The sequence below is a fragment of the Streptomyces sp. NPDC019531 genome, assembly GCF_044903305.1.
Classification (GTDB): Bacteria; Actinomycetota; Actinomycetes; order Streptomycetales; family Streptomycetaceae; genus Streptomyces.
The window spans coordinates 1-57671 of sequence record NZ_JBJDQL010000018.1; the positions used below are offsets into that span (position 1 = coordinate 1).

44 protein-coding genes, 1 other RNA gene and 2 pseudogenes (1 of these 47 running past the window's edge) are annotated in these 57671 nt (G+C 70.4%); 25 read left to right on the forward strand and 22 right to left on the reverse strand.

All coding sequences use genetic code 11. The features are described from left to right. Positions 1–99: 99 nt before the first annotated feature. Genes ACI2L1_RS21515 through ACI2L1_RS21535 form a run of 5 tightly spaced genes read right to left on the reverse strand, consistent with a single transcriptional unit; the run spans position 100 to position 5686 of the window. The gene (locus ACI2L1_RS21515; RefSeq protein WP_404740944.1) at positions 100–1410 is read right to left on the reverse strand and encodes a DUF58 domain-containing protein; all 1311 of its coding nucleotides are present in this window, start codon (positions 1408–1410) and stop codon (positions 100–102) included. Beyond that, entirely contained in the window at positions 1410–2399 is a 990-nt protein-coding gene (locus ACI2L1_RS21520) for an AAA family ATPase (protein WP_404740945.1), read from the reverse strand. Before ACI2L1_RS21520 ends, ACI2L1_RS21515 begins: the two co-directional genes overlap by 1 nt. Beyond that, positions 2399–3598, reverse strand: a complete 1200-nt coding sequence (locus tag ACI2L1_RS21525) for a DUF4350 domain-containing protein (RefSeq protein WP_404740946.1) — start codon at positions 3596–3598, stop codon at positions 2399–2401. The genes ACI2L1_RS21520 and ACI2L1_RS21525 overlap by 1 nt, the downstream gene beginning before the upstream one ends. Further along, on the reverse strand, positions 3595–4323 hold the full coding sequence (locus tag ACI2L1_RS21530; RefSeq protein ID WP_404741059.1) for a DUF4129 domain-containing protein: 729 nt from the start codon (positions 4321–4323) through the stop codon (positions 3595–3597). The genes ACI2L1_RS21525 and ACI2L1_RS21530 overlap by 4 nt, the downstream gene beginning before the upstream one ends. 31 nt (positions 4324–4354) lie before the next feature. Then, the gene (locus tag ACI2L1_RS21535) at positions 4355–5686 is read right to left on the reverse strand and encodes a glycerophosphoryl diester phosphodiesterase membrane domain-containing protein (protein ID WP_404740947.1); all 1332 of its coding nucleotides are present in this window, start codon (positions 5684–5686) and stop codon (positions 4355–4357) included. Positions 5687–5826: 140 nt separating this feature from the next. Here ACI2L1_RS21535 and mtnA point away from each other — a divergent pair, with 140 nt between their 5' ends. From mtnA to ACI2L1_RS21575, 8 genes and pseudogenes are all read left to right on the forward strand, one after another. Further along, complete coding sequence (gene mtnA, locus ACI2L1_RS21540; protein ID WP_404740948.1) at positions 5827–6975, forward strand: S-methyl-5-thioribose-1-phosphate isomerase; 1149 nt, start codon at positions 5827–5829, stop codon at positions 6973–6975. A 160-nt stretch (positions 6976–7135) separates the two neighbouring features. Next, positions 7136–7825 (forward strand): two-component system response regulator MtrA, encoded by a 690-nt coding sequence (gene mtrA / locus ACI2L1_RS21545; RefSeq protein WP_187281934.1) that lies wholly within the window; start codon positions 7136–7138, stop codon positions 7823–7825. 1 nt (position 7826) lies between these two features. Then, positions 7827–9896 (forward strand): MtrAB system histidine kinase MtrB, encoded by a 2070-nt coding sequence (mtrB, locus tag ACI2L1_RS21550; RefSeq protein WP_404740949.1) that lies wholly within the window; start codon positions 7827–7829, stop codon positions 9894–9896. After that, a complete protein-coding gene (locus ACI2L1_RS21555) occupies positions 9886–11730 on the forward strand; it encodes an LpqB family beta-propeller domain-containing protein (RefSeq protein ID WP_404740950.1) in 1845 nt (614 codons plus the stop codon). The genes mtrB and ACI2L1_RS21555 overlap by 11 nt, the downstream gene beginning before the upstream one ends. Positions 11731–12036: 306 nt before the next feature. Next, positions 12037–12327: pseudogene (locus ACI2L1_RS21560) on the forward strand (ComF family protein); the annotation flags it as partial. A 150-nt stretch (positions 12328–12477) separates the two neighbouring features. Beyond that, positions 12478–12991: pseudogene (locus tag ACI2L1_RS21565) on the forward strand (ComF family protein); the annotation flags it as partial. Positions 12992–13865: 874 nt separating this feature from the next. Further along, the gene (gene hpf / locus ACI2L1_RS21570; RefSeq protein WP_404740951.1) at positions 13866–14558 is read left to right on the forward strand and encodes a ribosome hibernation-promoting factor, HPF/YfiA family; all 693 of its coding nucleotides are present in this window, start codon (positions 13866–13868) and stop codon (positions 14556–14558) included. A gap of 202 nt (positions 14559–14760) precedes the next feature. Further along, positions 14761–15507 (forward strand): response regulator transcription factor, encoded by a 747-nt coding sequence (locus tag ACI2L1_RS21575; protein ID WP_059210138.1) that lies wholly within the window; start codon positions 14761–14763, stop codon positions 15505–15507. 12 nt (positions 15508–15519) lie between these two features. Here ACI2L1_RS21575 and ACI2L1_RS21580 read toward each other — a convergent pair whose 3' ends face one another. Further along, positions 15520–16731: a winged helix-turn-helix domain-containing protein gene (locus ACI2L1_RS21580; protein WP_404740952.1), complete on the reverse strand. Its 1212-nt coding sequence runs from the start codon at positions 16729–16731 to the stop codon at positions 15520–15522. A gap of 50 nt (positions 16732–16781) precedes the next feature. After that, the gene (locus ACI2L1_RS21585; RefSeq protein ID WP_404740953.1) at positions 16782–17354 is read right to left on the reverse strand and encodes a GNAT family N-acetyltransferase; all 573 of its coding nucleotides are present in this window, start codon (positions 17352–17354) and stop codon (positions 16782–16784) included. A gap of 270 nt (positions 17355–17624) precedes the next feature. Between ACI2L1_RS21585 and secA the strand changes: the two genes are divergently transcribed. Continuing rightward, a complete protein-coding gene (secA, locus tag ACI2L1_RS21590) occupies positions 17625–20465 on the forward strand; it encodes a preprotein translocase subunit SecA (RefSeq protein ID WP_404740954.1) in 2841 nt (946 codons plus the stop codon). A 213-nt stretch (positions 20466–20678) separates the two neighbouring features. Here secA and ACI2L1_RS21595 read toward each other — a convergent pair whose 3' ends face one another. Then, positions 20679–21407 (reverse strand): Rv3235 family protein, encoded by a 729-nt coding sequence (locus ACI2L1_RS21595; RefSeq protein ID WP_404740955.1) that lies wholly within the window; start codon positions 21405–21407, stop codon positions 20679–20681. A 310-nt stretch (positions 21408–21717) separates the two neighbouring features. On the opposite strand from ACI2L1_RS21595, the gene ACI2L1_RS21600 reads away from it, so the two are divergent. Continuing rightward, on the forward strand, positions 21718–22233 hold the full coding sequence (locus tag ACI2L1_RS21600; protein ID WP_404740956.1) for a DUF6912 family protein: 516 nt from the start codon (positions 21718–21720) through the stop codon (positions 22231–22233). A gap of 87 nt (positions 22234–22320) precedes the next feature. Beyond that, positions 22321–22986 (forward strand): HAD family hydrolase, encoded by a 666-nt coding sequence (locus ACI2L1_RS21605; RefSeq protein ID WP_404740957.1) that lies wholly within the window; start codon positions 22321–22323, stop codon positions 22984–22986. A 26-nt stretch (positions 22987–23012) separates the two neighbouring features. On the opposite strand, the gene ACI2L1_RS21610 is transcribed toward ACI2L1_RS21605, so the two are convergent. Continuing rightward, entirely contained in the window at positions 23013–23579 is a 567-nt protein-coding gene (locus ACI2L1_RS21610) for a DJ-1/PfpI family protein (protein WP_404740958.1), read from the reverse strand. 639 nt (positions 23580–24218) lie between these two features. On the opposite strand from ACI2L1_RS21610, the gene ACI2L1_RS21615 reads away from it, so the two are divergent. After that, positions 24219–29171, forward strand: a complete 4953-nt coding sequence (locus ACI2L1_RS21615) for an NAD-glutamate dehydrogenase (protein WP_404740959.1) — start codon at positions 24219–24221, stop codon at positions 29169–29171. 92 nt (positions 29172–29263) lie between these two features. Here ACI2L1_RS21615 and ACI2L1_RS21620 read toward each other — a convergent pair whose 3' ends face one another. Together ACI2L1_RS21620 and ACI2L1_RS21625 are read right to left on the reverse strand one after the other, a co-directional pair. Beyond that, complete coding sequence (locus ACI2L1_RS21620; protein WP_404740960.1) at positions 29264–30085, reverse strand: ABC transporter ATP-binding protein; 822 nt, start codon at positions 30083–30085, stop codon at positions 29264–29266. Next, on the reverse strand, positions 30078–30995 hold the full coding sequence (locus ACI2L1_RS21625; RefSeq protein WP_404740961.1) for an ABC transporter permease: 918 nt from the start codon (positions 30993–30995) through the stop codon (positions 30078–30080). The genes ACI2L1_RS21620 and ACI2L1_RS21625 overlap by 8 nt, the downstream gene beginning before the upstream one ends. Positions 30996–31302: 307 nt before the next feature. On the opposite strand from ACI2L1_RS21625, the gene ACI2L1_RS21630 reads away from it, so the two are divergent. Continuing rightward, the gene (locus tag ACI2L1_RS21630; RefSeq protein ID WP_404740962.1) at positions 31303–31929 is read left to right on the forward strand and encodes a TetR/AcrR family transcriptional regulator; all 627 of its coding nucleotides are present in this window, start codon (positions 31303–31305) and stop codon (positions 31927–31929) included. A 3-nt stretch (positions 31930–31932) separates the two neighbouring features. Here the strand turns inward: ACI2L1_RS21630 and ACI2L1_RS21635 are convergent, their stop codons facing one another. Then, positions 31933–32637 (reverse strand): Crp/Fnr family transcriptional regulator, encoded by a 705-nt coding sequence (locus ACI2L1_RS21635; RefSeq protein ID WP_404740963.1) that lies wholly within the window; start codon positions 32635–32637, stop codon positions 31933–31935. A gap of 131 nt (positions 32638–32768) precedes the next feature. On the opposite strand from ACI2L1_RS21635, the gene ACI2L1_RS21640 reads away from it, so the two are divergent. Next, entirely contained in the window at positions 32769–33023 is a 255-nt protein-coding gene (locus tag ACI2L1_RS21640; RefSeq protein ID WP_404740964.1) for a YciI family protein, read from the forward strand. Between the two features lie 259 nt (positions 33024–33282). Here ACI2L1_RS21640 and galE read toward each other — a convergent pair whose 3' ends face one another. The 4 genes from galE to ACI2L1_RS21660 all read right to left on the reverse strand — a co-directional run bounded on the left by galE (position 33283) and on the right by ACI2L1_RS21660 (position 35670). Continuing rightward, the gene (gene galE / locus ACI2L1_RS21645; protein ID WP_404740965.1) at positions 33283–34263 is read right to left on the reverse strand and encodes a UDP-glucose 4-epimerase GalE; all 981 of its coding nucleotides are present in this window, start codon (positions 34261–34263) and stop codon (positions 33283–33285) included. Positions 34264–34320: 57 nt separating this feature from the next. Next, complete coding sequence (locus ACI2L1_RS21650; protein ID WP_404740966.1) at positions 34321–34458, reverse strand: hypothetical protein; 138 nt, start codon at positions 34456–34458, stop codon at positions 34321–34323. 56 nt (positions 34459–34514) lie between these two features. Beyond that, positions 34515–35069, reverse strand: coding sequence for a hypothetical protein (locus tag ACI2L1_RS21655; RefSeq protein ID WP_404740967.1), 555 nt, complete (start codon positions 35067–35069; stop codon positions 34515–34517). A 130-nt stretch (positions 35070–35199) separates the two neighbouring features. Beyond that, positions 35200–35670, reverse strand: coding sequence for a MarR family winged helix-turn-helix transcriptional regulator (locus ACI2L1_RS21660; protein ID WP_404740968.1), 471 nt, complete (start codon positions 35668–35670; stop codon positions 35200–35202). A gap of 100 nt (positions 35671–35770) precedes the next feature. On the opposite strand from ACI2L1_RS21660, the gene ACI2L1_RS21665 reads away from it, so the two are divergent. Continuing rightward, positions 35771–36184, forward strand: coding sequence for an organic hydroperoxide resistance protein (locus ACI2L1_RS21665; protein ID WP_020139062.1), 414 nt, complete (start codon positions 35771–35773; stop codon positions 36182–36184). Positions 36185–36281: 97 nt separating this feature from the next. On the opposite strand, the gene ACI2L1_RS21670 is transcribed toward ACI2L1_RS21665, so the two are convergent. The 5 genes from ACI2L1_RS21670 to ACI2L1_RS21690 all read right to left on the reverse strand — a co-directional run bounded on the left by ACI2L1_RS21670 (position 36282) and on the right by ACI2L1_RS21690 (position 46995). Continuing rightward, a complete protein-coding gene (locus ACI2L1_RS21670) occupies positions 36282–38636 on the reverse strand; it encodes a CDP-glycerol glycerophosphotransferase family protein (protein ID WP_404740969.1) in 2355 nt (784 codons plus the stop codon). A gap of 137 nt (positions 38637–38773) precedes the next feature. After that, positions 38774–39682 (reverse strand): carbohydrate ABC transporter permease, encoded by a 909-nt coding sequence (locus ACI2L1_RS21675; RefSeq protein WP_404740970.1) that lies wholly within the window; start codon positions 39680–39682, stop codon positions 38774–38776. Next, complete coding sequence (locus ACI2L1_RS21680) at positions 39679–41022, reverse strand: carbohydrate ABC transporter permease (protein WP_404740971.1); 1344 nt, start codon at positions 41020–41022, stop codon at positions 39679–39681. The genes ACI2L1_RS21675 and ACI2L1_RS21680 overlap by 4 nt, the downstream gene beginning before the upstream one ends. Positions 41023–41026: 4 nt before the next feature. Beyond that, positions 41027–42406 (reverse strand): ABC transporter substrate-binding protein, encoded by a 1380-nt coding sequence (locus ACI2L1_RS21685; RefSeq protein WP_404740972.1) that lies wholly within the window; start codon positions 42404–42406, stop codon positions 41027–41029. 176 nt (positions 42407–42582) lie between these two features. Then, positions 42583–46995, reverse strand: a complete 4413-nt coding sequence (locus ACI2L1_RS21690) for an FHA domain-containing protein (protein WP_404741060.1) — start codon at positions 46993–46995, stop codon at positions 42583–42585. Between the two features lie 330 nt (positions 46996–47325). On the opposite strand from ACI2L1_RS21690, the gene ACI2L1_RS21695 reads away from it, so the two are divergent. The 4 genes from ACI2L1_RS21695 to ACI2L1_RS21710 all read left to right on the forward strand — a co-directional run bounded on the left by ACI2L1_RS21695 (position 47326) and on the right by ACI2L1_RS21710 (position 52652). Beyond that, the gene (locus tag ACI2L1_RS21695) at positions 47326–49032 is read left to right on the forward strand and encodes a serine/threonine-protein kinase (protein ID WP_404740973.1); all 1707 of its coding nucleotides are present in this window, start codon (positions 47326–47328) and stop codon (positions 49030–49032) included. 108 nt (positions 49033–49140) lie between these two features. After that, on the forward strand, positions 49141–50394 hold the full coding sequence (locus ACI2L1_RS21700; RefSeq protein ID WP_404740974.1) for a serine/threonine-protein kinase: 1254 nt from the start codon (positions 49141–49143) through the stop codon (positions 50392–50394). Between the two features lie 190 nt (positions 50395–50584). Then, positions 50585–51688: a peptide chain release factor 2 gene (gene prfB, locus ACI2L1_RS21705; protein WP_404740975.1), complete on the forward strand. Its 1104-nt coding sequence runs from the start codon at positions 50585–50587 to the stop codon at positions 51686–51688. Positions 51689–51980: 292 nt separating this feature from the next. Then, positions 51981–52652, forward strand: a complete 672-nt coding sequence (locus ACI2L1_RS21710; protein WP_404740976.1) for a hypothetical protein — start codon at positions 51981–51983, stop codon at positions 52650–52652. Positions 52653–52759: 107 nt separating this feature from the next. Here the strand turns inward: ACI2L1_RS21710 and ACI2L1_RS21715 are convergent, their stop codons facing one another. Next, positions 52760–52951 (reverse strand): hypothetical protein, encoded by a 192-nt coding sequence (locus ACI2L1_RS21715; RefSeq protein ID WP_404740977.1) that lies wholly within the window; start codon positions 52949–52951, stop codon positions 52760–52762. 236 nt (positions 52952–53187) lie between these two features. On the opposite strand from ACI2L1_RS21715, the gene ftsE reads away from it, so the two are divergent. The 6 genes from ftsE to ACI2L1_RS21745 all read left to right on the forward strand — a co-directional run. Continuing rightward, positions 53188–53877, forward strand: a complete 690-nt coding sequence (gene ftsE / locus ACI2L1_RS21720; RefSeq protein ID WP_007382424.1) for a cell division ATP-binding protein FtsE — start codon at positions 53188–53190, stop codon at positions 53875–53877. Positions 53878–53919: 42 nt separating this feature from the next. Further along, positions 53920–54837, forward strand: a complete 918-nt coding sequence (gene ftsX, locus ACI2L1_RS21725; protein ID WP_404740978.1) for a permease-like cell division protein FtsX — start codon at positions 53920–53922, stop codon at positions 54835–54837. Positions 54838–54905: 68 nt separating this feature from the next. Continuing rightward, the gene (locus ACI2L1_RS21730; RefSeq protein WP_404740979.1) at positions 54906–56078 is read left to right on the forward strand and encodes a S41 family peptidase; all 1173 of its coding nucleotides are present in this window, start codon (positions 54906–54908) and stop codon (positions 56076–56078) included. Positions 56079–56220: 142 nt separating this feature from the next. Then, positions 56221–56763, forward strand: a complete 543-nt coding sequence (gene smpB / locus ACI2L1_RS21735) for an SsrA-binding protein SmpB (RefSeq protein WP_404741061.1) — start codon at positions 56221–56223, stop codon at positions 56761–56763. A gap of 92 nt (positions 56764–56855) precedes the next feature. Next, positions 56856–57242, forward strand: a transfer-messenger RNA (tmRNA) gene (gene ssrA, locus ACI2L1_RS21740). A 270-nt stretch (positions 57243–57512) separates the two neighbouring features. Then, positions 57513–57671, forward strand: the beginning of a protein-coding gene (locus tag ACI2L1_RS21745; RefSeq protein WP_404740980.1) for a ricin-type beta-trefoil lectin domain protein. It continues 4326 nt past the right edge of the window; only the first 159 of its 4485 coding nucleotides appear in the window; the start codon lies at positions 57513–57515; its stop codon lies beyond the right edge, outside the window.

Consider the following 57671-nt stretch of genomic DNA (forward strand, 5'->3'; position numbering starts at 1 on the left):
GATTTTTGAGAAATCCCCCGTGCCATTCGGCACGGGGGATTTCTGCGTTTAGGGTCTGTTTTTCAAGGGGGGCGCCTCAAAAGCCCCCCTTGAGTTGTTTCACAGACGTCCTGCTGCCTTCAATGCCAGATACGCGTCAGCCAGCGCCGGGGCCAGGTCGTCCGGCGTGGCGTCGACGACCGTCACACCGTGCCGGCGGAGTTGCTCCGCAGTGCGTTGACGATCTGTCTGGGCCTGCGCGGCGGCTGCGGCTTCGTAAATCGCCTCGGTGTTTCCGCGGGCCGTGGCCATGCGGGCGATATGTGGGTCCGCCACGGAAGCCAGAAGGACCGTGTGCCGCTGGGTGAGCTGAGGGAGTACGGGCAGGAGGCCTTCCTCGATCGGTGCGGCGTCGAGGCTGGTGAGCAGCACGATCAGGGAGCGGCGAGGGGCCGTACGGAGAGCCATGGCTGTCAGACCCCGGGCGTTCGTTTCGACTAGCTCGGGTTCGAGGGTTGCCATCGCGTTGACCAGAGAGGGGAGAAGGTCGTTTGCCGTTCGGCCCTGTACCAGAGCGTGCACTCGTCGGTTGTAGGCGAGGAGGTCCACGCGGTCGCCTGCGCGGGAGGCAAGGGCGGCGAGGAGCAGGGCCGCGTCCATGGAGGCGTCGAGGCGGGGGGCGTCGCCCACGCGACCCGCTGATGTGCGGCCGGTGTCGAGGACCACGAGGATGTGGCGGTCGCGTTCAGGGCGCCAGGTGCGTACGGCGACCGAGGTCTGGCGGGCGGTGGCTCGCCAGTCGATGGAACGGGTGTCGTCGCCAGGGACGTATTCGCGCAGGCTGTCGAATTCAGTGCCTTCGCCGCGGGTGAGGACGCTGGTGCGGCCGTCGAGTTCGCGCAGCCGGGCGAGCTTGGAGGGGAGGTGCTTGCGGCTGGTGAACGGGGGCAGGACTCGGACCGTCCAGGGGACCATGTGGGTGCTCTGGCGGGAGAAGAGCCGGAGGGGACCGTAGGAGCGAATCGTCACTCGGTCGGCCTGGCGATCGCCGCGGCGGGTGGGACGTAGGCGGGTGGTGATGCGTCGGCGTTCGCCGGCGGGGACCGTCACGTGGTGGCGGGAGGCTTCCACCTCTGTGCCGGGCTGCCAGCTGCTGGGAGGCCAGGCGTCGCGAATGTGGGCGCGGAGGGGGCGGCCGGACGGGTTGGTGATGGTGAGGGTGACATCGGCTGTCTCGCCCAGGCGGGCGGAAGTGCCGCCGGAGCGGGTCAGGCCGAGCTGTCGTACGGGAGCCGCCAGGGCGAAGTCGCAGGCGCAGGCCACCGCCAAGGGGGCGTTGACCGCGAGGATGCCTGCCCAGCCTGGTTCCCAGATGCCGATCGGGAGGGAACCCAGGGCTGCGAGGAGTGCGGCGCGTCCGGTGAGGGCCATCAGCGGGGGACCGGGACGTGGGCGAGGATCGCGTTGATGACGGAGTCGGCCGTCACGCCCTCCATCTCGGCTTCCGGGCGGAGTTGCACGCGGTGGCGGAGGGTGGGGAGGGCCAGGGCCTTCACGTCGTCGGGGGTGACGTAGTCGCGGCCGGTGAGCCACGCCCACGCGCGCGAGGTGGCCAGAAGGGCCGTGGCGCCGCGTGGGGAGACGCCCAGCGTGAGGGACGGGGACTCGCGAGTGGCGCGGCAGATGTCGACGACGTAGGCGGTGATCTCGGGAGAGACCGTTGTCTTGGCGACCGCCGCGCGTGCTGCTTCGAGGTCGGCAGGGCCGGCTACCGGGCGAAGGCCGGCTGCTTGGAGGTCGCGGGGGTTGAAGCCCTCGGCGTGGCGGGTGAGGACGTCGATCTCGTCCTGGCGGGAGGGGAGCGGGATCGTCAGCTTGAGGAGGAAACGGTCAAGCTGGGCTTCGGGGAGAGGGTAGGTGCCCTCGTACTCCACCGGGTTCTGGGTCGCGGCGACCAGGAACGGGTCGGGCAGGAGGCGAGGGGTGCCGTCGACCGTGACCTGGCGTTCCTCCATGGCCTCCAGGAGGGAGGACTGGGTCTTCGGTGGGGTGCGGTTGATCTCGTCCGCGAGGAGGAGGTTGGTGAAGACCGGGCCGGGCTGGAAGGAGAACTCGGCGGAGCGGGTGTCGTAGACCAGGGAGCCGGTCACATCGCTCGGCATCAGGTCGGGAGTGAACTGGACGCGCTTGGTGTCGAGTTCGAGTGCGGATGCGAGAGCGCGGACGAGCAACGTTTTGGCGACCCCGGGGACTCCTTCTAGTAGGACGTGTCCGCGGCAGAGGAGGGCGACGACGAGACCGGTCACGGCGGGGTCCTGGCCGACCACGGCTTTGGCGATCTCGGCGCGCAGGGCTTCCAGGGAGGCCCGGGCGGTGTCCGGGTCCCCGGTGGTCCCGGCGTTGTCAGTGGTCGGGTCCATCATGAACGGCGTACCTCTCTTTCGAGGGCGTCGAGTTGGTCGGCTAGGGAGATGAGGGCTGCGTCGTCGCTGGGCGGCGGGCCGAAGAGCAGGGCGTGCAGGGGCTGTCCGTCTTCGTAGTTGCGGAGATGGGCGGACAGGGCGGGGAGCAGTGCTTCGGGCGCGTGTGCCTGGGCGACGGGGACGCCTACGAGGGGGGCGAGGCGGGTGCGGGTGGTGGAGCGAAGAGCGTTGGCCGCGCGGTCGCGGGCGTTGGCCTTGCGGTAGAGGCGGGCGCGGCCTTCGACGGTTTCGGAGGCGCGGATCGCCACGGGGAGTTTTTCGGGCACCAGGGGGCCGAGTCGGCGTGCCCTCCAGAGGGCGGCCACTGCTGCCGCGATGACGAGCTGAAGTGTGCCCCAGAGCCAGCCCGAGGGGAGCAGGTCGAGGAAGTCCTTTTCCTCGTCCGGGTCGGTGGTGGAGTCGGAGAGTGAGGGGAGGTACCAGACCAGATGGGGGCGGGAGCCGAGGAGTTGGAGGGCGAGCGAGGCGTTGCCCTGCTCGTCGAGGGTGTCGTTCTGGAGGATGTCGGGTGCGCCGAGCACGACGGTGTCGCCGTTCCCGGAGGCCGCCGGGACGCGCACCAGGGTGGGCAGGCGGTCGCTGGGGTAACACTCGTCGTTGCCGGGGTGGGTGACGGTGTAGCGGATGCCGCCGGTGTCGGCGGAGCCCGCGCGCTGGGCCGCCGGCAGTCCGCAGTCGGGGGACAGCGTCGAGTCGAGGCTGGTTGCGGGGTCCGCGACGATTCCGGGGACCAGGCGCTCGATGGACCAGCTGCTGGGGGCGACGAGGACGGTGCGGCCGCCGGAGCCGGCGGTCGCGGAGTGCAGTCGGGTCTGCTGGCGCTCTGTCAGGAGGTCGGGGACGGCGACCAGGAGCGTGGTGTCCGGGCCGACCGCGGCGCGTGCCTCGTCCAGGGTGGTGACCACACGGGTGTCGACGCCCCGGTCGGCGAGGAGTTCGGCGACGGCGCGGCTGCCGTAGGGGTCGGCGGACCGGGGGTCGAGGTTGCCGTGGAGTTCGTTGGAGCGGATCGCCGCGATCACCACGGCAGCGGCGAGAAGGAGCACGAGGGCGAGCACGACGCCTCGCGCGCGGGTCCACACCTGGCGCGTGGTGGGCGAGACCGACGTGGACGGGAGAGTGGCCTCGGTGGTCATTCGGCGGCTCCCCGGCGGACGTTGTGGTCCGCGCTGTGGCTGCTGCTCGTGCTGTTCGTACTGCTCGCGAGCACCGGCTTGGTGCGTTCCAGGTCGCGGTCGAGTTCGGTGATGCGGTGGTACGACTGCTCGGTCGCGGCTCGGCCGCCGTATGTGACGTCGTCGAAGTCCCGGGCCGCGGAGCGCAGCCGATCCGTGTGGGAGGGCAGGGCGCGGCCCGCTTCCGCGGCGGCCTCGTCCGCCGTGCGACCGGGGCGGACATCGAGGAGGGCGCGTTCCTCCAGGGAGCGGACGATGGCGCGCATGCGCTCCTGGACGGCCTGGTTCCAGTGGCCCTGGGCGGCGTGCGCCTCGGCGGCCGCGCGGTGGTCGGCGGCGCTGCGGGGGCGGTCGTCGAACAGGGCGGCGGAGGAGGCGGGACTGCGGCGCGGGGTGCCCAGGCGCCACCACAGTGCGCCGACGACCAGGAGGACGGCGACGATGACGACGACCAGGCCGAGCGGTCCTCCCGGTGTCGCGGACGAGGCGGCGTTGAACAGCTTGTCGACCCAGTCCCAGAACGCGTTGAGGGCCCGCTGGAACCAACTGGGGTCGTTCTCGTGGTACATGCGCTTGGACAGCTCGCGGCGGGCCGCCTCCCGCGCGGGATCACGCGGGATCGTCAGAGGCAGCTCGTCGGCCGACCGTGCCAGTGACAGCACGGAGGTGTCGGCGGCACGCAGCATGGTGAGCACTCCCCCCGGCAGGTTCACCGCATCAGCTCCCGGGAGTGGCGCCGGTGCCGTAGCCCTGGACGCCGGCTGCGCGGGCCAGTTCGAGGTCGAGGGCCTCGCGGCGGATGCGCTGGTCGATGTAGAGGAGCACGGTGACGCCTGCCGTGATCGGGAAGGTGATCATGGAGCCGATCACCGAGCCGATGCCGCTGATGATGAGGAACGTCCAGCCGAGGTCGCCGGTGCCGTTGACGAAGCCGCTGACGCCTTCGCCGCTGAGTGCTGCGGCGAGGAAGGTGAAGGGGATGACGACGATCGCCGCGACGATGTTCGCGATGATCGCGGCCAACAGCTGAATGCCGAGGACTCGCCACCAGGAGCCGCGGACCAGCTTGGTGGACCGGCTCATCGACTTCACGATGCTCTGCTTCTCCAGCATCAGCGCGGGCGAGGCCAGGGAGAAGCGGATCATCAGCCACAGTGCGAAGACACCTGCGCCGAGGACGCCCAGGACGGCCAGGGCGATACCGCCGCCGTTCGAGCCCGCCGCGACCACGAGGATGCCGGGCAGCGCTCCGACGAGGAGTACGCCGAAGGTGATGAGCAGCAACAGGAGGATCAGACCGAACAGCTTGGGTACCTGCGGGCGGGCGTCACGCCAGGCCTCGCCGGTGGTGACCGGCTTGCCGAGCACGGCCCGGCTGGTGACGGTCGTGAGCAGCGCGGTCGCGGCGACGGTGCCGATCAGGGAGATCAGGAAGACGACGCTGGTGCCGAGCATGGCGTCGCCCATGGCCCGGGTCAGTTCTTCGGCACTGGCGTTGGGGTCGTTGAGAGCCTCGGTTCCGGCGCTGTCGTTCAGGACGAAGCCCTGGAGCAGGATGACGAGGACCTCGGTCACGACCGCGACGGTCAGCGAGATGCCCAGGACCGTGCGCCAGTACGTACGCATGGTGGAGACCGCGCCATCGAGGATCTCGCCCACGCCCAGCGGGCGCAGGGGGATCACGCCGGGTCTGGCCGCGGGCGGGGGGCCGCCCCAGCCGCCGTATCCGGGGCGTCCGTCGTAGCCGCTGCCCCAGCCGGGGGGAGGGCCGTAGCCTCCGGGCGGGCCGGCGGGGGGCTGGGATCCCCAGCCCGGGCCGGGCGGAGGGGGCGGAGGGGCCTGGCCGGGAGCGGCGGGGCCTGCGGGCGCGGACCACTGACCGGGTGGCGGCTGCTCCTGGGACCACTTCGGGCCGCCGTCCTGAGGGTTGTCCTCCGGCTGCTGCGCGGGGTCGGGCCGGTCGGCGGGCTCGTGGGGACCGGACGTGCCGGGCTCGTGTCCGTCGGACGGGGCGGATCCGGGCGAGGCCCAGCCCGGAGTGTCTTTCATCGTCGCTCCTTCACGGTGCCCGTCCGCGGTCGCGGCGGCAGGTTGGCAGCCATCGTGCCATGGGGTGGTAGGCGAAGGACCAGCCGCGGTATGGGCTGCACACCTTCAATACTCCGCCGGACAAGGGGCAGACTGACCGCATGGCTGATCAGTACGCGCAAACAGGCGAGGACAGCAAGCCCACCGAGATACCGGCGATCCGCTGGGACGAGCCACCCGAGGGTCCCGTGCTGGTGCTTCTCGACCAGACGAGGCTGCCGGCGGAGGAGGTCGAACTGGTCTGTACGGACGCGTCCGCGCTGGTGGAGGCGATCCGTTCGCTCGCCGTGCGCGGGGCGCCGTTGCTCGGTATCGCGGGGGCTTACGGGGTTGCGCTCGCCGCCGCGCGCGGGTTCGACGTGGACGAGGCGGCGACCGTGTTGGCGGGCGCGCGTCCCACTGCGGTGAACCTCGCTGTCGGGGTGCGCAGAGCCGAGGCCGCGTACCGGGCCGAGCTCGGCAGAAGCGGCGATCAGGAGCAGGCGGCCGGGGCGGCGCTGGCGGCGGCCCGCGGGCTGCACCGGGAGGACGCCGCGGCCAGCGCCGCGATGGCCGAGCGCGGACTGGCGCTGCTGGACGAGCTGCTGCCGGGCGGTGGGCATCGGATCCTGACGCACTGCAACACCGGTTCGCTGGTGTCGGGCGGCGAGGGGACGGCGTTCGCGGTGGCGCTGGCGGCTCATCGGGTGGGGCGGTTGCGGCGGCTGTGGGTGGACGAGACACGTCCCCTGCTGCAGGGTGCCCGGCTGACGGCGTACGAGGCGGCGCGCAGCGGGATGGCGTACACCCTGCTGACCGACAACGCGGCGGGTTCGCTGTTCGCGGCCGGGGAGGTGGACGCGGTGCTGATCGGGGCGGACCGGATCGCGGCCGACGGCTCGGTGGCGAACAAGGTGGGGAGCTATCCGCTCGCGGTGCTCGCGCGGTATCACCATGTGCCGTTCATCGTGGTGGCGCCGGTGACCACGGTGGATCCGGACACGCCGGACGGGGCGTCGATCGAGGTCGAGCAGCGGGCCGGACACGAGGTCACCGAGATCGCGGCGCCCCAGGTCCCGGTCGCGGGGGCCGAGGCGGGCGGCGGGATTCCGGTGGCGCCGCTGGGGACCCAGGCGTACAACCCGGCCTTCGATGTGACGCCGCCGGAGCTGGTGACGGCGATCGTCACGGAGGAGGGCGTTGTGTCGCCGATGACGGCTGAGGCAGTGGCTGAGCTGTGTGTCAGGTCCCGGCAGGTGACAGCCGGCTGATTCAGGAACGGGGGTGACGTGGTCCGCGAGGGACGAACCTGACATCCATGGCTGACATCCACGGCGGCGGACCAGGGCAGACACTGGCGCTCCAGTACGACTAAGGTCACTGGTCGGTGACCTATCTCACCACCACCTTCGCCACTGTTATGAGAATGGGATGATGTCGTTTATGAAGGGACGAGTCCTTGTCGTCGACGACGACACCGCACTTGCCGAGATGTTGGGCATCGTGCTGCGTGGTGAAGGTTTTGAGCCGTCTTTCGTAGCCGACGGCGACAAGGCGCTGGCCGCGTTCCGTGAGGCCAAGCCGGATCTGGTGCTGCTTGATCTGATGCTGCCAGGGCGGGACGGTATCGAGGTGTGCCGCCTGATCAGGGCGGAGTCCGGGGTGCCGATCGTGATGCTGACGGCGAAGAGTGACACCGTTGATGTCGTCGTGGGCCTGGAGTCCGGCGCCGACGACTACATCGTGAAGCCGTTCAAGCCGAAGGAGCTCGTGGCCCGGATCCGGGCGCGGCTTCGGAGGTCGGAGGAGCCGGCGCCGGAGCAGCTCGCCATAGGGGACCTGGTCATCGACGTGGCCGGGCACTCCGTGAAGCGGGAAGGGCAGTCGATCGCGCTGACGCCGCTGGAGTTCGACCTGCTGGTCGCGCTCGCACGCAAGCCGTGGCAGGTGTTCACGCGAGAGGTGCTGCTCGAGCAGGTGTGGGGCTACCGGCACGCCGCCGACACCCGGCTCGTCAATGTGCATGTACAGCGGCTGCGCTCCAAGGTCGAGAAGGACCCGGAGCGGCCGGAGATCGTGGTGACCGTCCGTGGTGTGGGTTACAAGGCAGGGCCCAGCTGACATGTCCGGAGACAGTGCCGCTTCGTCGCCCCGGCGGACCGGGGCGAGTGCGGGGCGGCCTGTCGGGCGGACCAGGACCGGCTCCCGCTGGGGGCGGTTCCTTGAGGGCGGGCTGCTGCAGGGCGGTGTCCAGGGCAGCCCGGTCCTGAGGCTTTTCATGCGGTGGGTACGCAGGCCGTTGCTGCCTGTCATGCGGCTGTGGCGGCGCAACATCCAGCTCAAGGTCGTCGTCACGACCCTGCTGATGTCACTCGGCGTCGTGCTCCTGCTGGGCTTCGTCGTCATCGGGCAGGTGCGCAACGGCCTGCTCGACGCCAAGGTGAAGGCGTCGCAGAGTCAGGCCACCGGCGGGTTCGCGGTGGCCAAGCAGAAGTCGGAGGAGACCGGGCCCGGGACCGACGACGCGGCCACCGCGGATGGTCAGTCCGACCAGAACGTCATCGAGTGGATGAGCAACCTCGTCTACACGCTCTCCAGCGGCGGCCAGGGAGCCTTCGATGTCGTGACCCTTCCCGTCGGCGGCGACAGCGGAAGCGGGCGCGGGCCGCGTGCCTCCGGTGACGTCGATCCGACGGCCAGCGTGCCCGAGGACCTGCGGAAGAAGGTCGACGACAGTACAGCGGCCGCCCAGAGTTACACGCGCATCGTCTACGACGCCGACCAGGAGTCCCAGCCGGCCCTGGTCATCGGCAAGCAGCTCAGCGACCCCAACGGCGACCCGTACCAGCTGTACTACCTCTTCCCGCTCACCCAGGAGGAGAAGTCGCTCAGCCTGGTCAAGGGCACTCTGGCGACCGCCGGGCTCTTCGTCGTCGTACTCCTCGGAGCCATTGCCTGGCTCGTGGTGAGGCAGGTCGTCACGCCGGTGCGGATGGCGGCCGGGATCGCCGAGCGGCTGTCCGCAGGGCGGCTGCAGGAGCGGATGAAGGTCACCGGTGAGGACGACATCGCGCGGCTCGGTGAGGCCTTCAACAAGATGGCGCAGAACCTTCAGCTGAAGATCCAGCAGCTGGAGGATCTGTCGCGGATGCAGCGGCGGTTCGTGTCGGACGTGTCGCACGAGCTGCGGACGCCGCTGACGACCGTACGGATGGCCGCCGACGTCATCCATGACGCGCGTGAGGACTTCGATCCGATGACCGCGCGGTCGGCCGAGTTGCTCGCCGACCAGCTCGACCGGTTCGAGACGCTGCTCGCGGATCTGCTGGAGATCAGCCGCTTCGACGCGGGTGCGGCGGCGCTGGAGGCGGAGCCGATAGACCTCAGGGAGGTCGTGCGCCGGGTCGTCAGCGGAGCCGAGCCGCTCGCCGAGCGCAAAGGCACGACGGTCCGGATCGTGGGCGATCAGCAGCCTGTCGTCGCCGAAGCCGACGCCCGGAGGGTGGAGCGGGTGCTGCGCAATCTCGTCGTCAACGCCGTCGAGCACGGTGAGGGCAAGGACGTCGTGGTCAAGCTGGCTTCGGCGGGCGGGGCGGTCGCGATCGCGGTGCGCGACTACGGCGTCGGGCTCAAGCCGGGCGAGGCCACGCGCGTGTTCAGCCGCTTCTGGCGGGCCGATCCGGCACGCGCGCGTACCACCGGCGGTACGGGCCTCGGGCTGTCCATCGCCCTGGAGGACGCGCGGCTGCACGGCGGCTGGCTGCAGGCGTGGGGTGAGCCGGGCGGCGGCTCGCAGTTCCGGCTGACGCTGCCCAGGACGGCCGACGAGCCGCTGAGGGGCTCACCGATACCGCTGGAGCCCAAGGACTCACGCCGTAACCGTGGACTCAATGACGCCGGCTTGCCGAGCGGGGGCGGTGACAAGGCGGCCACCGTGCCGGTCCAGCCCACGGGCGACCAGGTGACCTCGCGGGACCCGATAGCGCCCAGGTCGGCCGCCGTGACGCCCACGGCCGATCCGACGGCACTGCCTGGCAACGGCGCGCGCGTGGTGCCCCGGCCGAAGTCGAATGCGCGACGGCAGGACGGCACATCCGCCGAGAGCGGGCCGGGCTCCGAGACCGCGAGCCGCCCGGGTGCCGGGTCGGAGGAGTCGTACGAACAGCAGGGGGAGACATTCCGTGGACGCTGACCGCGAGGGGAGCGGCAGGCGCACGCCGGGGCGCGCGGTGGTGTACGCCGCCTGTGGCGTCGTACTGCTGGCGGGATGTGCCTCCATGCCGGACAGCGGGGATCTGCGCGGGGTCGACGCCACCCCGCGGCAGGACACTCAGGTGCGGGTCTTCGCGATGCCGCCGCAGGAGGACGCCGAGCCCCTGGACATCGTGCAGGGTTTTCTGGAGGCGCTGACCAGTGACGATCCGAACTACGAGACGGCCCGCAAGTACCTGACCGGGAGGGCGACGAAGCAGTGGCAGCCGGGGCTGTCCACCACGGTGCTCGACGACGGGCCCGATGTCTCCCTCACGCTCCCTGTCGACCGGGAACCGACTGACGACACGTCGTTCACGCTGACCGGCACCAGGGCAGCCGTGGTGGACGCGCAGCAGTCGTACTCGCCGGCCTCCGGCGACTACCGGGAGACCGTGCACCTCGTGCAGGACAAGAAGACCAAGCAGTGGCGGATCGACAGCCTTCCGACGGGTGTCGTCATGGGGAAGTCGGACTTCCAGCGCAACTACGTGGCCGTCAACAAGTACTACTTCGCCTCGAACACCAAGGCGGCAACAGCGCCCCAGACCGTGGCGGTCGCCGATCCCGTGTACGTGCGCGAGCGGGTGGACACCACGACGCAGTTGGTGAAGTCCCTGCTCAGTGGGCCGACGAGCTGGCTCGACCCCGTCGTCAGGACGAGTTTTCCCACCGGTACGGCTCTGAAGGACGGCGTTTCCTCGCTGGCCCCGGACGACCGCAACGTACTGACGGTGCCGCTCAACGACAGGGCCAAGAACGTCGGTTCGGACCAGTGCCTGGCGATGGCGGCCCAGTTGCTGTTCACGCTGCGGAACCTCACGCCTGCCGTGGACGAGGTCGCACTGCAGGTGGGCGGCAAGCAGTTGTGTTCTACCGACGAGACAGATGCCGACGGCGTCGCCACGCGCGGGTCGGTCGAGAAGCCGGAGTTCCTGTATTTCGTGGACGGACAGCACCGGCTGGTCCGGACTCAGGCCGATCTGGAAGCCAGCAGTACGAAGCCGGTGCCGATGCCGGTGCCAGGGGCGTTGGGTGAGGGCGACAAGGATCTGCGGTCGGTGGCCGTCTCGCGTGACGAGCACATGGCGGCAGGTGTCGGCATCGACGGCAAGGCGCTGTATGTCGGGTCGCTGGTGTCGGGCGGGTCGCTCGGGGATCCGGTGCTGGTCAGTAGCGGCAAGACCACCGAGAACCGGCTGACCGCACCGAGCTGGGACACCGAGGGCGACCTGTGGGTGGCCGACCGGAACCCCGCCGATCCGCGGCTGCTGGTGTTCAAGGAGGGCGCCGGCGAGCCGTTGACGGTGGAGACTCCCGGGCTGGACGGGCGCATCAAGGACCTTCGGGTGGCCGCCGACGGGGTGCGGATCGCGCTCGTCGTGGAGAAGGGCGGCAAGCAGTCGCTGTTCGTCGGCCGGATCGAGCGGGAGGGGAAGACCGGGGACGCGCACAGCGTCTCGGTGCGGGAACTGCGCTCCACGACACCGGATCTGGAGGAGGTCACGACCATGTCCTGGGCCGGTGACAGCAGGCTCGTGGTGGTCGGGCGCGAGCAGGGCGGTGTGCAGCAGACGCGGTACGTCCAGGTCGACGGGTCCACGCCGGAGGGGCCGACGCCGACCGCGCTGACGGGTGTGAAGGAGATCGCCGCGTCCGAGGACGACGAGATGCCGTTGGTGGCGTACTCGGAGGACGGGATCGTACGGCTGCCGTCCGGGGCGCAGTGGCAGAAGGTGGACGCGGACGGGACGGCGCCGGTTTATCCGGGGTGAGGTGCCAGGACAGGGCTGTCGGGAGCGGCCGCTTTTGCCGGGGGAAGCCCTGGTGGGGGCGGCCGCTCTTGTTCTGGGACGGGTGAGGGATTCGCCGCTGGGCGGGCGGACCCGGAATTGGCGGACGGATTCGTCGGGTGAGGGCCTGGCGGGACGGCTGGGAGGGCTGGGCGGACCCGGGCCGATTGGTTGTGTGGGGCCTGGATTTGTGGTGGGAAGGGCTGGTCGCGCCCGTTGGCGGAGTTTTCCACAGGGAGTTATCCACAGGGGTGGCCGGTCGGCTTCGGCGTTGGCACAGTGGTGGGCATGCGGGGGTGGTGGCAGGACCTCACCGATCTGGTGCTGCCGGCCGAGTGCGGAGGCTGCGGGAGGCCTCGCACGGTGCTCTGTCCGGAGTGCCGTGCAGCTCTGAACGGGATCGCACCGCGCCGGGTGCGACCGGTGCCGGAGCCGCCCGGACTGCCGGTCGTGCACGCGGCGGCTCGGTATGCGGACTCGGTACGGGCGGTGTTGCTGGCCCACAAGGAGCGGGGGGCGTTGGCGCTGGCGGGGCCGCTCGGGACGGCTCTGGCGGGGGCCGTGTGGGTGAGCGTGCGGGAGGTCTGTGAAGCGGTTGGCGGGGGACCGGCGTCGGGGTGGACTCGGGAGTGGGGGGAGCGGGGGAATGGCGCTGCGGGAGGGGGCGATCAGGCGCCGGGAGGTGTGCCTTCGGGGCGGATGACGGCGGGCTTTCACGGTGGACGGGCCATGGGCGCGCGCGTCGAGTGGACCGGTGAGGGGCCGCGTGAGGAAGCGTCGGCTGGGGCTGGGGCTGGGGCTGGGGCTGGGGCTGGGGCTGGGGCTGGGGCTGGGGCTGGGGCTGGGCGCCGGGTCGGTGAAGGGCAGCCTGCCGTCGTCGGTGGCGGGTGGCCTCTGGAGGGGCTCGGAGTGCCGGTGCTGCTTGTTCCCGTGCCGTCTGCGCGGCGGGCGGTGCGGGCTCGGGGGCATGATCCCGCGCGGCGGATCGCGCTTGCGGCGGCCGGAGAACTGCGACGGGCGGGGATGCCGGCGCGGGTCGTGGCCGTACTGCGGCAGCGGCGGGGCGTGGCCGACCAGTCAGGGCTTGACTCCCGGCAGCGGCTGGACAACCTCGCGGGCGCCCTGACCGTGGTCCCCGGCGGCGGGCGGCTCCTCGCTGAGGGGCTGGTCGTGCTGGTCGACGACCTGATGACGACTGGTGCGTCCCTGGCCGAGGCGGCGCGGGCCGTCCGGGCAGCGAGGGCGCGGGAGAACGCGGGACACCGCGGTGAACGGATGACGGCCGGACCCCGTGATCAACGGCAGCAGGAGCGGAGCGGATGCCGTGATCGACAGGGGGTGGGGGCAGGCCATGGGCGTGGGCAGGCGGAGATGGGCGTGCGGAGTGTGTATCGGCGGCCTGAGGCAGGAGGGAGGAGTGGGCAACGGCAGTCGGAGGCAGGTGTGCAGCGTGGATCACGGCAGTCGGAGACGGGGGCATGGTGTGGGCGTCTGCGGCCGGAAGACGGGGAGTTGGGTGGTCGAGGGCAGTGGGGGACGGGGGGACGTCATGGCGAACGGCGGCCGGACGGCAGCGGGCGTCCTGGTGGACCGGTGGTGGCTGGATGCGGCGGCGAAGCGGCGGGCGTCGTGTACACCGCTGCAACTCGGGAAGGCATGGGGGAACAGATGGTCGCAGTGACGGAGGAGGACACGGGCCGGGAGCGTTGCTCGGTGACGGCGTCGGGCGCCGTTGGCGTCCGTGACGTGATCTGCGCGGCTGTGGTCGCGGCCCCGCCGGATTCTTTCGAAATAAACCGGAACTGACTGTGAAGTTGCATCGTTGCTGGTTGCGAGAGGGTCAATTCACCTGAACGGAGGTACGCCGCAGTAGAGGGTGACGACATCCGTCCAGGCGAGATATGTTCGGTTGTGAGAGAAAGGCGCAGGCCACACCTCGCAAATCCGAATGCCGTGCCGCGGGATTGCCACCATCACCCGCGACGGTGGAATGGAGATCTTGCCCGCGGGGGAGGAGGTGGAAGTCACCGAGTCCGAGGTTCCGGGGCTCACCGGAGCCTGGTGCAAAAGGGAGATGCTCCGCATCGAGGCGGAGCGATCCGGGAACGGAGTTCTGCGTGGACATCGTCGTCAAGGGCCGCAAGACCGAGGTGCCCGAGCGGTTCCGCAAGCACGTGGCCGAGAAGCTGAAGCTGGAGAAGATCCAGAAGCTCGATGGCAAGGTGATCAGCCTCGACGTCGAGGTGTCCAAGGAGCCGAACCCCCGACAGGCCGACCGTTGTGACCGAGTGGAGATCACGCTCCGCTCCCGCGGTCCGGTGATCCGGGCGGAAGCGGCAGCCAGCGACCCGTACGCGGCACTCGACCTGGCGGCGGAGAAGCTGGACGCCCGGCTGCGCAAGGAGCACGACAAGCGCCACACACGCAGGGGCGCACGGCGGCTCACGGCTGCCGAGGTCGCCGACCACGTTCCGGGCGCGGCGACGCTCAACGGCAACGGACAGGCCGTTCACGAGGAAGAGTCGGACGGTGTCCCCACCAAGAAGATCGGCTCGCTTGAGGTCAAGGGTGAAGGCCCCCTCGTCGTCCGCGAGAAGACCCACGTCGCCTCCCCGATGACCCTCGACCAGGCGCTCTACGAGATGGAGCTGGTCGGGCACGACTTCTATCTGTTCGTCGACTCCGAGACCAAGGAACCGAGTGTCGTCTACCGGCGGCACGCCTACGACTACGGAGTCATCCACCTGAGCACGGACCCGATGGTCGCCAGGGCGCATTCTCCCGCGACTGGCGGCACGACGGGGAGCTGACCCTCCCGGATGACAGCTGAGCCGGTGCCCCTGGAGCGCGCGTGCGCCCCCAGGGGCACCCGCGTGAGACCACTTCGCGCCCCGCTTTGTCACCTCACTGTCGTCCGGGCATGAAATCATGGCCGCACCGGCCCAACCGGTGGGCCGTTGCCTTGGGTTGGCGATGGCACAGGACCAGCCACAGCCTTCAGGGGGAGGAACGATGGCGGACAGCTTCGGACCGCTGCACGGCGAGGACGCCGGCGACGGCGTCGTCAGCATGGGCACGGACGCGGGCTCACCACGCAAGGAGCCCATCCGGGTTCTGGTCGTGGACGATCACGCACTCTTCCGGCGCGGACTGGAGATCGTGCTCGCGGCCGAGGAGGACATCCAGGTCGTCGGGGAGGCGGGCGATGGCGCGGAGGCCGTCGACAAGGCCGCCGACCTGCTGCCGGACATCGTTCTGATGGACGTGCGGATGCCCAAGCGGGGTGGGATCGAGGCGTGCACCTCCATCAAGGAAGTGGCACCCAGCGCCAAGATCATCATGTTGACGATCAGTGACGAGGAAGCCGACCTCTACGACGCGATCAAGGCCGGGGCGACCGGATATCTCCTCAAGGAGATCTCGACCGACGAGGTGGCCACCGCCATTCGCGCGGTGGCCGACGGGCAGTCGCAGATCAGCCCCTCCATGGCGTCGAAACTGCTCACCGAGTTCAAGTCGATGATCCAGCGGACGGACGAGCGTCGCCTCGTCCCGGCCCCGCGGCTGACCGACCGTGAACTGGAAGTCCTCAAGCTTGTCGCCACCGGGATGAACAACCGTGATATCGCCAAGGAGTTGTTCATCTCCGAGAACACCGTGAAGAACCATGTGCGCAACATCCTGGAGAAGCTGCAGCTGCACTCCAGGATGGAGGCGGTGGTCTACGCGATGCGGGAGAAGATCCTCGAGATCCGCTGAGCCGGATCCCGCTCAGCGCAGGGCCGTGACCAGCGCTCGGGTCACCTCCTTGGTGAGGGATTCGCGCAGCTCCGGGGCGTCGACCCGCTCCACGCGGATGTCCATGCAGTCCACCCAGCTCGCCGCCTCGACCAGGGCCTGGGCCACCGCCGGGACCGCCTTCGGGCCGTCCAGGGTGACCTGCCTGGCCACCAGCGTGCCCCCCTCGCGGCCCGGGTCCACGCGGCCGACGAGACGGCCGCCGGCCAGCACCGGCATCGCGAAGTAGCCGTGGACCCGCTTGGGCTTGGGGACGTAGGCCTCCAGACGGTGGGTGAAGCCGAAGATCCGCTCCGTGCGCGCGCGTTCCCAGATCAGGGAGTCGAACGGGGACAACAGAGTGGTGCGGTGGCGGCCGCGCGGCGGTGTCTCCAGGGCCGCGGGGTCGGCCCAGGCCGTCTTGGACCAGCCCTCGACCGTGACCGGCACCAGACCCGAGTCGTCGATCACCGCCTCGACCTGCTCGCCCTTGAGGCGGTGATAGTCGGCGATGTCCGCACGGGTGCCGACGCCCAGGGCCTGCCCGGCGAGACGGACCAGGCGGCGCAGGCACTCAGCGTCATCCAACTCGTCGTGGAGCAGTTCGGCGGGGACGGCGCGCTCGGCGAGGTCGTACACGCGCTTCCAGCCACGGCGCTCCACGCAGACCACCTCGCCGTACATCAGGGCGCGCTCCACGGCGACCTTGGTGCCGGACCAGTCCCACCACTCGCTGGTCTTCTTCGCGCCGCCCAACTCCGTGGCAGTGAGGGGGCCTTCGGTGCGGAGCTGCTTGACGACCTGGTCGTAGGTGCCGTCCGGGAGCTGGTGGTTCCAGTGCGGGCGGGCGCGGTAGGCGCGACGGCGGAAGGCGAAGTGCGGCCATTCCTCGATGGGGAGGATGCATGCCGCGTGCGACCAGTACTCGAAGGCGTGGGGTCGTGCCGGAGACGCGCCGAAGGGGGCAGGGGTCCAGTAGGCGTCCTCCACCGTCTTGCGGCCCACCGCGCCGAGACGGGCGTACGGGATCAGCTCGTGGGAACGGGCGAGCACAGAGATGGTGTCGAGCTGGACCGCCCCGAGGTGACGGAGGACGCCGCGGACTCCGGCCCGGCGGTCGGGGGTGCCGAGGAAGCCCTGGGCGCGCAGCACGATGCGGCGGGCCTCATCGGCCGACAGGTCGGTGGTGGGACGCGGGGTCGTCATGGGTCCGAACGATAGGGCCAGGCACTGACAACGCGAGGTGACCTGCGGATCTATCGAGGGGCCGGGAGGTATGGCGTTGTCGACGCCAGGCCCAGGTCCGACGGCAGTACGGAACCCACCCAGCAGTCCCTGCGTACGCCCTGGTGGACGAGCCCGGAGCGCAGTACGCCCTCGACGACGAAGCCGGCGCGCTCCGCCACCGCGCGGGACGGCTGGTTGCCCACTTCCGCGCGCCATTCCAAGCGGTCGATCGACAGCTCGGAGAAGGCCCAGTGGCTGGCGGCGCGCACGGCCTCGGTGATGTAGCCGCTGCCGCGGTGCTGCTTGGTGGCCCAGTAGCCGATCTCGGCCGTGCCGAGCGAGCGCATGGACAGACCCAGCATGCCCACCAGGTCCTCCCCTTCGGGGAGGAAGAGGCCCCAGGTGAACATCGTGCCGTTCGCCCAGCCCTCCGGGACCAGTTGCTCCGTGAAGCTCTGGGCGTGCTCGACGAGGTAGGGCGAGGGGATCGTGGTCCAGCGCAGGATGTCGGGGTCCTGCACGGCCGCGAGGACGGTCTCTGTGTCCTGCGGAGTGGGCGTGCGCAGCAGGAGGCGGTCCGTGGTCAGCGTGACGGGTTCCATCGGCCGATTCTGCTCAGGAGTTCGGCGAAGACGCCATCATTTTTGCTGTGAGTGAGCGGGTGATCACAATTCGCGCAATTCGCGAGCGGGGCGCGGCACCATCGGCGTTCCTCGTCCGTTGTCCCCTTTGAAGCAGATTTGAAGGAGCTGACAGTCGGCGTACCCGGCAGGCTCCCGACGTGGCCGGGTCCTCGCATACGATGGCCGTCGCTCAGTAAGTCAAATGGAAACCGACCGTCCCAGGCCCGACCGGCAAGGAGACCAACCCCCGTGTCCGTCCTCTCGAAGATCATGCGTGCAGGCGAAGGCAAGATCCTGCGCAAGCTGCACCGCATCGCGGACCAGGTCAACTCCATCGAAGAGGACTTCATCGACCTCTCCGACGCCGAGCTGCGGGCCCTCACCGATGAGTACAAGCAGCGGTACGTCGATGGTGAGACGCTGGACGACCTGCTGCCCGAGGCGTTCGCCACGGTGCGCGAGGCCGCCAAGCGCGCGCTCGGCCAGCGCCACTACGACGTGCAGATCATGGGCGGCGCCGCCCTTCACCTCGGCTATGTGGCCGAGATGAAGACCGGTGAGGGCAAGACGCTCGTCGGCACGCTGCCGGCGTATCTGAACGCGCTGTCCGGCAAGGGTGTCCACCTGATCACGGTCAACGACTACCTGGCCGAGCGCGACTCCGAGATGATGGGCCGCGTCCACAAGTTCCTGGGCCTTGAGGTCGGTTGCATCCTTGCCAACATGACGCCGGCCCAGCGCCGCGCGCAGTACGCCTGCGACATCACGTACGGCACGAACAACGAGTTCGGCTTCGACTACCTGCGCGACAACATGGCGTGGTCCCAGGACGAACTCGTCCAGCGCGGCCACAACTTCGCCATCGTCGACGAGGTCGACTCCATCCTCGTGGACGAGGCCCGTACGCCGCTGATCATCTCCGGCCCGGCAGACCAGGCCACCAAGTGGTACGGCGACTTCGCCAAGCTGGTCACCCGCCTGAAGAAGGGCGAGGCCGGCAACCCGCTCAAGGGCATCGAGGAGACCGGCGACTACGAGGTCGACGAGAAGAAGCGCACGGTCGCCATCCACGAGGCCGGTGTCTCCAAGGTCGAGGACTGGCTGGGCATCGACAACCTCTACGAGTCGGTGAACACCCCTCTGGTGGGCTACCTGAACAACGCCATCAAGGCGAAGGAGCTCTTCAAGAAGGACAAGGACTACGTCGTCATGGACGGCGAAGTCATGATCGTCGACGAGCACACCGGCCGTATCCTCGCCGGTCGCCGCTACAACGAGGGCATGCACCAGGCGATCGAGGCGAAGGAAGGGGTGGACATCAAGGACGAGAACCAGACCCTCGCCACGATCACCCTCCAGAACTTCTTCCGCCTGTACAAGCGCCACGACCACAACGGCAAGGAACAGCCGGGCCTCTGCGGCATGACCGGTACGGCGATGACCGAGGCCGCCGAGTTCCACCAGATCTACAAGCTCGGCGTCGTCCCGATCCCGACCAACCGGCCCATGGTCCGCAAGGACCAGTCGGACCTGATCTACCGCACCGAGGTCGCGAAGTTCGAGGCGGTCGTCGACGACATCGTCGAGAAGCACGAGAAGGGCCAGCCGATCCTCGTCGGTACGACGTCGGTCGAGAAGTCCGAATACCTCTCGCAGCAGCTGTCCAAGCGCGGCGTCCAGCACGAGGTGCTGAACGCCAAGCAGCACGACCGTGAGGCGACGATCGTCGCCCAGGCCGGCCGCAAGGGCGCCGTCACCGTGGCCACCAACATGGCCGGCCGTGGTACCGACATCAAGCTCGGCGGCAACCCCGAGGACCTGGCGGAGGCGGAGCTGCGTCAGCGTGGCCTCGACCCCGAGGAGCACATCGAGGAGTGGGCGCAGGCCCTGCCCGCCGCCCTGGAGAAGGCCGAGCAGGCGGTCAAGGCGGAGTTCGAGGAGGTCAAGGACCTCGGCGGGCTCTACGTCCTCGGCACCGAGCGGCACGAGTCGCGCCGTATCGACAACCAGCTGCGCGGCCGTTCCGGCCGTCAGGGCGACCCCGGCGAGTCCCGTTTCTACCTCTCCCTCGGTGACGACCTGATGCGCCTGTTCAAGGCCCAGATGGTCGAGCGCGTCATGTCGATGGCGAACGTCCCGGACGACGTCCCGATCGAGAACAAGATGGTCACGCGCGCGATCGCGTCCGCCCAGTCTCAGGTCGAGCAGCAGAACTTCGAGACCCGTAAGAACGTCCTGAAGTACGACGAGGTCCTCAACCGGCAGCGCGAGGTCATCTACGGCGAGCGGCGCCGCGTCCTGGAGGGCGAGGACCTGCAGGAGCAGGTCGTGCACTTCATGAACGACACCATCGACGCGTACATCGACGCGGAGACCGCCGAGGGCTTCGCCGAGGACTGGGACCTCGACCGGCTGTGGGGCGCCTTCAAGCAGCTCTACCCGGTCAAGATCACCGTCGAGGAGCTGGAGGAGGCGGCAGGCGACCGCGCGGGCCTGACCGCCGAGTACATCTCCGAATCCATCAAGGACGACATCCACGAGCAGTACGAGTCGCGTGAGGCGCAGCTCGGCTCCGAGATCATGCGTGAGCTGGAGCGCCGGGTCGTGCTGTCGGTCCTGGACCGCAAGTGGCGCGAGCACCTCTACGAGATGGACTACCTCCAGGAGGGCATCGGTCTGCGCGCCATGGCGCAGAAGGACCCGCTGGTCGAGTACCAGCGCGAGGGCTTCGACATGTTCACCGCCATGATGGAGGGCATCAAGGAGGAGTCCGTCGGCTACCTGTTCAACCTGGAGGTCCAGGTCGAGCAGCAGGTCGAGGAGGTCCCGGTCGAGGACGAGAAGCCGTCCCTCGACAAGCAGGACGTGGTTCCGGCGCAGGCGGGTGGCCGTCCCGAGATCCGTGCGAAGGGGCTCGACGCCCCGCAGCGCAGGGACCTGCACTTCTCCGCGCCGACCGTGGACGGCGAGGGCGGTGTCATCGAGGGCGAGTTCGCCGATGACGACGAGCCCGTGCGCTCTGAGGCGGACGGCCTCACGCGCGCGGAGCGGCGCAAGCAGTCCCGTGGTCGGGGGCGGCGCAAGAAGTAGTGCCTACGTGCGAGTGGCGCCGTAGCGACGTGATGTGACGGTGCCCGTCGCGCCGTAGCGGAGTTGTGTGACGGGGCCTGTGGCGCCGTGACGTTGGAAGGGCCGGATCCTCTGAGGGGGTCCGGCCCTTCGGCGTGCAGGGGCCCGGGGGCGTGTGCCGTCGGTCGCCGCAGGAGTGTCCGCGAGGGGCCTCCAGGGCTGCTCTGCAGGCCGTCAGTCGTCGTCCGGGTGGGTAGCCCGAGGGCCGCCCAGTTCGACCGCTGTGCAGCGCCAGCGGAGGTCCTGGCCCTGTTCCAGCCGGAAGGCCATGGCGCGCACCTGGTCGCCGGCGGCGATGCGGGCGAAGGCCTCGACGGCGCCCGGGCGGGCGACGTAGTAGCCGATGTCCCGGACGACGGGGCGGGTGCCGCGGGTGCGCAGGGGGCCACGTTCCGCGAGCCGGGCCAGCTCGTCGTAGGCGCGGCCCGCGGTGTGCCGGAGCATCGAGTGGACGGGGCGCTGGCCGCTCAGGACGGCGAGGAGGAGGTCCGCGAAGAGGTCGGTGGGACGGGGCTGGGGGACGAGGGGGCGGCGCGGGGTCTGGGGCGGGACGACCGGGGTTGCCGCGGGGGTGTGGTGCGGTCGGGTGGTTGTGCCGGGGGCCGAGGCGGCGGTGGGCAGGGTGAGCTCTCCGCCGGGGAGTGCTGCCGCGGTGCTGCGGGTCGACGTTGCCGCGGTCGTGGTGTTCCGGCCCGGGGCGCTGAGCGGGCGGCTGTCCGTGGGGCCCGTGCGGGTGCGGGGGCCGCTGGCGGGGGAACCCGGCGGACGGCCGTCGCCCGGTGCCGTGCGGGTCGTGGCGCCGCCGGGCGTGCGGGGCGGGGTGCCGCCCGGGCGGCGGGAGTCGCGGCGGGCCGGTGGGCGGGTGCCGGAGTGGTGCTGGGCCCTGGTCATGACCTTGTTCATGGGATCCCCGTTCTGCGTGCCCGGAAAGTACCGGGCAGTAACTTTGTGGTTGGGGATCTTGTACGGGGCCGTGGACCGCGACTGCAAGGCGGCGGCGAGCCGGGGCGGTAGGCCGGAATGTTCACCTATCAGGGTGATGGGAGGGGGGTCTGGGCCCATGTCCATGGGGGTGGGGCGGGTGAATTCCGGGCTCGGGGTGGACGGCTACCGGGGTAGGGGCAGGGACTCGAAAGGGGACACCCGCACGTATCCTGAAGGCCTTTTGCGGAGCCTTTCCGAGCACGTTCTCCGACCACGAAAGCGGCCAGTCATGCGCGTCTACGTCCCCCTGACCCTTTCCGGTCTCGCCGAGGCGTACAAGACGGGTGAGCTGGGGGCCGGACCGCTCCTCGCCTACGCCGTCACGCCCGCCCTGCGCGAGTGGTACCTCTCCGACGACATCGAGGAACTGGAGTACGCGGCGCTGAACCGGGCCGCGCTGGCCTCGCTGCGGCTGCTCGCGGCGGACGCCGGTGCCCTGCGGCGCCGGGTCGTGGTGGCCGTCGACGTGGCCGACGGGGCGGCCGTCGCCGATCCCGACCGGGCGCTCGACTCGGCGGCGCTCGGTGAGGTGCGGGTCGCCGGGACGGTGAAGCTGGCCAAGGCCGCCGCGGTGCACGTCGACTCGGACGACGCGGAGGAGGACGTCACCGCCGCCGTGGACGCGCTGGAGGCGGCGGACGGCGGGGACGACGACGCGCAGTTCATCGTGGACGGGGCCGAGGACCACGAGCTGCTGTGGTACGCGACGCAGGAGATCCCGAACCTGGTCGGGCTGGGTGGCTGAGTCCCGTCCTGGGCTGCTGAGCTGCGGCTTTGCCTGCCTTGACCTGCTGATCTCTTGATTGTCAGTGGGGGCGGGTACGTTTTTGGCATGGGGAAGCTGACAGGGGCGCACATCGTCTGGGACTGGAACGGCACGCTGTTCCACGACAACGACGCGATCATCGGGGCGACGAACGCGGCATTCGGCGAGCTGGGGCTGGAGCCGATCACGATGGAGCGGTACCGGACGCTGTACTGCGTGCCGGTGCCGAAGTTCTACGAGCGGTTGCTGGGGCGGCTGCCCACCGAGGCCGAGTGGGAGGTCATGGACGAGACCTTCCATCGGTACTACACCGAGCACCGGGTGGGTTGCGGGCTGACCGACGGGGTGGTGGAGCTGCTCGCGGGGTGGCGGTCGGCCGGGCGCAGTCAGTCGATCCTCAGCATGTACGTCCATGACGAACTGCTGCCGCTGGTACGGGGGTTCGGGATCGAGGCGCACTTCCTGCGGGTGGAGGGGCGGACCGGACCGTCCGGGGGCAGCAAGGCGGAGCACATGGAGCGGCATCTCGCTGCCCTGGTCGGGGTGGAGGCGGCTCGTACGGTGGTGATCGGGGACGCCGCGGATGATGCGGTGGCGGCCATGCGGGTCGGGGCGCGGGCCGTGCTGTACACCGGGGGGTCGCACAGTCGGGCCAGCCTTGAAGAGGTGGGGGTGCCTGTGGTGGACACCTTGGCGGAGGCGGTCGCGGAGGCCGAGCGAATAGCCGCGTAGGCGCCGGTGCGGCAACATCCCGGCGGCTATGTCGCCGGTGCCTTGGCCCTCAGCACCCGCAGGAACTCCCGCATCCAGCCCGAGTGATCAGGCCAGGCGCGGGAGGAGACCAAGGTGCCGTCGACCACGACCTCGGCGTCCTGGAAGGCGGCGCCGGCGGACTGCATGTCGGGTTCCAGGGCGGGGTACGCCGTGACGCGGCGGCCGCGGAGGCCGTCGACCGAGGCGGTGAGCAGGGGGCCGTGGCAGATCTGGGCGACCGGCTTGTCCGCGTCGAAGAAGGACTTGAGGATCTTGCGGAGCTCGGGGTCGTTGCGGAGGTACTCGGGCGCCCGGCCGCCGGGGACCACGAGCGCGGCGTACTGACCGGGGTCGACCTCGGCGAAGGCCAGGTCGGCGGGCCAGGTGTAACCGGGCTTCTCGGTGTAGGTGTCGAAGCCGGGTTCGAAGTCGTGGACGACGAACCGGAGCTTCTTGCGGGCGGGGGCCGCGATGTGGACGTCGTAGCCCTCCTCGCGGAGGCGCTGGTAGGGGTACAGGACCTCCAGCGACTCCGCCGCGTCGCCGGTGACGATCAGGATTTTGGCTGTCATGTCGGCAACGTGCATCCAGGGAACGGCCTTGCCAAGGGGGTGCGCATCATCGACAACATGCCGGGAAGGGACGGGGCCCGGAACGGACGGCGGACTCGGAGCCCGGGCGACGAACCGGGAACGGACGGAGGACTCGGAACGGACGACGGGCTGCACGTCGGGCGACCCGTCGGACGGCCTGTCGCGTTACGACGGCTTCGCCGCTTCCGTCCCTGTGCAGACTGTCAAAGTTCCACTCCTGGTTTTGTACACATACGGCTCATGACGACCCCCCTGTAAGGAGCGATAGCCTTGGTGGCGTGATCAGCGCGATAGTTCGCGGGGGCGCTGTGGCTCCCGCCCTGCGCCCGGTGCGCACGGAACACCTCCGTGGCCGGGCGGCGGCCGCTGGTCCTCGCGGGCGGGACGGGGCCGTAGGGGCCCTCATGACGCCGAGTGCACCCTCGTCACCGGCGCGGCAGAGAGCAGCGTCACACCTGGCGGGCGTGTCGAGAATGGCTGATATCCCCCCGCTCATCTCACCCTGCGGCATAGCGTCGGAGCAGACCGGAGACCCCGGGCCGTGGCGTCGAGCCGCAGGGGAAGAGACCGTACTTCCTTCTACGTCACGCAACGGCGCGCGACAGGAGTCAGAGGACAATGCAGACCAAGCTGGACGAAGCCAAGGCCGAGCTGCTCGAGAGGGCCGCACGGGTAGCTGAGAACAGCCCGGTCGGGGGGCACCTACCGACTGGGACGACCGACGAGGACACCCCCCGCACCCCGGACACCCCGGACAGCGAGACCGTGCTCGCGTTCCTCCAGCGCTACTACCTGCACACCGCCCCGGAGGACCTGACCTCCCGCGACCCGATCGACATCTACGGGGCCGCGCTCTCGCACTTCCGGCTGGGCGAGAACCGCCCTCAGGGCACGGCCAACGTGCGGGTCCACACGCCCACGGTGGAGGAGAACGGGTGGACGTGCACCCACTCGGTCGTCGAGGTCGTCACCGACGACATGCCCTTCCTCGTCGACTCCGTCACCAATGAACTGACCCGGCAGGGACGCGGCATCCATGTCGTCATCCACCCGCAGGTCGTCGTCCGCCGCGACCTCACCGGCAAGCTGATCGAGGTGCTCACCGCCCCGCCCGCCGCCGCTGACCTCCCGCACGACGCGCACACCGAGTCCTGGATCCACGTCGAGATCGACCGTGAGACCGACCGCGGTGACCTGAAACAGATCACTTCTGACCTGCTGCGCGTCCTGTCCGATGTCCGGGAGGCCGTCGAGGACTGGGAGAAGATGCGGGACGCGGCCCTGCGGATGGCCGACGAACTGCCCACCGAGCCCGTCGCCACCGATCTGCGCGACATGGAGATCGAGGAGGCCCGCGAGCTGCTGCGCTGGCTGGCCGCCGACCACTTCACCTTCCTCGGCTACCGGGAGTACCAGCTCCGGAAGGACGACTCCCTCGCGGCCGTCCCCGGCACCGGCCTCGGCATCCTGCGCTCCGACCCGCACCACGCCGGCGAGGAGGGCCACCCGGTCAGCCCGTCCTTCGAGCGGCTGCCCGCCGACGCGCGCGCCAAGGCCCGCGAGCACAAGCTGTTGGTGCTGACCAAGGCCAACAGCCGGTCGACCGTGCACCGGCCGTCGTATCTCGACTACATCGGCGTCAAGAAGTTCGACGCGGACGGCAATGTCGTCGGCGAGCGGCGTTTCCTCGGTCTGTTCTCCTCCGCCGCCTACACCGAGTCGGTGCGCCGCGTTCCGGTCATCCGGCGCAAGGTGGAAGAGGTGCTGGAAAGGGCCGGCTTCTCGCCCAACAGCCACGACGGCCGCGACCTGCTCCAGATCCTGGAGACCTACCCGCGCGACGAGCTCTTCCAGACCCCGGCCGACGAGCTGGAGTCGATCGCCACCTCCGTGCTGTACCTCCAGGAGCGGCGGCGGCTGCGCCTCTACCTGCGTCAGGACGAGTACGGCCGCTACTACTCGGCCCTCGTCTACCTGCCCCGCGACCGCTACACCACCGGCGTCCGTCTCAGGATCATCGACATCCTGAAGGAGGAACTCGACGGCATCAGCGTCGACTTCACCGCCTGGAACACCGAGTCGATCCTGTCCCGGCTGCACTTCGTGGTCCGGGTCCCGCAGGGCACCGAGCTGCCGCAGCTCAGCGACAGCGACAAGGAGCGCATCGAGGCCCGCCTGGTCGAGGCCGCCCGCTCCTGGGCCGACGGCTGGGCCGAGGCGCTCAACGCCGAGCTCGGCGAGGAGCACGCCGCCGAGCTGTCGCGCCGCTACGGCACCGCCTTCCCCGAGGGCTACAAGGCCGACCACACCCCGCGCTCCGCGGTCGCCGACCTCGTCCACCTGGAGCGGCTCACCGAGGAGAACTCCTTCGCGCTGAGCCTGTACGAGCCGGTGGGTGCCGCCCCCGAAGAGCGCCGCTTCAAGATCTACCGCAAGGGCGACGCCATCTCCCTGTCCGCCGTCCTGCCGGTCCTCAACCGGCTCGGTGTCGAGGTCATGGACGAGCGGCCCTACGAACTGCGCTGCTCGGACCGGAGCGTCGCCTGGATCTACGACTTCGGCCTGCGCATGCCCAGGTCGCAGAACGGCACCGGTGACTACCTCGGCGACGACGGCCGCGAGCGCTTCCAGGAAGCCTTCTCCGCCACCTGGACCGGCAAGGCGGAGAACGACGGCTTCAACGCCCTGGTGCTGAGCGCCGGCCTGAACTGGCGCCAGGCGATGGTGCTGCGGGCGTACGCCAAGTACCTGCGCCAGGCGGGCTCCACGTTCTCGCAGGACTACATGGAGGACACCCTCCGCAACAACGTCCACACCACCCGGCTGCTCGTCTCCCTGTTCGAGGCGCGGATGTCGCCGGACCGGCAGCGCGCCGGCCACGAACTGGTCGACGCCCTCCTGGAGGAGCTCGACGCGGCCCTCGACCAGGTCGCGAGCCTGGACGAGGACAGGATCCTGCGGTCCTTCCTGACCGTCATCAAGGCGACGCTGCGCACCAACTTCTTCCAGGAGGCCGCGGGCGGCCAGCCGCACGACTACGTCTCCATGAAGTTCGACCCGCAGGCCATCCCGGACCTGCCGGCCCCGCGCCCGGCGTTCGAGATCTGGGTCTACTCGCCGCGTGTCGAGGGCGTGCACCTCAGGTTCGGCAAGGTCGCGCGCGGTGGTCTGCGCTGGTCCGACCGGCGTGAGGACTTCCGCACCGAGATCCTCGGCCTGGTCAAGGCGCAGATGGTGAAGAACACCGTCATCGTGCCGGTCGGCGCCAAGGGTGGCTTCGTCGCCAAGCAGCTGCCGGACCCGAGCGTGGACCGGGACGCGTGGCTGGCCGAGGGCATCGGCAGCTACAAGACGTTCATCTCGGCACTGCTCGACATCACCGACAACATGGTCGCCGGCGAGGTTGTCCCGCCCGCCGACGTCGTACGGCACGACGAGGACGACACCTACCTGGTCGTCGCCGCCGACAAGGGCACCGCCACCTTCTCCGACATCGCCAACGGGGTCGCGGAGTCGTACAACTTCTGGCTCGGCGACGCCTTCGCCTCCGGCGGCTCGGCCGGCTACGACCACAAGGGCATGGGCATCACCGCCCGCGGTGCCTGGGAGTCCGTAAAGCGGCACTTCCGCGAACTGGCCGTGGACACCCAGTCCGAGGACTTCACCGTCGTCGGCATCGGCGACATGTCCGGCGACGTGTTCGGCAACGGCATGCTGCTGTCCGAGCACATCCGCCTGGTCGCCGCCTTCGACCACCGGCACATCTTCATCGACCCCAAACCCGACGCGGCCACCTCCTACGCCGAGCGCCGCCGCATCTTCGACCTCCCGCGCTCCAGCTGGGCCGACTACAACACCGAGCTGATCTCGGCGGGCGGCGGAATCTTCCCCCGTACCGCCAAGTCCATCCCGGTCAACGCCCACGTCCGCGAGGCCCTCGGCATCGAGGACAAGGTCACCAAGATGACCCCGGCCGACCTGATGAAGACGATTCTCAAGGCGCCGGTGGACCTGCTGTGGAACGGCGGCATCGGCACCTACGTGAAGGCCTCCACCGAGACCCACGGGGACGTCGGCGACAAGGCCAACGACCCGATCCGCGTCGACGGCGCCGACCTGCGCGTCCGGGTCGTCGGCGAGGGCGGCAACCTGGGCCTGACCCAGCTCGGCCGGATCGAGTTCGCGCTGCACGGCGGCAAGATCAACACCGATGCCATCGACAACAGCGCGGGCGTGGACACCTCCGACCACGAGGTGAACATCAAGATCCTGCTCAACGGCCTGGTCGCCGAGGGTGACATGACGGTCAAGCAGCGCAACAAGCTGCTCGCCGAGATGACCGACGAGGTCGGCCGCCTGGTGCTGCGCAACAACTACGCGCAGAACACCGCGATCGCCAACGCCCTCGCCCAGTCCAAGGACATGCTCCATGCCCAGCAGCGCTTCATGCGCCACCTGGTGCGCGAGGGCCACCTCGACCGGGCCCTGGAGTTCCTGCCCACCGACCGCCAGATCCGCGAGCGTCTCGGCGCCGCACAGGGCCTGACCAGCCCGGAGACGGCCGTCCTGCTGGCGTACACGAAGATCACGGTCGCCGAGGAACTGCTGCACACCTCGCTGCCCGACGACCCGTATCTGCACGGCCTGCTGCACACGTACTTCCCGGCCGCGCTGCGAGAGAAGTTCCCCGAGCACATCGACAACCATCCGCTGCACCGCGAGATCACCACGACCGTCCTGGTCAACGACACGGTCAACACCGGTGGTACGACCTATCTGCACCGCCTCCGCGAGGAGACCGGCGCCTCGCTTGAGGAGATCGTCCGGGCGCAGACCGTGGCCCGCGCGATCTTCCGCTCCGGCGTCGTCTGGGACGGGGTCGAGGCGCTCGACAACCAGGTCGAGGCCGCCGTACAGACCCGGATCCGGCTGCACTCGCGCCGCCTCGTCGAGCGTGGCACGCGCTGGCTGCTCAACAACCGGCCGCAGCCGCTCCAGCTCGCCGAGACGGTCGAGTTCTTCGGCGACCGCGTCGAACTGGTGTGGTCGCAGCTGCCGAAGCTGCTGCGGGGCGCGGACCTGGAGTGGTACCAGAAGATCTACGACGAGCTGACCGGCGCCGGAGTCCCGGACGAACTCGCCACGCGCGTGGCCGGGTTCTCCTCCGCCTTCCCGACGCTGGACATCGTCTCGGTGGCCGACCGCATGGGCCGCGACCCGATGGACGTCGCCGAGGTCTACTACGACCTCGCCGACCGTCTCCACATCACGCAGCTCATGGACCGCATCGTCGAGCTGCCCCGCGCCGACCGCTGGCAGTCCATGGCCCGTGCCTCCATCCGCGAGGACCTGTACGCGGCCCACTCGTCGCTGACGGCCGACGTGCTGGCGGTGGGCAACGGCGCCTCCACTCCCGAGCAGCGCTTCAAGGCCTGGGAGGAGAAGAACGCCCCGATCCTGGGCCGCGCCCGCACCACTCTGGAGGAGATCCAGGGTTCGGACGCCTTCGACCTCGCCAATCTGTCGGTGGCGATGCGCACGATGCGGACGCTGCTGCGGCAGCACTCGTAGGCGGTCATACGACGACGGGGGCGCCCGGGACTGTGAAGTCCCGGGCGCCCCCGTCGTCGTAGAGGAGCGGGAGCGGAGCAGGATCCGTGGGCTCAGGCGGCTGCCTTGGGCTTGGCCCTGTCCTTGTCCGGGCCGCCCGTGAAGTCCTCGTAGGCCGCCAGGACCTCGTCGGTCGGGCCGTCCATGCGCAGTTCGCCGCGCTCCAGCCACAGGACGCGGTCGCAGGTGTCGCGGATGGACTTGTTGCTGTGGCTGACCAGGAAGACCGTGCCCGCGTGCTTGCGGAGCTCGCGGATGCGTTCCTCGGAGCGCTTCTGGAAGGAGCGGTCGCCGGTGGCCAGGGCCTCGTCGATGAGGAGGACGTCGTGGTCCTTGGCGGCGGCGATGGAGAAGCGCAGCCGGGCCGCCATGCCGGAGGAGTAGGTGCGCATCGGGAGAGTGATGAAGTCACCCTTGTCGTTGATGCCGGAGAAGTCGACGATTTCCTGGTAGCGGTCCCTGACCTGCTCGCGGGACATGCCCATGGCGAGGCCGCCGAGGTAGACGTTGCGCTCACCGGTCAGGTCGTTCATCAGGGCCGCGTTGACGCCGAGCAGGGAGGGCTGGCCGTGGGTGTGGATACGGCCGTTCTCCACCGGGAGCAGGCCCGCGACCGCCTTGAGCAGGGTCGACTTGCCGGAACCGTTGGTGCCGATCAGGCCGATCGCCTCGCCCTTGTACGCGACAAAGGAGACGTTCTTGACGGCGTGCACCTTGCGTACGCCCGCCGCCTTCTCGGTCTGCCCCCGGCGCAGCATGCGGTTGAGGGCTGCGGTGGCGGAGCCCTTGCCGGCGCCGGTGCCGTTGACGCGGTAGATGATGTCGACGCCGTGGGCGACGACGGTGGGGACCTTGCTGTTGTCGATGTCAGCCACGGCCGTACGTCTCCTCAGCCTTCCAGAAGTAGATGAAGCCGCCGACCCCGGCGACCAGCGCCCAGGCCGCCGCGATCGCCCACACGTGGTGCGGCAGCTGACTGGCATGGAAGCTGTCGATCAGGGAGTAGCGCATCAGGTCGATGTAGACGGCGGCCGGGTTGGCCTGGAGGACGGGGACCACCCAGGACGGCCAGTCGTGGTGACCCTTGGCCAGCTTGTCGATGCTCCACATCACACCGGAGACATACATCCACGTGCGCAGGATGAACGGCATCAGCTGCGCGATGTCCGGCGTCTTGGCCCCCATCCGCGCCATGATCATCGAGACGCCCGCGTTGAACGTGAACTGCAGCACCAGTACCGGGATCGCCAGCAGCCAGGACGCGGCGACCGGGACGCCGAAGCAGAGCAGGATGACGACCAGGGCGGCCATCGAGAACAGCAGCTGCTGGAGCTGCTGGAGGCAGAAGGAGATCGGCAGTGCGGCCCGCGGGAAGTGCAGGGCGCGGACCAGGCCGAGGTTGCCGGAGATCGCGCGGGTGCCCGCGAGGATCGAGCTCTGTGTGAAGGTCCAGATGAACACGCCCGTGACCAGGAACGGGATGTAGTCCGGCACGCCCTTCTTCGTCCCGAGCAGCACACCGAAGATGAGGAAGTACACCGTCGCGTTCAGCAGCGGGTTCATCACCTGCCAGACCTGGCCCAGCTTCGCCTGGCTGTACTGCGCGGTGAGCTTGGCGGTCGAGAACGCGGTGATGAAGTGGCGGCGTGCCCACAGCTGGCGGACGTACTCGGGCAGCGAGGGACGGGCGCCGCTGACCGTGAGTCCGTGACGGGCGGCCAGGGCCGCGAGGTCGTCGTCGGTCGGGGGCGCTGTCGGGGGCGGTGTGTCGAGAACCTGGCTCACATCCGCTGCTTTCGTTCGGGGGGTGGGGGGTGGGGCGCATGCGGCGGGTGGGTCCGTCACCTGACGTTTCCTTACGTGATTCTTCACGTTCTCTTACGTCGGGACGGGACCGTATCGTCGCAACGTGAGCGTAGGACGAGTGAGCGTCGGAACGCAACCGTTTCGTCGTGACGAATGACGATGGAACGTAACCGTATCGTCGTTACGGACGTTGTCGGAACGAGACCGTTTCGTCGTAACGAGTCGCGTCGGAGCCAAGCCGCGTCGGAACGGGACCGTTTCGTCGCTACGCCCTATGCTGGACCGCATGACGACCAACGCCGACGCGCCGCAGACCCGTCCGCGCCGCCGTGCCCCGGCAGGAGCCGCCGTACTCCGTGAGGATGTGACGGAAGCCATTCGGGCGGCCGTCTTCGAGGAGCTCGCGGCAGTCGGATACGCGCGGATGTCGATCGAGGGCATCGCGCGCCGCGCTGGAGTCGGCAAGACCGCCGTCTATCGTCGCTGGCGTTCCAAGCTGCACCTGGTCCTCGACGTCGTCTCGGAGATCGCGGTGATGGGCCTGCCGGTGCCGGACACGGGCTCGCTGGAGGCCGATCTGCGGATGCTGTACGAGGTGACGTCCCGGGCGCTGCGGCACCCGGTGGCCTCGCAGATCATCCCGGATCTCCAGGCCGAGGCGGCCCGTAACCCCGAGATCGCCGAGGCCCTGCAGAACGCGCTGCAGAAGGGCCAGGAGGGCGTCGCGAGCAAGATCATCATGGCGGCGGAGCGGCGCGGCGAGATCAGTCCCGGCATCAACGACGAACTGGCCCTCGACCTGATCTCCGGTCCGCTGTACTGGCGCTCGGTGGTGATCCGCAGTCCGAAGCTGCCGAAGGGGTACCTCGGAGCGCTGGCCCGGGCGACGACGGCGTCGCTGAAGGCACTCTGAGCCTCAGTCGGCCGCCCGGCCGGTGTCCGGCACCGCGCGCAGGGCGAGGAGTTCCGGGGCGAGCACAGGGATCCTGCCGCGGTTGTCCGCCGGGCCGATCAGTCCGTCCCGCCGGAGCCGGGACAGCGCCCGGTTGACCGTGACGCGGGTGACGCCGAGGAGGTCGGCGAGTTCGCGCTGGCCGCCGGGGAGGGAGACATGGCCGTCGGTTCCGTTCTCGCTCAGCGCCTCCAGCAGCCAGGCCGCCAGACGGGCCTCACAGGGCAGGGTGGCCGTGTCCGTGAGCCGTTCCTGCTGGGCGCGGGACTGGGCGGCGAGAAGGCGGAGGACGTGGGCGCGTACCGCCGCTGAGTCGTCCAGCAGCGCGGTGAATCGTGCCCGCGGTACGGCCCGTACCGCGCACGGGGTGAGCGCGGTGAATGTCGCCGTGTGGCCGGCCCCGTCGAGCAGCGCCACCTTGTCGAGTGCGCAGGGTCCGGCCCACGTTCCGAACCGGACGACGCGTCCGGTGGCCGTCGTGGCGGAGGCGGACGCGGTGCCGTCGAGCAGGACGAGCAGGTGGTCGGCGGGGGCACCCTGGCCGCGCAGGGTCTCGCCAGGGGCGTGGTGGCGGGGGACGGAGGTGTCCCACAGTCGGCGTAGGTCGGGGTCGGGGAGCGCGGCGAACAGCGGGACGTCTTGGAACCGCTGCCAGGTGGGTGTGGACACGGCGGCTCTTTTCCCTCGCTGTATCGGCTGATACAGACCTGTGCGGCGGGCCGAGCCTAGCGTCGTCGTGTCGACCGGCGGCCAGTCGTCGGGTCGACCCGTAGCCATGGGAAGGGGACCTTGTGCTTGTCGTGGAACTTGCCTTCACCTCCGCGCCCGAACGTCTTGCCGCGCGGCCGGCGCATCGTGAGGTGCTCGGTCGTCTGCATGCGGAGAGGAAGCTTTTCGCTGCGGGACCGTGGGCTGATGACCAGGGAGCGCTGTTGGTGTTCGCGGTGGGGCGGGCGGAGCTGGAGGGCATTCTGGAGGAGGATCCGTATTACCGGCGTACTGCGGGAGTCGAGGTCCGCTCGATTCGCGAGTGGACGCCGATCGTGGGTGCCTGAGGGCTCGGCGGGAAGTGTTGTCGGGCGGCTGCGGGCTTGTTGTGGCTGGTCGAGCAGTTCCCCGCGCCCCTGGGGGCGCTTCTGTCAGCCGGCCGTCACGCCGCCCAATCACCACGCCCCCGAGTCACCGCGCGACCCAAGCCACCACACCACCCGAGCCGTCGCACGCACCCGAGCCGTCGCACGCCCCCGAGCCGTCGCACGCACCCGAACCGCCGCGCCCACGCCGCCTGAACCCCAGCCCCCGCCCCCGCGCCCCCTACCCCCGAGCCGCCCCCGGATGCAACCGCACCCATCCCTCCCACGCCGACGTGATCATGTCCTGGACGTCGTGCTTGGCCTTCCAGCCGAGTTCCGTCGCCGCCAGGTCGGCGGAGGCGATGACGCGGGCCGGGTCGCCGGGGCGGCGGGGGGTGACCGTCGGGGGGCGGTCGTAGCCGGTGAGGGCGTTGACGCGGTCGATCATCTCGCGGACGGAGACGCCCTCGCCGCGGCCGATGTTGACGGTGAGGTCGCGGCCGGGGGAGGACTGGAGGGCGCGGGCGGCGGCCACGTGGGCCTCGGCCAGGTCGGCGACGTGGATGTAGTCGCGGACGCAGGTGCCGTCGGGGGTGTCGTAGTCGTCGCCGAAGATGCGTGGGGCGGCGTTCTCCGTGAGCTTCTCGAAGACCATCGGGATCAGGTTGAAGACGCCCGTGTCGGCCAGCTCGGGGCTCGCCGCGCCCGCCACGTTGAAGTAGCGGAGGCAGGCGGTGGCCAGGCCCGTCGCGTGGCCCGTGGCGCGGACCAGCCACTCGCCGGCCAGCTTCGTCTCGCCGTACGGGGACATCGGCGCGCACGGGGTGTCCTCCGTCACCAGCGGGACGTCCGGCATGCCGTACACCGCCGCGGAGGACGAGAAGACGAATGAGGGGACTCCGGCCGTTGTGACCGCTTCCAGGAGGACGCGTAGGCCCTCGACGTTCTCCCGGTAGTAGTGCAGCGGCCGGTCCACCGACTCGCCGACCTGCTTCTTGGCCGCCAGATGGACCACGCCGGTGACCTCGTGGTCGGCCAGGGTGTGCGCGACCCGCTCGGCGTCCAGTGTGGAGCCCGTCACCAGCGGCACGTCGGCCGGGACGCGCTCGGCGATGCCGGTGGACAGGTCGTCGTACACGACCGCCTGCTCGCCCGCCTCGGTCATCGCCCTCACGACGTGCGCCCCGATGTAGCCGGCGCCGCCGGTGATCAGCCAGGTCATGTACGGCCGTCCTCTCGTCGGTTGACCCGTGTCGTCTGTCGGCCCCTTGGCCGCGTATCAGTGAAGCAGGCGGTCGGGCTCGACGGGTGTCACCGGGGCGACCGCGTGGGAAGCAGGGGACACCTGTGGCGCCGTCGTCGAGCGCCACACGCGCGTGAAGGAGAGCGCGGCGGCCAGGCCCAGCAGCCAGATCATGCACTGCGGGCTGATCACGCGACCGTGAAGAGCAGTACGGTGGCCAGGGCGGCGTCCTACGGGGGCGCAGGCGCCCGGCGCCGGGCCGCCAGCCGCTGCAGCGGCAGAAGGCCCAGTGCTACGACGGTCAGCGCGAGGGAGATGTGTGCGACCGTCGGGACGTGCGGCCCCGTGTACTCCAGCGCGCCGTACTGGTACCGCACCTTCCCCGGCCGGCGTGCCGTGCCGGGCATGGTCGAAGGGTGCAGGGGAACGCCAGTGCCGTCGTGCCCGTCACCGCGGCCGCGGTCCACGCCGACCTGTTCGCCCGGCCCCCTCGGGAGACCCGTCAGCAACAGGATGGGCCATAGCTTCACCAGGGCGCCGAGCGCGGCGAGCGTCCCGCACGCACGCGTGGAGCGCGCGGACGCCATGAGGGCGAGCACCGCGAGGGCGGTGCCCTGGACGTCGTAACGGGCGGGAAGGATGGGCAGGAGCAGGGGGAGGCCGCCGACCCAGAGGGTGGCGCCGAGCAGGGTGCGGCCGGGGCGAGTGCCCGCGCGGGTGAGCGTCAGGGCGCCCGCCGCGTCGGTGGCGAGGGTGAGCGCGACTAGCGCCTGGAAATACGGCACCCCCGGCAGCAGCCCGGGGAGAGCAGGAGCGGTCCTGCGCCCGGCGGATACTGCCAGCGTGTGTCGCGCACCGGGAGGCGCCGTGCGCGAGGACGCCGTACCAGTGGTGGTAGAGCCTCCGGACCTCGCTTCAGCGGCCGCCTGTGGCTTCGGTCCGCGCCGCCGTGTCCAGCATCGAGGTGAGCTCGTCCAGCCGGGTGCGCAGATCGCGGATCTCGTCGACGTCGAAGCCGGTCGCCGCGGCGATCCGGCGGGGCACCTGAAGCGCGAGTTCCCGCAGTGCCGTCCCCTCGTCGGTGAGCCGCACCTCGACCGAGCGCTCGTCGCGGGTACTGCGTTCCCGGCGTACCAGACCGGCCGCCTCCAGCCGCTTGAGCAGGGGGGACAGTGTGCCGGAGTCGAGGCGCAGGTGTTCGCCGAGCGTCTTCACCGGCAGATCGCCGTGCTCCCACAGGACCAGCATCACCAGGTACTGGGGGTAGGTGAGCCCCAGGTCCTTGAGGATCACGCGGTAGACGCCGTTGAAGGCGCGGGACGCGGCATGGAGGGAGAAGCAGATCTGCTGGTCGAGTCGGAGCCAGTCGGTCGCGGGCGTGGTCATGTCTCCAGGGTAGCTCTTACCCGCCATTTAGTTGTGCACAACTGAATTGTGTGCTCTACTTGCGCCAACGACAGGACTCACCCCCAAGGGATGGTTTTCCATGGACGCGCTCTACACCGCAGTCGCCACCGCCACCCACGGCCGCGACGGTCGTGCCGTCTCCAGCGACGGCAAGATCGACCTCAAGCTGGCCCCGCCGGTGGAGCTGGGCGGCAACGGAGAGGGCACTAACCCGGAGCAGCTGTTCGCCGCCGGTTACGCCGCCTGCTTCGGCAGCGCCCTCGGTCTCGTCGGCCGCCAGGCCAAGGTGGACGTGAGCGACGCCGCCGTCACCGCCGAGGTCGGCATAGGCAAGCAGGGCGAGGGCTTCGGCCTCAAGGTCGCCCTCCGTGTCGAACTGCCCGACACCGTGGACGCGGAGACCGGCCGCAAGCTCGTCGAGACGGCCCACCAGGTCTGCCCCTACTCCAACGCCACCCGCGGCAACATCGAGGTCGAGCTCGTCATCGAGTAGGTCCGGAAAGTCGACTCGGTACCCCCGGAGATCCAACTCGGCACCCCGGAAAGCCGATTCGGCAAGTCCGAGGAGCAGACTCACCGCCCGCGCCCCCTCAGGGGCGCGGGCGTCCCGTTGGGCGCCAAGTCGACGGGGGGGTCGGGGTGGGGTGCGAAGGGCTGGACGGCATGCGGGTCCCCCAGAGGGTTTCGGTGATCGGCGTGTCCGTCGCGGGACGGGGCACAGTGGGCAGCGGTGAGCGGCCGAGCGCTGCCGCCGCCGACGGCACCGGGTGGCGCTCCGCCGGCGGTACCGCCGGCGGCAACTTGGTCTCGCCCAGCACGACATGGCGTACGACCCGCTCGGCGGCGCGGCCGTCGTCGTACGGGCAGAAGCGCTCGCGGAACGCCGAGCGCAGCTGGGTGGAGCGGGAGCCGCGCCAGTGGCCGGTGGCGAAGATGTCGGTCAGTTCGTCCACGCTGCGCGCCACCGCGCCCGGCGCGAAGGACCGCAGGTCGAAGTAGGTGCCGCGAGCCGCCTCGTACGCCGCGTAGTCGTCGTCGGTGGCGTGGATGACGATCGGCCGGTCCAGGTTGGCGTAGTCGAACATCAGGGACGAGTAGTCGGTGACCAGGGCGTCCGAGGCCAGGCACAGGGACTCGACGCTCGGGTGGTCGCTGACGTCGATGACCCGGGCCGTCGCGGGGGAGACGAGCGGGCCGCCGTGCCGGTGGTGGGCGCGGGCCAGGACGACGAAACGCGGGCCCAGGCGGCGCAGGAAGCGTTCCAGGTCGAGGGTGGCGCGCTGGGTGCGGCGGTAGTCGCGGTGGGTCGGCGCGTACAGGATCGCGACCGTGCCCTCGGGGATGCCGAGGGACTCGCGCAGCCGCCGTACGTCCTGCGAAGTCGCCCGCTGGAACACGTCGTTGCGAGGATGGCCGTAGGGGAGCATGGTGTAGCCGCCGGGGTATACCCGCTCCCAGGTCAGGGTGGTGTGGCGGTTGGGGGACAGGAGGTAGTCCCACCGGTCGACATCGCTCAGCATCGCGTCGAAGTCCAAGTCGCCCGCCGCTGCCGGGCGTTCCCGGAGGTCGAGACCCATGTGCTTGAGGGGCGTGCCGTGTTGGGTCTGGATGAGGACCTGGCCGGGGCGCTTGACGAGGCGGCGGTCGAAGTCGGTGTTGTTCACGAGGTACTTGGAGCGGGCGAGTGCCGTCCAGTAGGCGGCCGTGCCGGGTCGGATCCGGCGGGTCGCGGTCGGGATGGTGCGGTGGTGCTCCGGGCGGGCGATCCACGCGGTCCGGATGTGCGGGACGAAGGTGCGGAACGCCTCCTCCAGCGCCCCAGGGCTGCAGCCGTGCCCGCGGCCCCCGTACGCGGCGAACACGGCACGGTCCCCGCGCAGGGGGAGGCGGAGCTGGACGCGGTAGTGAAGCTTGAGGGCGGCCGCGTGCAGGGACTTCGCGAGGTGGACGACCGGCCTGGTGGCGCGGTGACCGAGCCTCTGGGTCAGTTCCACGAGCCGGTGGGTGCGGTACAGGGCCAGCCGGATCACCGTGTGGCGCAGCCGGGAGCGCACCGGGACCGGGTGACCCGGGGTGCGGTGGGCGCGGTAGTGGTCGCGGGCCCGCCGCAGGAACTCGGCGCGGGCGCCGCGCGGGAGGCGGTCCCGCGCGGTGAACACCGTCCACAGGTGGTCGACCATGCGGCGGAACAACACCGGCCGCCACTGGGTGAGTTGGGGACGCGAGTCGACGTACGCGAAGACCCTGTCGTACTGGTCGAGGACGTCGAAGTGGCCGCGGCCGATGGGGCCGGGGGCGCTGCCCCGGCGGCGCTGCCGGTGGTGGACGCAGACCCGGTCGAGGGTGGCGACCGACTCGGCGGTCATCAGGGCCGGGCAGGTCCAGGCCGTGTCCACGTAGTAGCCCGACGGGAAGGCGAAGGCCTCGCGCTCGACGAACTCCCTGCGGTACGCCTTGTCCCAGGCCGCGGCCCGCACCCGCAGCAGCCCCGGACGGTCCTCAAGGCGGAACGGGGCCGGGCCCTGCTCGGAGAGCAGCCCCGCGAAGGTGCCGCCAGCGGTCTCGCCCGACCACTGGGCGAGCGCGTGGTCGTAGACCAGGACGTCCGGCTCGCCCGTCTCCTTCAGCCGGTCGGCGATCGCCCGCAGCGCGTGCGGGGCGAGGGTGTCGTCGCCGTCGAGGAACACCAGGTAGTCGCCCGACGCCTCCGCCGTCCCCGCGTTGCGAGCGGGACCGAGGCCCTTGTTCCGTGGCAGGTGGACCACCCGTACGCGCGGATCGCGGGCCGCGAACTCGTCGGCGATCTCACCGCACGCGTCGGGCGAGCGGTCGTCGACCGCGATCAGCTCCAGATCCTCGTACGACTGTGACAGCACCGATTCCAGGCAGGCGGGCAGATAGGCCTGAACCCTGTACGCGGGGACGATGACACTGAACCTGGGCACGGCACATCCATGGGTCGGCGCGGGCGGTCTGCCCGGGAACGCCCCATGAAGGCGCTTGGTTACGATCCGTACGGCATTCGGGCGAACGCGAAGGGGCGGACCTGGGTGGGCCCGCCCCAACGTGCCTTTCGCGCGGGCTACTTGACGGCGCCCGCCATCACACCGGACACGAACTGCCGCTGGAACGCGAAGAACACGATCAGCGGGATCACCATGGAGATGAACGCACCCGGGGCCAGCACGTCGACGTTGTCGGCGAAGGCGCGCATCTGGGTCTGAAGAGCGACCGTGATCGGCTGGCTGTCGGCGTTCGTGAACACCAGGGCGATCAGCATGTCGTTCCACACCCACAGGAACTGGAAGATGCCGAGGCTCGCGATCGCGGGCCCGCCGAGCGGCAGCACCACCCTTGTGAACAGGCGCAGTTCGCCCGCGCCGTCGAGCCGGGCCGCCTCCAGGAGTTCACGGGGGATCTCCGCGAAGAAGTTCCGCAGCAGGAACACCGCGAACGGCAGGCCGAAGCCCGTGTGGAACAGGACCACGCCGAAGATGTTGCCGAACAGGCCGATCTTGCCGAAGAGTTCGGCGATCGGGATCAGCGCCACCTGCACCGGCACCACCAACAGGCCGACCACGCCCATGAACCACCAGTCGCGGCCCGGGAAGTCCATCCATGCGAACGCGTAGCCCGCGAGCGCGCCGATGACGATCACCAGAAGCGTCGCCGGGACCGTGATCAGCACGGTGTTGAGGATGGAACTGGTGATGTCGCTGTTGTGCAGGAGCTTGTCGTAGCTGTCGAAGGTGAGTTGGGACGGCTTGCTGAAGACCGTCCACCAGCCGCTCGCGGTCAAGTCCTCCGGGCTGCGCAGCGAGGAGATCAACAGCCCGATCGTCGGCACCAGCCAGAACAGGCCGACGAGGACGAGAAACACACTGACCACGCCACCGCTGACGCGTTCCACGAGCTTGGAGCCGAGGGACTGCCTCGCTTTCGCGCCCTGGGCCGCCGCCGTCCCGGGGAGCCTTTCGGCCTGGGTCGTCATCGCCGTACCTCCCGCCTGAGCCGACGAATGTTGAACCACATCACCGGGATGACGAGCAGCAGCAGGAACACCGAGATGGCGCTCGCGATGCCCGGCTGGTCCTCGGAGAAGCCCTTGCGGTACAGCTCGAGCGCGAGGACGTTCGCGTCGTCCTGCGAGGAGCCCGGGGGGATGATGAAGACCAGGTCGAAGATCTTCAGGACGTTGATCATCAGGGTGACGGTGACGACCGCGAGGACGGGCGCCAGCAGCGGGACCGTGACCCTGCGGAAGACCTGCCACTCGCTCGCGCCGTCGACCCGGGCCGCCTCCAGGAGCTCCCGGGGGATGCCCGCGAGCCCGGCCGCGATCAGCACCATCGCGAAACCGGCCCACATCCAGATGTACGACCCGATGATCGCCGGCGTCACCAGCGACGGGCCGAGCCAGTTCAGGCCGTTGTAGGCCTCCTTGAAGTTGCTCGCCGGAAGCCGGAGTTGGGCTCCGTCGGCCTTCTCCGAGAAGGAGAACGTGCCGTCGTCGCCCGCCTTGGCCGTCTCGACGACCTTGCCGTCCTTGACCGCTTCGACCTTCATACCGGGGTAGCCCAGCTCGGTCGGGTCGACCCCGCCGAGCGTGCCGACGCCCTTGCCGCGGGTGAAGTCCTGCCAGGTCGTGCCGGTGATCCGGCCCGGGTCGGCCTGCGGCGGTACGGCCTTCTTCGCGTCGCCCGGCATCTGCTCGGGGGCGACGCCGACCAGGGGCAGGGTGACCGTGCCTCCGGTGTGGACCGTCGCCTTGGTGATGAAGCCGCCGCCCTGGGCCACCAGCGGCGACTCCCGGCCCGGGTGGGCCTTCGGGAACGCCGAGGACGGCGCGAACGTGTCGTGCACGCCCACCAACACCGCGTTCGCGAACCCCTTGTCCGGGTCCTGGTCGTAGACCAGCCGGAAGATGATGCCCGCCGCCAGCATCGAGATCGCCATCGGCATGAAGACGACCAGCTTGAACGCCGTTCCCCAGCGCACCCGTTCGGTCAGCACCGCGAAGATCAGACCGAGCGCGGTGGCCACGGTCGGCGCGAACACCACCCAGATGACGTTGTTCTTCAGCGCCGTACGAATGCCGTCGTCCGTGAACAGCGCCTTGTAGTTGTCGATACCGGCGAAACCGTCGCCGGACTGGTCGTAGAAGCTGCGGACGACCGAGTACCCGATCGGGTAGACGACGAGCGCGCCCAGCAGCACGAGGGCGGGCAGCAGGAACAGCGCCGCCACGGTCCTTCGGGTGCCGGTCACGCTCTTGCGTGACTTGGGAGCGGCGGGGGCCTCATGGCCCCCTGCCGCCGTGGCCGACGTCATCGCGTCAGTTCCCGTAGGCGGCCGCCGCGTCCGCCTCCAGCTTCGCCTGCGTGCCCGCGATGTTCTTCGGGTTGGTCAGGAAGTCCTGCAGCGCCTTCCACTCACCCTTGCCGGGGGTGCCGCCGAAGGCCTGCGGGGCCTGGTCGGACATGTCGAAGCGGAAGTCGTCACCCGAGTCGATCAGCGCCTTGGCGATCTTCTGCTGCACCGGGTTCGGATACGCCGAGATGTCCACGTTCTTGTTCGGCGAGAGATAGCCGCCCAGCTTGGCCTGGATCGTCGCCGCGTCCGGGGAGGCCAGGAAGGTCGCCAGCGCCTGCGCCGCCTTGGAGTCCTTGAGGATCACGGCCGCGTCGCCGCCGGAGACCACGGGGGCGGTGTCACCGACCTTCGGGAACGGGAACACCTTCGCGTCGGTGCCGACCTTCGCCTTGGCCGTCTGGATGTTGACCTGCGCGAAGTCGCCCTCGTAGACCATCGCCGCCTTGGGCTGGTCGCCGCCGGTGAAGGTCTGGGTCACCGAGGCCGGGAAGTCGGTCTGCAGCGCGCCCTTCGCACCGCCCGCCACATAGTCCTTCTTGCCCCACACCTGGGCCAGCGTGGTCAGCGCGTCCTTCACGGACGGGTCCGTCCACTTGATCTCGTGCTTGGCCAGCTGGTCGTACTTCTCCGGGCCGGCCTGCGAGAGATAGATGTTCTCGAACCAGTCGGTGAGGGTCCAGCCCTCGGCGCCGCCCACCGAGAACGGGGTCACGCCCGAGTCGTAGACCGTCTGCGCGGTGGTGAGCAGCTCGTCCCAGGTCTTCGGCTCGGTGGCGCCCGCGTTCTCGAAGACCTTGGCGTTGTACCAGATCAGGGACTTGTTGGCGGCCTTGTAGTAGACGCCGTACTGCTCGCCGTTGACCTTGCCGATGTCCTGCCAGCCCTGCGAGTAGTTCTTCGCGAGCTCCGCCTTGGCCTCGGCGCCGAGGGGCTTGGCCCACTTCTTGTCCACGGCCTGCTTGATCGCTCCGGGCTGCGGGAGCATCGCGATGTCCGGCGGCTGGCCGCCCGCGACCTTCGAGCCGAGGAAGTTGATGATGGGGTCCTGCGCGGGCACGAACGAGACCTTGGCGCCGGTGCGTTTCTCGAACTCCGCGAGGACCTTCTTGAAGTTGGCCTGCTCCTCGCCGCTCCAGACGGCGGCGACCTCCAGGCTCTCGCCGTTCAGCTTGGGAAGGGTGACGCTGGTGCCGGTCTCCTTGGCGCCCGTCGCGCCTGAGCCGCTGCTCTTGTCGTCGTCCCCGCCACAGGCGGTGAGCGAGAGGGCGAGGGCCGCCGCGAGGGCGACGGCCGCGGTTTTCGCTGCCCTGGGCTTTCGGTTTGTGCTGCTCATGCTGCGCATCACGTCCCCGTTCCTCGTTCCTCGTCGAACGTTGAGGGTGTCCCGTGCGAACTGGTCTACGCCCGGAGAACGGGGTCGGCAAGGGCGCGTCAGCTGTCAAGCAGGAGATCGTTGCTGCCTCGTGACCAGTGGGGGCGCGTTGTGGCACGCCATTGCGGAAGTGCTGCCGCGTTCGGCTAAAGCAGTGACGGCACCTCTGCCACTGCGACTTCCCTCGCAGCCCGTTCCAAAGCGCTGGCCAGCAATGCCAGGTCCGTCGGACCGTTGCCCAGCTCCCGGACCGGGCGGCGGGTCGGGGGATCGCCCATGCGTTCCCACTCCAGCGGGACGACCGTGGGGCGGAGGGTCGCCGTACGGGGGATACGGCCGGTGACCCGGCCGGCCTGGAAGGCGGTCACCCGGCCATCCGACCAGGTCAGACGGCCGCGGCCGGGAGCCGGTTCGTCCGGGCCCGTGGCCGGGGTGTCCAGGGTGACGCGGAGGGTGGCCCGGCGGGCCGGTTCCGACTCCGCCGTACGGCCGCCCGGGCCCGTCGCGGCCACCAGGTGGACGCCCAGACGCTCGCCCTCACGGGCCACCGCCTCCAGCGCGCGTATGACCGAGCCGGCGGCCGGCCTGCCCGGAGAGCCGAGGGGCGGGGAGACCAGGGCGTCCAGGTCGTCCACGATCACGACCAGACGGGGGAGCGGAGGTGCCGTCTCCGTCTGGCGGCGGGCCGCCCCGGGGCGCAGCCGGATGGTGGAGCTGGGCGGGGAGTCCAGGTCGCCGGTGCCCGGGTCGCCGGAGGTGCTGTGGATGCCCGCGGAGCCGGCGGAGGGTGTGCCCGACGCGCCTCGGGTCGTCGCCGTGCGCTGGCTGACCATACGGCCCGACAGCTCCCGGCCGGTGTGCCACTCCGCGAAGTCGGAGCGGCCGAGCAACTCCGCGCGCCGCTTCAGCTCGGCGCTCAGGGACTGGGCGAACTCCCGCATCCGCACGGGGTCGTTGGCGGTGAGGTGGGTGGTCACATGCGGTACGTCCGTGCACACGCGCAGGCCCTCGCCGTGGCCGCCTCCCCCGGCACCCACGCTGTCCCGGCCGTCCACCAGGACGACGCTGAGGCGGTCGGGGCGCTCGGCCGCGGCCAGCGAGGCGACCACGGCCCGCAGCAGTTCCGTACGGCCGCTGCCCGCGGGTCCCTCGACCAGCAGATGCGGCCCCTCCGCCACCAGGTCGGCGCAGACCGGGCCGCGCGGACCCGCCCCGAGCACCGCCCAGGCCCGCCCGCCGAGCGACTCCGGGTCGTCGGCCGCGTCCGCCCAGCGCGTCATCAGCGACGGCGGGGTGGCCCTCGCCAGCCCCAGCTCGTCCAGCAGCCGCGCCGCCTGGGGCAACGGCGAGGACACGCGTGCGTGCCCCCCGCCGGCGGTGCCGTCCGTGCGCAACGGCGCCAGCGCCCGCGCGAACCGCTCGGCCCAGGCGACGGAGACGGCGTCCACGGCGGCGACGGTGCCGTGGCCGACAGGGGTGGGGGTGGGGTGCGCTCCCGGGGTGGCGCCCGGTTCTGTGCGGGGCGCGTCGGCCGGGGACACGTCGGTCGCGGGGCGGGGCATGGTGCGGGTCGTCTCGGAGTGCGGGGAGCGGCGGGCTTTCGCTTCCGGTCCGCGGTCGTACTGCCCGGCATCCTCATCGACACCCGTCGGCCCGCTGTCACCCGAGCCCGCGCCCGAGCCCGCGCCCGAGCCCGCGCCCGCCGGAATTCCCGCCCGCGCCACCCGCATCAGCCGCAACGCCGTCGCCACGTCCCCGCTGAGCAGGCCGACCGCGCCGCACTCGCGGAACGTCGGGGCCGCCGTGCACGCCGCCTCGTACGTGTCCGTCACCGGGGACGCGGGGGAGGCCGGGGCCGTCTCGGCCAGGCACACGACGTGGATGCCGGCCCGGGGGCCCTCCGCGGCCAGCCGGGCCACCGCCTTGCGCAGGTCCGCACCGCCGGGGTCGCCGTCCACGACGACCACGGTGTACGGACCGGGGAAACCGCCGCTCGCTTCGTCCTCCGCGTCGTCCCGGGCCCAGGAGGGACGTCGGGCGCTCTTCGGGCCGTCCTGCGAGGTGGTCGGGCGGGCCGCCGGGATCGTCCGGCCCGCCGGTGGCGTCTCCGAGTCGGCCAGGTGGTCGTCCAGGCGCCGCAGGAGTTCGTCGGTGCGGGCCGCGGCCTGTTCGCGGTCGTGGGCCAGCAGGAGGCGACAGTCCTGGCCGTGACCAGGGCGGACATGGGGAAGCCAGCCGAGCCACGACCACTCGGCGGTGCGCTCCTTCGCCGGGCGGGAGCGGTCCGCGCTGATCAGGACGATCTCCAGGGTCTCGGGCGCGTGCAGGGCGGCGAGCTGCGCCACCACCGCGCGGGCCAGCCCGGCCAGCCGGGCGCGCGGACCGGCGAGTCCCAGTGCCCCGGCCTCGCGCAGATCCGCGGTGACCGGAACGGCCGGCAACAGCCCCGACCCGTCGGGCGCCGCCCGGTCGGCGGTGCCGAGCCGCACGGTGAGGGCCTCCGGATGCCCCGGCCCGCGCTCCCAGAGGCGGGCGCCCGGCCCCAGCGCCGTCAGCAGCAGGGCTGCCGGGTCCGGCCAGACCTCGGGCACCTGTGCCGCGGCGGCCGACGGGACCGCGGCGGCGGGCGCCGGGTTCTCGTCGTACGCCTCACGTCCGGCTGCCTCCTGCTCGGCCCGGCCACCGGTCAGCCGTCGAGCCCACGCGGAAAGCCCCCCACGCCGCCGCACACCCTGGGGTACGTCGGTCCCGCGCAGGGGGGTGCCTTTGCGGCGGCCGGTGCCGGGGGCGTCCGGGGCTGCGGGGTCGGCGTCGGTGTCGGCTGGAGCGGGGGGTACGTCCTGGGGGGCCGGCGCCGGGGGCGGCGAGGAAGGCGAGGAGGTATCGGCGGTGCGAGGCACATCGAAGGAGCCGATCCCGAACCGGCCGGCGTGCGTGTCCCCGCCGGAGCCGGAGCTTGCGCCTGTGCCGCGTCCGCTGTCCCGACGTCGGCCACTGGTGTCGCCGGTGGCCGATCCGCCCGGACTCTGGTTCTCGATCCGAGGCGCGTTGCCCTGGCCCGGTACGACGACCCGCGGTTCGGCGGGGCCGTGGCCCTGCGCTCCCGCGTCCGCAGGGCTCCCGCCGGACGCGCCCCAGCCGGCGGAACCGTAGGTGTGGTGAGTCCGGTCGGTGGGCGGCTGGGGCGGGGTGCCGCCGCCGTCACGGCCGTCACGCGCGCGTGCCGAACCCTCGGCCGGCCCGGCGCCCGAGGCCGGGTGGGTGCCCGCAGCAGGGCCGGTGCCTGAGGTGGGGTGGGTGCCCGCAGCAGGGCCGGTGCCTGAGGTGGGGTGGGTGCCCGCAGCAGGGCCGGTGCCTGAGGTGGGGTGGGTGCCTGCAGCAGGGCCGGTGCCCGAGCCCGACGCGGCCGTGCCGCCGCCCCCGGTTCCGCCAGTGCCTCCGCCGCGTCCCGAGACCCTGCGGCCCCGACTCACGCCCGGCACATACGCGGCGTCACCGGTCTGGCCCGTGCTGCCGGGTGCGGTGTGTCCCGGCTGCGCGCCGCCCGGGGTGTACGCGGCTCCTCCGGTCTGCCTTGTGCTGCCGGGTGCGGTGTGTCCCGGCTGCGCGCCGCCCGGGGTGTACGCGGTCCCTGCGGTCTGCCTTGTGCTTCCCGGCGCCGTGCGTCCCGGCTGCTCGCCATCCGGCGCAAACGCAGCGGCCCCGGTCTCCGCCGCGCCTCCCGGCGCCACGCGCCCCTGGCCCGGCCGGTACCCGGCACTGTCCGCGGCGCGGGCCGGTGTTACGCCCTCTTGGCCCGGCCGGTACCCGGCACCACTCGCGGCGCCCCCCGGCGTCATGCCCGGCTGCCCCGCGCTCCGCAGGGACGAGGCATCCCCGGGTGCCACCCGCACGTGGCCCTCCCCGTCCGGTTCCGTAACCAGCCGGCGGCCGCCGCTCGGCGCCAGCCGGAGGACCGATTCGCCGATCCTCAGGAGGGCCCCCGGAGGGAACCGCACCGGGCGGGTGCCGAGGCGCGTGCCGTCCAGGGTCGTGCCGTTGGTGGAGTCGAGGTCGGCCACCGAGACGCGGCCGTCGGCGCCGACCGTGACCGCGCAGTGCAGGCGGGAGACGTCGGGGTCGTCCAGGGGGACGTCGGCGTCGGCGGAGCGGCCGATGTGGATCTGGCCGCCGTGCAGCAGATGCACGCCGCCGGCGTCGGGGCCCGCGACGACATGCAGCTGGGTGGGGGCCTCGTCGAGCTCGGGATGGGGCTCGGGGGCCGCCGGGGTACCGAGGGAGAGGACCGCGCCGTCGACCAGCGGGGGCTCACCCAGGGTGGAGCGCTGGGTGTCGAGCCGCTCCCCGTCCGCGTACAGCACGACCGGGCCGCCGCCCCGCTCGGTCTCGCCCGCGCGGGAGACGCCCCCCTCGCCGGCGACCGCCGAGGCGAGGGCGGTCGCCACCGCGGCCAGCGCGGTGCCGACGGGAGCCGTCACCAGCACGTCGCAGCTCGCGGCGCGGCCCCGGGCCCGGTCGGGCGGGCCCAGCGGATCTACGACGGTCAGCCGGATCTGCATCGCCGTCAGCGGTCCCTTCTGCGCGGACGAGTTCGCGGACAAGTACGCGCCCAAGTTCGTCGGCCTTGACGGTAGGCATCCTCGCACCTGCCACTGACAACGCGCCCGCCGCCCGAGGGCAAGTGATCTTGATTGGTCAGCTCTGCCCCCAAAAGTGCCTGACCAGTGCAGCGCCGGCGATCACTTGAGATCGGTCACGTCAACCTCCGGCAACCAGGAGACCGGACGGAGCGTCTTTCCTTCGAACGCGCTTGGGAACGCTTACGTAGTGCCCTTGGGGGCGGCACTACAGTGGGTCGGAACGACAGCAAGCAGCAGGGAGTGCATGACGTGCGGCCGGTAGGCAGCAAGTACTTCCTCGAGGAGCCGCTCGGACGCGGTGCCACGGGGACCGTGTGGCGTGCCCGCCAGCGGGAGACCGCGGGCGCCGAGGCCGCCGTACCGGGACAGCCCGGCGAGACCGTCGCGATCAAGGTCCTCAAGGAGGAGCTCGCGAGCGATCCGGACATCGTGATGCGGTTCCTGCGCGAGCGGTCCGTGCTCCTCAGGCTGACCCACCCGAACATCGTGCGGGTGCGTGACCTGGTCGTCGAGGGTGATCTGCTCGCCCTGGTCATGGACCTCGTCGAGGGCCCCGACCTGCACCGCTACCTGCGCGAGAACGGCCCCTTCAGCCCCGTCGGCGCAGCCCTGATCACCGCCCAGATCGCCGACGCGCTCGCCGCCAGCCATGCCGACGGCGTGGTCCACCGCGACCTCAAGCCGGCCAACGTGCTGCTGCGGCAGTACGGCGGCCAGATGCACCCCCTGCTCACCGACTTCGGCATCGCGCGCCTCGCGGACTCCCCGGGCCTGACCCGGACCCAGGAATTCGTCGGCACGCCCGCGTACATCGCTCCCGAGTCCGCCGAGGGCCGCCCGCAGACCTCCGCGGTCGACATCTACGGCGCCGGCATCCTGCTGTACGAGCTGGTCACCGGCCGTCCGCCGTTCGCCGGCGGCTCCGCCCTGGAAGTCCTGCACCAGCACCTGAGCGCCGAGCCGCGCCGTCCCTCCACGGTCCCCGACCCGCTGTGGACGGTCATAGAGCGCTGTCTGAGCAAGACCCCGGACCGGCGTCCCAGTGCCGAGAACCTAGCGCGCGGGCTGCGCGTCGTCGCCGAGGGCATCGGTGTGCACGCGAGCCCCGCGCAGATCGCCGCGGCGGAGAACGTCGGCGCGCTGCTGCTGCCCGACCCGGCCCCGGCGGCCGTCCCGGACGCGCCCGGTGCCGCCGACCCGACGCAGGTGCTGCCGCACGGCGCGGGCGTCGCTGGTGCCTTCGACCCGAACGCCGCGACCAACGTCATGCCGCACACCGGCCCCGGGTACCCGGTCGGCGCCGCCGACCCCACCGCCGTACTCCCGACGGACCGCGGCGCGGCCGACCCGACCGCCGTCATGCCGCCGATGCCGCCCGGGCGGCCGGGACAGCAGGGTCAGTACGGGCAGCAGCCCGGCGGGCCCGAGGACCCGCACCCCTGGCAGAACCAGCTGCGCGCGGCCCGGGACCGCAACGAACAGACGCAGGTCCAGTACCTCGACCCCAACGAGGACCCGCTGCGCCGCCGCCCCCAGCGGCAGGTCGCAAGGCCGCAGCAGCAGCGGCCGCAACAGCAGCAGCCTCAGCAGCAGCGGCCCCAGCAGCGCCCGCCGCAGGGTGGTTACGGCCGTCAGCCGCAGCAGCAGCCCCAGCAGTACGCCCCGCCGCCGCAGCAGCAACCGCAGCGGTACGCGCCCCCGCAGGAGCCCCAGAGGCCGGCGCGCGAGCCCCGGCAGCGCAGCGCCAACCCGATGAAGATCCCGGGTCTGGGCTGCCTCAAGGGGTGCCTGTTCACGATCGTCATCCTGTTCGTCGCGAGCTGGCTGATCTGGGAGCTGAGCCCGCTTCAGGAGTGGATCGGCACCGGCAAGAGCTACTGGCAGCAGCTCGGCGACATGATCGACACGGTGAGCGGATGGATCAACGATCTGGGCGGTAACTCCTCAGGACAGTAGCGACTCAGGGGATTTGTCGACACCCAGCGGGTGATTTCCGTCTCCGCGGTGAAGGTTGGCTCTTCCGGCGCGTAGTTTTAGCGACAACACGCGTCTGTAGGAGCAGTCTTGGCACGGAAGATCGGCAGCCGGTACACCGCCAACCAGATCCTGGGGCGGGGCAGCGCCGGCACGGTGTGGCTGGGTGAGGGACCCGAGGGGCCCGTCGCCGTCAAGCTGCTGCGCGAGGACCTCGCGTCCGACCAGGAGCTCGTCGGGCGCTTCGTCCAGGAGCGCACCGCCCTGCTCGGCCTGGAGCACCCCCATGTGGTCTCCGTACGCGACCTCGTGGTCGACGGCAACGACCTCGCGCTCGTCATGGACCTGGTCCGGGGGACGGATCTGCGGACCCGGCTCGACCGGGAGAAGCGGCTCTCGCCCGAGGCGGCGGTGGCGATCGTGGCGGACATCGCGGACGGGCTGGCGGCCGCGCACGCGGCCGGGGTCGTGCACCGGGACGTCAAGCCGGAGAACGTCCTGCTGGACATGCAGGGGCCGCTGGGGCCGGGTGGGTCCCATCCGGCGCTGCTGACCGACTTCGGGGTGGCGAAGCTCATCGACTCGCCGCGGCGGACCAAGGCCACGAAGATCATCGGTACGCCGGACTATCTGGCGCCGGAGATCGTCGAGGGGCTGCCACCGCGGGCGTCCGTGGACATCTACGCCCTCGCGACCGTGCTGTACGAGCTGCTGGCCGGGTTCACGCCGTTCGGCGGCGGGCATCCGGGGGCGGTGCTGCGGCGGCACGTCACGGAGACGGTGGTGCCGCTTCCCGGGATCCCCGACGAGCTGTGGCAGCTGATCGTGCAGTGCCTGGCGAAGGCCCCGGCCTCCCGGCTGCGCGCCTCCGAGCTGGGGGCGCGGCTGCGGGAGCTGTTGCCGTTGCTGGCCGGGATGCCGCCGCTGGACGTGGACGAGCCGGGTGCGGAGCTGGAGGAGGAGCAGGACGAGGAGACGGCCCCCGCCTCCGCCGGTGAGACGGTGCCTTCCGGGCGGCCGGCGCGGCGGGGAGCCGTACCGCTGGTGCCGGGGGCGAAGCCCGCGGACTCCAACCGTGACACGCATACGTCGATGAGGGTGCCGGGGCCGGACGAGCTGGCCGGGGGTGCGCGGGGGACGGCCCGGGTGCCGAGGCCCGCAGGGGCGCCTCGGCCGGGGTCCGCGCGGCATCGGGCGACCACGCGGCGGCGGAGGCTGGTCGTGGGGGCGGCGGCGGTTCTGCTGGTGGCTGCGGCGGGGGTCGGGGTGTGGGCGGCCACGTCCGGGGACGATGCGGGGGCTTCGCCGCAGGACACGAAGAGTTCGGCGCCGGTTTCGCCGTGACGGGTCGGTGGGGGGTGACCGACCAGGGTTTTCGCCCCCGCCGCCCCGACCCGTCCCCTCCTCCAAGGGGCGCTGCCCCCTTCGGCACCCGTTTCGGGGGCCGGCCCCGGGCCCCCGGCTCCTCAAACGCCGGAGGGCTGGAATCAGCTCCTCCGGCGAGGTCGGTTGCCGCAGCCGTTAGGCTGGGAGCGTGGCAGTCGTCGATGTATCCGAAGAGCTCAAGTCCCTCTCCTCGACCATGGAGTCGATCGAGGCCGTTCTGGACCTCGACAAGCTGAGGGCAGACATCGCCGTGCTCGAGGAGCAGGCGGCCGCGCCGTCCCTGTGGGACAACCCGGACGAGGCGCAGAAGATCACCAGCAAGCTTTCCCACCTCCAGGCGGAGGTGCGCAAGGCCGAGGCTCTGCGCGGGCGGATCGACGATCTCTCCGTGCTCTTCGAGATGGCCGAGGAGGAGGACGACCCGGACACCCGTGCCGAGGCCGAGTCCGAGCTCACCGCCGTCAGGAAGGCCCTCGACGAGATGGAGGTGCGGACCCTCCTGTCCGGCGAGTACGACTCCCGTGAGGCGCTCGTCAACATCCGCGCCGAGGCCGGTGGCGTGGACGCCGCCGACTTCGCCGAGAAGCTGCAGCGGATGTACCTGCGCTGGGCGGAGCAGAAGGGCTACAAGACCGAGATCTACGAGACGTCGTACGCCGAAGAGGCCGGCATCAAGTCGACCACCTTCGCCGTGCAGGTGCCGTACGCCTACGGGACGCTCTCCGTCGAGCAGGGCACCCACCGGCTCGTCCGTATCTCGCCCTTCGACAACCAGGGGCGCCGCCAGACCTCCTTCGCGGGCGTCGAGATCCTGCCCGTGGTCGAGCAGACCGACCACATCGAGATCGACGAGTCCGAGCTGCGCGTGGACGTGTACCGCTCGTCCGGGCCCGGTGGCCAGGGCGTCAACACCACCGACTCCGCGGTGCGGCTGACCCACCTCCCCACCGGCATCGTCGTCTCCTGCCAGAACGAACGGTCGCAGATCCAGAACAAGGCGACCGCCATGAACGTTCTCCAGGCGAAGCTGCTGGAGCGGCAGCGCCAGGAGGAGCGGGCCAAGATGGACGCTCTCAAGGACGGCGGCAGCTCCTGGGGCAATCAGATGCGTTCGTACGTCCTGCACCCCTACCAGATGGTCAAGGACCTGCGTACCGAGTTCGAGGTCGGCAACCCCGAGGCTGTGTTCAATGGCGAGATCGACGGCTTTCTGGAGGCCGGAATTCGCTGGCGCAAGCAGCAGGAGAAGTAACTTTGTCGACTTGACCATCCTTCCGCAACTGCCGCCCGCCGGGCGGCAGTTTGCTTTATGTCTGGGTTTTACATCACACTCACAGACCGCTTTCACCGGCAAAGACCGCTTACCCGGACATCGCGCCCGCAACGGCCTTGACGTTGCTTTGAAAAATGGGAAGGGTAAAGCGTGGCATGCGTATCTCTGGGGCGCATGTGAACCGGGGGACTTGAGCACAGCTACCTTCCTCCGTCGATCACGGCCCCGAGCGCCGCCTCATTGACGATGAGCTACTGGGGGTAGCAACCACATGACGAAGAAGACGCGGATCCGGATCGCGCGCATAGCCGCCGGTGCCGTGATCGCGGCCGGTGCCTCGCTGACCGCTGCCGGCGCTGCTTCCGCGCTGGAGATCGGTGTGAGCGTGGACGAGAGCGGGGTCGGCGTGAACGTCGACACCGGTCTCGGCGACGACGACCCGGGCGACGACACTCCGACCGACCCGGGCGACGGCATCCCGACCGAGCCCAACGACCCGGGCACCCCGAGCGACCCCGGCATCCCGACCGACCCGGAGACGCCGCCGGTCACCCAGGAGCCGACGGACCCGGAGGAGCCGCCCACGGACGAGCCCACCGAGCCCACCGACCCGGGGAACGGTAACGGCAACGGGAACGGTAACGGCAACGGGAACGGGAACGGGAACGGCAACTCCGGCGGCGGCGGCGGCAACAGCAACACGACCCCCGACGGCGGTTCCAACACCTCCACCCAGGAGGACGGCTCCTCGGCCCTGACCGAGTCCGGCTCGGACACCACGTCCGACACCGCGGCCCAGGGCACGGGCGGTGCGCAGCTCGCCGAGACCGGTGCCGCGCAGACCACCTTCCTGGTCATCGGTGCTGCGACGATGATCGCCGGTGGCATCGGCTTCCGCATCCTGCCGCGCCTCGTGAACGGCCGCGGTGGCGCTGTCGCCTGAAGGTGACACCCGGTAGTCGCGCATCCGCTCAACGTGCGCACGCCATACGGTGAAGGGCCCGGAGCGAGTTCGCTCCGGGCCCTTCCTGTGTCCTGTCGGGACGCCGCTTACGCGGTCTGGTGCGCCAGCAGTGCCACCGCCGCGATCAACACGGCGAGCAGGGCGATCAGGGCCATCGGGTTCAGGCCCGCGAAGAGGTTCTCCTGCTGCAGGCGCTGGCGGTTCGCGCGGCACACGGGGCACCGGCCCTCGCTCACGGGCGCCGCACAGTTTGCGCACACCAGGCGGTCGTACGTCATGTGCGTCACCCTTCTTGCCGACGGTTCCGTACTGGAGAACGCTCCCGGGTAGCAGAACGTTCCCTTCCCTACTGTGCCAGGTTCCTCTGAGGGCCGCCTGTGCGCTGCCGAAGGGTGGGTCTCCAGGTGGGTACAAAACCGCCCATCCGATACGCAACCCGAACCGCCGCCTGCGCTCCCGCGCCCGGTTCGCGTATGGTCACGCTCATCTACCCCCGGCCTACCGTGGTGCATCCGTGATCCGATTCGACAACGTATCCAAGGTCTACCCCAAGCAGACCCGCCCCGCACTCAGGGATGTCTCCCTGGAAGTGGAGAAGGGCGAGTTCGTGTTCCTCGTGGGGTCCTCCGGCTCCGGAAAGTCCACCTTCCTGCGGCTGGTGCTTCGCGAGGAGCGGACCAGCCAGGGCCAGGTGCACGTCCTGGGCAAGGACCTCGCGCGCCTCTCCAACTGGAAGGTGCCGCAGATGCGCCGCCAGCTGGGGACGGTGTTCCAGGACTTCCGGCTGCTGCCGAACAAGACCGTCGCCGAGAACGTCGCCTTCGCGCAGGAGGTCATCGGCAAGTCGCGCGGCGAGATCCGCAAGTCCGTGCCGCAGGTGCTCGACCTCGTAGGGCTCGGCGGCAAGGAGGACCGGATGCCCGGCGAGCTGTCCGGCGGTGAGCAGCAGCGCGTGGCCATCGCGCGGGCCTTCGTGAACCGGCCCAAGCTGCTGATCGCCGACGAGCCCACCGGCAACCTCGACCCGCAGACCTCCGTCGGCATCATGAAGCTGCTCGACCGGATCAACCGGACGGGCACGACGGTGCTGATGGCGACCCACGACCAGAACATCGTGGACCAGATGCGCAAGCGCGTCATCGAGCTGGAGAAGGGCCGCCTCGTCCGCGACCAGGCACGCGGCGTCTACGGCTACCAGCACTGACCGCCGTTCGTAGAGTCCCCGGAAAGGCCTGAAGAAGACGCCATGCGCGCCCAGTTCGTACTCTCCGAGATCGGTGTCGGTCTCCGTCGCAACCTGACGATGACGTTCGCCGTCATCGTCTCCGTCGCCCTGTCGCTCGCCCTGTTCGGCGGGTCGCTCCTGATGAGCGACCAGGTCGGTGCCATGAAGGGCTACTGGTACGACAAGGTCAACGTCTCGATCTTCCTCTGCAACAAGAGCGACGCCGAGTCGGACCCCAACTGCGCCAAGGGCGCGGTCACCGAGGACCAGAAGAAGGACGTCCTCTCCGACCTGAAGAAGATGTCGGTCGTCGAGACGGTCGTCCACGAGTCCCAGGACGAGGCGTACAAGCACTACAAGGAGCAGTTCGGCGATTCTCCGCTGGCCGCGTCCCTCACGCCGGACCAGATGCAGGAGTCGTACCGGATCAAGCTGAAGGACCCGGAGAAGTACCAGGTCATCGCGACCGCCTTCAACGGTCGTGACGGCGTGCAGTCTGTGCAGGACCAGAAGGGCATCCTGGACAACCTCTTCACGATGCTGAACCTGATGAACCGGGCCGCGCTCGGCCTCATGGCGCTCATGCTGATCGTCGCCCTGCTGCTGATCGTCAACACGGTGCGTGTCTCGGCGTTCAGCCGTAGGCGGGAGACCGGCATTATGCGGCTCGTGGGTGCCTCCGGCTTCTACATCCAGGCGCCGTTCATCATGGAGGCCGCCGTCGCCGGCGCGATCGGCGGCGGGCTCGCCTGTGTCTTCCTGGTCGTCGGCCGCTATTTCACGGTCGACCACGGCATGGCCCTGGCCACGAAGCTCAACCTGATCAACTTCGTGGGCTGGGACGCCGTGTTGACGAAGCTGCCGCTCATCCTGGCCGCGAGCGTGCTGATGCCCGCTTTGGCCGCGTTCTTCGCGCTGCGCAAGTACCTGAAGGTGTGACACATGCCAAGAGGGCCGTACGGTCAACCGGCCGTGCGGCCCTCTTGCGTTGTCCTAGACTCACCGGCATGTCAGGCCGAGACCTGTTCTGTCAGCCCCGCCGCATCCGCCGCGGGGCCGCCCTGACATTGGTGTTCGCGAGCGTCCTGGTGGCCGGTGCGGCCACCGGATCCTTCCCGGAGACCGAGCGCACCGATCGGAAGTCCTCTTCGGAATCGGCCCGCTTGGCCGTTCCCGCGGATCCCCAGGAGGACGTGGCCGAGGCGGCCGAGGAGGCCGTGGCCGACGGCACGTCCCCCATGGAGGCCGCCGAGCGTGCCGTCAGCCGCAGCGGGGACCGCTGGGGAGCCGTCTACTCCCGGGGCGAGTACGAGGAGTTCGAGGAGGCCCTGGACGGCCAGTACACCGGCGTCGGCCTCTGGGCGCGGCGTGAGCGGGACGGCCGTATCGAAGTGACCAAGGTGAGCTCGGACTCGCCCGCGGCCGCGGCCGGGATCCGCCGCGGTGATCTGCTGCGCAGCGTCGACGGGACAGCCGCCGACGGGCGGCCCGTCACCGAGGTCGTCTCTTTACTGCGCGGTGACGCCACGGACGCCGGCGCCGGTACGACGGTCCGGCTGGGCCTGCAACGCGGCACACGCGCGTGGACGGAGACCGTACGGCGTGCCCGTCTGTCCACGGACTCGGTCACCGTTCGAGAACTCGCCGGCGAGATCACCGTCATCAAGGTCGACTCGTTCACCAAGGGCGCCGGGGACCAGGTCCGGGACGCCGTACGGGAGGCTCCGGCCGAAGGCGGTGTCATCCTCGACCTCCGTGGCAACTCCGGCGGTCTGGTCACCGAGGCCGTCGCCACCGCGTCCGTGTTTCTCGACGGGGGGCTGGTCGCGACCTACGACGTCGACGGGTCTCAACAGGCGCTGCACGCGGAGCCAGGTGGGGACACATCCCGGGCGTTGGTCGTGCTGGTCGACGGCGGGACCATGAGCGCGGCCGAGCTTCTCACCGGGGCGCTTCAGGACCGGGGACGGGCCGTCGTCGTGGGGTCCCGGACCTTCGGCAAGGGGTCTGTGCAGATGCCCAGCCGGCTGCCGGACGGGGCGGTGGCCGAGCTGACCGTGGGGCACTACCGGACTCCGTCGGGGCGAGGTGTCGACGGGCGGGGGATCACGCCTGATCTTGAGGTCGACGAGGGGGCTCTTCGGCAGGCGGAGACAGTGCTTGGGGGGTTGGGCGACTAGAGGTCGTCCTTCGGCTGCCGGCCGGTGGGGGCTTGTCGCGCAGTTCCCCGCGCCCCCGAGCAGGTCTCCTCACCGCTTGAATTAAGAGCTGGCCTCGGCCCCCCTCCGTAGTGCGAAAATGGGCAGCACTATGAGCAAGGGAATGTACGTACCGAAGGAGTCCCAGCCCAAGCAGGGTGGGGCGGCCGCGAAGGCCAGGGACGGTGAGAAGGGCGGCAAGCGCAAGATCGTCGCCCAGAACAAGAAGGCCCGGCACGACTACGCGATCATCGACACCTATGAGGCCGGCCTCGTGCTCATGGGTACCGAGGTCAAGTCGCTGCGTGAGGGGCGGACCTCGCTGACCGACGGCTTCGTCCAGATCGATCGGGGCGAGGCGTGGCTGCACAACGCCCACATCCCGGAGTACCACCAGGGCAGCTGGACCAACCACTCCGCGCGCCGCAAGCGCAAGCTGCTGATGCACCGAGAGGAGATCGACAAGCTGGAGGCGAAGGCCCAGGAGACGGGTCACACGATCGTGCCCCTCGCCCTGTACTTCATCAACGGCCGGGCCAAGGCCGAGATCGCCCTCGCGCGCGGCAAGAAGGAGTACGACAAGCGGCAGACGCTGCGGGAGAAGCAGGACCGGCGGGAGTCGGACCGCGCGATCGCGGCGGCGAAGCGGAAGCAGCGGGGCGGGTAGCCCCGGGGAATACGGTGGCATCGACGTGGGTTGGTCACGTACGATGGAGTCAACACCGGCTCAGGTCGGTGTGCGCATTGAAAACAAAACATGGGGATGATCGGTTTCGACAGCGGCTGTTGAAGCAGGGGAAGCGTGTCGAGGAAGCGGCAATGATCTCGTTAACCATATGTCGCAACCAATAATCGCCAATTCCAACAGCGATTCCCGCGCCTTCGCCCTCGCTGCCTAATAAGCAGTGAGTGAAGGCCCTAACGGGTGTCAGCCCGGGGGTGTTCCCGACCCGGACCCTGGCATAATCTAGGGGACTAAACCATCGAGCCCGGTCACGGGGTTCGATGGGAAATCAAACAGTGACTGGGCCCGTCGGCGACTTGTTCGCGTGATCGCCGGGGCCGAGAAAATCGCAGCGAACTGCACACGGAGAAGCCCTGATTCTGCACCGTTGGACGCGGGTTCGATTCCCGCCATCTCCACTCGCCTCTTCCGGGAGGCAACCCCATGTGGGCGAAGGCCCCGCTGCTTCATGGCAGCGGGGCCTTCGTCATGTCCTGTCCCGGGCTGCCCGGTGCCGTCCCGGACTGCCCCGGGCTTCACATGTTTCCCACATGTAACCCAGAAAACTCTTGTCCTGCACCCGACATGTATGTCTAAGGTAAACGCCGCGCCGGACGGAGCCGACCACTCCGCCACAGGGCGCGTCGAACGGCGACCGGGGGAACACCGTCGCCACGGGGAGGACAACCACCATGCCGAGACATCGGCTCTTCACGCATGCCCGGGCGCGTTCCGGGCTCCTGACGCCGCTGCTGACATCCGCCGTCGCCGTGGCGCTGATCGGCTCCGTGGCCGTACAGCCCGACTTGATCAGTCGTTACGCGGCCGACAACATGGCTGCGGTGGCCGAC

Bases quoted from the DNA above. Each gene is read 5' to 3' on its own strand.
- ftsX (WP_404740978.1), top strand. From the start codon at position 53,920: ATGCGCGCCCAGTTCGTACTCTCCGAGATCGGTGTCGGTCTCCGTCGC.
- ACI2L1_RS21615 (WP_404740959.1), top strand. From the start codon at position 24,219: ATGCAGACCAAGCTGGACGAAGCCAAGGCCGAGCTGCTCGAGAGGGCC.
- smpB (WP_404741061.1), top strand. From the start codon at position 56,221: ATGTACGTACCGAAGGAGTCCCAGCCCAAGCAGGGTGGGGCGGCCGCG.
- ACI2L1_RS21530 (WP_404741059.1), bottom strand. From the start codon at position 4,323: ATGCTGCGTGCCGCCGACACCTCCGTGCTGTCACTGGCACGGTCGGCC.
- ACI2L1_RS21690 (WP_404741060.1), bottom strand. From the start codon at position 46,995: ATGCAGATCCGGCTGACCGTCGTAGATCCGCTGGGCCCGCCCGACCGG.
- ACI2L1_RS21710 (WP_404740976.1), top strand. From the start codon at position 51,981: ATGACGAAGAAGACGCGGATCCGGATCGCGCGCATAGCCGCCGGTGCC.
- ACI2L1_RS21515 (WP_404740944.1), bottom strand. From the start codon at position 1,410: ATGGCCCTCACCGGACGCGCCGCACTCCTCGCAGCCCTGGGTTCCCTC.
- ACI2L1_RS21595 (WP_404740955.1), bottom strand. From the start codon at position 21,407: ATGAACAAGGTCATGACCAGGGCCCAGCACCACTCCGGCACCCGCCCA.
- ACI2L1_RS21520 (WP_404740945.1), bottom strand. From the start codon at position 2,399: ATGGACCCGACCACTGACAACGCCGGGACCACCGGGGACCCGGACACC.
- ACI2L1_RS21675 (WP_404740970.1), bottom strand. From the start codon at position 39,682: ATGACGACCCAGGCCGAAAGGCTCCCCGGGACGGCGGCGGCCCAGGGC.
- ACI2L1_RS21630 (WP_404740962.1), top strand. From the start codon at position 31,303: ATGACGACCAACGCCGACGCGCCGCAGACCCGTCCGCGCCGCCGTGCC.
- galE (WP_404740965.1), bottom strand. From the start codon at position 34,263: ATGACCTGGCTGATCACCGGCGGCGCCGGCTACATCGGGGCGCACGTC.
- ACI2L1_RS21650 (WP_404740966.1), bottom strand. From the start codon at position 34,458: ATGATCTGGCTGCTGGGCCTGGCCGCCGCGCTCTCCTTCACGCGCGTG.
- mtnA (WP_404740948.1), top strand. From the start codon at position 5,827: ATGGCTGATCAGTACGCGCAAACAGGCGAGGACAGCAAGCCCACCGAG.
- ACI2L1_RS21605 (WP_404740957.1), top strand. From the start codon at position 22,321: ATGGGGAAGCTGACAGGGGCGCACATCGTCTGGGACTGGAACGGCACG.
- ACI2L1_RS21660 (WP_404740968.1), bottom strand. From the start codon at position 35,670: ATGACCACGCCCGCGACCGACTGGCTCCGACTCGACCAGCAGATCTGC.
- ACI2L1_RS21685 (WP_404740972.1), bottom strand. From the start codon at position 42,406: ATGCGCAGCATGAGCAGCACAAACCGAAAGCCCAGGGCAGCGAAAACC.
- ACI2L1_RS21680 (WP_404740971.1), bottom strand. From the start codon at position 41,022: ATGACGTCGGCCACGGCGGCAGGGGGCCATGAGGCCCCCGCCGCTCCC.
- ACI2L1_RS21535 (WP_404740947.1), bottom strand. From the start codon at position 5,686: ATGAAAGACACTCCGGGCTGGGCCTCGCCCGGATCCGCCCCGTCCGAC.
- ACI2L1_RS21585 (WP_404740953.1), bottom strand. From the start codon at position 17,354: ATGGAACCCGTCACGCTGACCACGGACCGCCTCCTGCTGCGCACGCCC.
- ACI2L1_RS21730 (WP_404740979.1), top strand. From the start codon at position 54,906: ATGTCAGGCCGAGACCTGTTCTGTCAGCCCCGCCGCATCCGCCGCGGG.
- ACI2L1_RS21525 (WP_404740946.1), bottom strand. From the start codon at position 3,598: ATGACCACCGAGGCCACTCTCCCGTCCACGTCGGTCTCGCCCACCACG.
- ACI2L1_RS21610 (WP_404740958.1), bottom strand. From the start codon at position 23,579: ATGACAGCCAAAATCCTGATCGTCACCGGCGACGCGGCGGAGTCGCTG.
- mtrA (WP_187281934.1), top strand. From the start codon at position 7,136: ATGATGTCGTTTATGAAGGGACGAGTCCTTGTCGTCGACGACGACACC.
- ACI2L1_RS21575 (WP_059210138.1), top strand. From the start codon at position 14,761: ATGGCGGACAGCTTCGGACCGCTGCACGGCGAGGACGCCGGCGACGGC.
- ACI2L1_RS21665 (WP_020139062.1), top strand. From the start codon at position 35,771: ATGGACGCGCTCTACACCGCAGTCGCCACCGCCACCCACGGCCGCGAC.
- ACI2L1_RS21580 (WP_404740952.1), bottom strand. From the start codon at position 16,731: ATGACGACCCCGCGTCCCACCACCGACCTGTCGGCCGATGAGGCCCGC.
- ACI2L1_RS21600 (WP_404740956.1), top strand. From the start codon at position 21,718: ATGCGCGTCTACGTCCCCCTGACCCTTTCCGGTCTCGCCGAGGCGTAC.
- ACI2L1_RS21715 (WP_404740977.1), bottom strand. From the start codon at position 52,951: ATGACGTACGACCGCCTGGTGTGCGCAAACTGTGCGGCGCCCGTGAGC.
- mtrB (WP_404740949.1), top strand. From the start codon at position 7,827: ATGTCCGGAGACAGTGCCGCTTCGTCGCCCCGGCGGACCGGGGCGAGT.